The sequence below is a fragment of the Lysinibacillus sp. GW823-FHT06C08 genome, assembly GCF_058795135.1.
In genome coordinates, this window is sequence record NZ_JBXAHN010000012.1 from 57672 (window position 1) to 115342 (window position 57671).

The window sequence follows — 57671 nt, forward strand, 5'->3', positions numbered from 1 at the left end:
TATTCCCCTAAAAAGGCGATGACTGGCTTTCCTGACCCAAAAGTTCCAACAAGCGCAGTATCAAGCCCAGCTAAGCCAACCTCAGTTTGAAACCCCTCGTTTTCGAGTGCCTCTTTCATATATTGCATGGATCGTTTTTCTTGAAAATGAAGCTCCGGTACAGCCCAAATTGCATCGCTTAATGCTACACTAGCATCCTTCTTTGCCTCAATAAATGTAGAAATTTTTTCTTGAAAACTCATTATTGTCCCTCCAATTTATTCATTATGCTTTCAATAATGCTCCTTTTTGGTCGTTTAACGTTACAAGCGACACAATACAAATGAGCGCGAATCCAATTAACATCCAAAAGGCTGCATCAAACGAACCATTAAAGGCATCGACCATAAAACCAATAGCCATAGGTGTAACAAACCCCGCTAGCTGTCCGCCTGTATTCGCGATCCCCATAGCTGAGCCTGTTATAGACGAAGGCAATTTCTTTAGAACAATTACGGGTAGTAGCGTAATGACAAACGCAATAAAGATAGAAACAACTGTTTGATAGCCAATAAATAATGTCACCGTTTTCGCTGTAAACATTAAATACAATAAAAGACCGATGACTGCACAGGAAATAGAGCCTAACACCTTTTCCATTCCTCTTGGAAGCTTATCGATAATATATCCGCTACCATACACCCCAATAATCGTTGTAATAGCAGGAATTGTTTGTGCCCAACCAATGGACATTAAGTCTAGTCCACGATTTTTTTGAAGGTAGGTTGGAATCCACGATACTAATCCCCAGTTCACCGCATAAATACAGAAATAAGCAATAATCAAATTCCACATGAGCGGTGTTTTCAGTAGTTCTTTAAAGCTTACCTTAACAGCCGGACTACCTGTCTCAGCAGCATCTACTGTTTCAGCTTTCGGGAGCTGAATGTATTTCCAATATAAATAAGCAATAATCGCTCCAATAGCCCCGATAATGATAAACATCATACGCCAGCCAATCGTTCCTAATAAATAAGCGGCCAACAGCGGTACAATTAGCGAAACAATCCCACCAGAAGTCAGCATAATTGACATCGCTCTGCCTCTTTCTTCTTTCGGGAAAATCGTGGCAATAATCTTAGAGCTAGATGGTTGAAATCCACCTTCTCCGATGCCGAATAAGAAACGAATAACAATCATCGCTGTTAAAGACCAGGCAATAGCCGTAAGTCCGGTAAATATTGACCACATGATGACAGCCATTAGCAAGATTCGTTTTGCGCCAAATTTATCAGCTAGCCAACCTCCTGGTATTTGCATAATGGCATAGCCTAAAAAGAAAGCGCTTAAAATAATACCAGTAGAAGATGCATCCAGTTGCAAATCGCCTGTAATTGAAACGACTGCGTAGTTCATAATATAGCGATCTAAGTTCCCTAAAGACCAGCCTAAAAATAATAGCGCAAGGATAACATTTCTAGATTTTTTCGTTACTTCATTTGTTGTCATTTATATCCCTCCCATGATCAAAAACCTTCTCTTTATGGCAGTGATTGCATCACCGCTACAGTTGTTCTTTAAGATTCTTGCCCCCTTGCAAATCTAGTAAAATCAAAACCCCTTTTATATACCGACATTTTCGTTATATATTCGTATAATAATCAAAGTACTCCAAAAAAACAATATTTTTTTGAAAATTTCTAATAGATAGTCGCTTCTCTAGCTATGAATGATCGGCTCAAAAAAGCGCACAACTTGTGGACTGGTCTTTGTTTTATCGATCCTAAAATTTTAGAAAAAAAAATGTCCCAAACCACACATTGGTTTGGAACATTTTTTTAGTTTCTAGACAAGCTGATACATTTTGATTGGTCTACCACGCAAATGCTGTAATTCTTCGCCACAAATTCTTGCTAAATCTACACTACATAAATCCGCAACAATACGCTGTGCATTTCTTTCACTCATTTGAAGCTGTGTTGCTAAATCCTTTGTCGTAAAATGCTTCCAGCGCATTTTCTGCACAAGCGCATGGATTTTCATATACGTTTTAATACTAATATTACCTTTTTTTAGCTTTTCTAAAATATCGGGATCTTCTGCTCGGTAAGAATAAGACAACTCTTCCATATTTCCGACCGACTCAATAATCGTACCGTCATCCTGAATCATAACGATATCGATGGCCTCATTTTCCTTGGTCTGCCTTAGCCCTCGATGAGCATGTAGTTCTGCATTGAATACGGTTTGTGCAAAACCAATACCTGCAGTTACTTTTGCTTCCATTTCGATGGATAACTGATACATTTTTTCCTGTAGAAATTTAATTTGCCCTTCAATGGCTCCCCTTGTACTAAAAATTGTATATTTTCCATTCCCCTCTTCAATGAGGGAACCGTCAATTTGTTCACAAAGTTGAAGTAGATGTTCCTTAGTACGTAGCTCTAAATATTGGATGCGATACCCTTGCTTCATACGCTCCTTTAAGGAATCAAAATCCTTGATTTCAAGCATTACTGCACCAATTTGAGTTTCTTTATAGTAGGATGTTTTAATTTTTTCCGTAAATAGCTGAACTGTATGGTAAATTTCTGTTTTTGTGGGAGATACCCAATAGGAGGGAACGCCTCGATCTTTCAGCTCTTCATCGACAGATGGATAACAAGTGATGGCAAAATCGATCTTTCCCTCCTGCCAAAGTGTATAGTGAAAATCAAATAACTCTTTTGGATCAATGGCTACATCAAATTCCTTTAAATACATATGATTGACATTCTTTTGGATCTCCGCTAGACCCTCTGAAGCCATTTGTGAGGGAGAAGGTATAATATCGATACTAACATTTTCAATAAACTTCTTTTGCCGATAGGATTGCTCTAAAAATCCTCTATAAATAGCCGCCTCCGAAAAAATGATATGAGCCAATTTATCCTGTGAAACGTTTGTTTGGCTCGCTATCTTATAGGGGATATAGCCAGAAAACAGCCAGAAATCCACATCTTGATCATAGGTCTCCACAAGATGCTTTGTCTCTGTCGCTATCGTATAAATATATGGAATAAATTCCATATCCTGTTCAATCTCTCTGGCTAAAGCAATAATTCTTTGGACGGATTTGACAGGACCCACAACACCTATTTTATACATCTTTTTGTTCCTACCTTCTTTGTGAAACTGCAATAGTTATGTAAAAAATTTCTTTTCTCTTCTGTTCATAGTATAGCGGACAACCAATTTACTAGACAAATAAAAAATCTATACAGAAAAACCCCGAGTTTCTCGGGGCTTACCTCATTTAATATCCTGTGGATACATGTTTTTATAAAGTAATTCTAATTTTTTGGAAAGCTTCCCATAAGCGGATTGCCAGGCTTTTTGAGCCGCCTCATCACCATCTGCCTTGTACAATGCATGGACGTCGGCAACCTTCTTCAAATCACTTTCGGCCTGTGTAAGCTTCGAATAGTTTTTGACAATCTTTTTATCTTGAGCGCTCAAGGCATCATACTTAGTACGAATATCTTTTACTTTATCCTCTAGACCAGCTATATACTCACCATTGACAAGGAGTGAATTGATCGATTCAATTAATGTCAAAGCCTGTTCATTCGTTTGCTGTTGACCTTGTTGCTTTTCGCTAACCCATCTTTGGATATCTGAAGGAATAAGGCTCACTTGCTTAGATGTAAGTTTTTCAAATGCCTTGATGACAGTGCTTGGGTTAGTGTTAAATGATTTTTCATAGGTCTTCATAAAGGACTCTGCTTTTTTCACATCTGCGATTGCCGCTTTTAAAATATCATAATTCGTAATCAGCTTTTTATCACTTGAGCTTAGGCTACTGTATTGCTTAGACAGAGTATTAATTTTATCAATCGACACTAAATACTGATCATTTGAAACAATAGTAGCTATTTCATCATTCAGTTGCTTTATATTTGGTGCATTTTCATCAATAATTTGATTCTTTAACAGTGCTTCGTATTGCTCTTTTGCTAAATGCTGTTGATTAGCAGGTAATTTAGCATACGCTTTTTGCACAGACTCTATTTTTTTAGCTTGTTTCGCCGCATCTGTTTCTTCTTTAGCGGTTTGAATTTTTTTATAGAATGATTTGACACCTGTAATGTCCTTCTGAGCAGCAGTTAGTAAATAATTATTAGTTACATACTTTCTTGCACCAGATGACAGCTTTTTATAGGATTGTGCTGCCGTATCAACTGCTTTTTCTAATTGATTGAATGTAAATTTAGTGACATCCGCAAATTTAGCAATATCTGCTTTCAAAGCCTCTGCTGCAGCCTTATCAGCCGGTACTTTTCCATCAACAGAAACTTTTGGCGTATTGAGTAAAAACTCTTGAGCATTATAGACAAGCGATTGCTGTAAAGATGTCAATTTATTATAAGCTTTTAATGTATTCGTATAGCTCGAATTCAGTTTGCTTTCAGTTACACCACTGATGCCCGTTAGTTTTTGATAAGCATCCATATCTTTAATCACTTTTTCAGCTGTTTTTAAATCCTTTTGTAAAGTAACAAGGCTGTCATACCCCTCTATTTGGGCTGCCGATGCTTTTGTTAAGCTCTTATATTCTTTTACCATGCGAGCCACATTGTTGACATGACTTTGCCAAGAACTAGCAGATGGATTGATTGGATAAAGATCATCCCCAATATAGCTATCGATATCATTGTTTAATGTAGCAATTTGACTTTCTTCCGCACTTTCAGCTGCCGTTAAAAGCTGACCATACTTGTCTGGCACTAATTTTAATTGTTTATACGTTAATTTTTCATAGGTAGAACGAATAGACTTGGCAACCGTTACCTGCTTATTTGGCGTATTATTGGAGGATAATTTATCAAATGATTTAATAAATTGCTCCACTTTTTTAATATCGGTTTTAGCCTCATTGAGAATCGTTAGGTTTTGAACAGCCCCACGATAATTTTGTGATAATTTAGCAATATCTGCCTCAATCGTATTCACGACCCCTTGTAAGGAATCCTTATCAGAAGGAACATACTGTGAAATGCCATTCGAATAAGAAAGTAAATTAACGATTGCCAAATTAAGTCTTCTGACTTCTTTTATTTCCTCAAGATCATTGGGCTCATTTAAAAGGTTTTTAATGCTAGTATATAAAGCATCATTGACATCTAAGCTACGTTGTAATAAATCGAACTTATCGTAGGCCGCTTCAATTTCCTTTATATAGGCAGGCAAATCTTTGTCGCTAATTCCCCCTACCTTGTCCACTTTTTCATTTAACTTATTGATAAGGTCCACATCTGCAAGTGCTCGCTTGAGAACAGCATAATTTGATACATTCCCTTTAGCAGGCTCTGACAATGCTTGATATTTACTTTCTAATGCCTTAATTTTTTCCTCAAACGACTTTATATCAGAAACATTGTATTTGTTATCATTCACTAATAAATTTTTAATATCATTTGATAATGTATCTGTTGGTTCTTTGGATATAGAAATCACTTCAGAACGTGGCGATTCCACAAAAGAAGTGCCTACCTGAGCTTTTACCTTAACAATAATATCTTTGATTCCCTTTTCTATGGCATCTTTCGGAATAGTATAAGTGCTACCTGAAGCTCCCTCAATAATAGTGAAGGAATTTTCACCCTCGCCTAGTTGATAAAACCATTGATAACTATATGTAATTTGACCGCTTGTTAATTTCGCTCCTGCCTTATCCGTTACAGTAACACCCGCTACTTTCACCGTTTCGCCAGGTGCAACAAAATCTGAAGTCGAAAAGCCCTCTAAAGTCGGCTTTGTAATCGCAAGATCCAATTGATTAATGGTTCTTGGCTCACTTTGATATTTTTTTCCATCAGTTGTAGTAGCCTCCACAAAAATGGTTTTACCCGCTGCTTCTACTGGCACCTTTAACGAAGCAGAAGTAGCACCTGCAATCGGTTTATTCGTAGACGTTTTTGAACCATCTTCACTAGCTACCTTTTCTAGATAATACCATTGGTAGGCATTGACTATGGCATTATTGGGTAATTGATGAACCGTTAATGTTTCATTTACAATATTTTGCCCCGTGACCGTCACCGTCTCCGCTGCACTTGCAACAGTTGGTACAATAAGTGCTACGGGTATTGCTGCTGCTGTTAAAAATAATTTTTTATTCAAATCGGTTGACCTCCTCAATCCTTCTATTGAATTATATCGGCCACATCTCCCTGATTTCCTTTATTCAGGGAAAAGAATTCAAAAAAGTGTATATTCTCCTGTATTCTCATCTCTACAATAATAATATTTTGATATTATTTCATACTCAAAATACAAAAGCCTTCTAATCCACCTCATAAAAATTATGAAGCGATTAAAAGGTGAAAATTGTAGGCATATAGCGTATTCTGCTTCATCGGGCTATCCTCGAATCATGTAAGTTGGTCGGTTCAGCGTACTATACGCATAAGGATATGGATACTGAGTTTCACTTACGCGAATACGAATCATCATTCCCTCTCCTACTTTGCTATGTAATGCGAACTTCCCATTAAACGCCTGAACCCTCTCTTGCATACCTTGAATGCCCATGGATTCGGTCAGTATAATATCATCTAAATTACACCCCACACCATCATCGCTATACAAAACCTCAAAGCCTTCTTCCGTGCTTTGTAAATGGATAGTAACTGCATTGGCATAGGAATGCTTTAATGCATTGTTTAATAATTCTTGAAACAAACGATAGATCATTAAATTTAAACGCTCATCCTCTAAATAAAGACGATCAATTGTATAAAGCAATTCGAAGTTTGCCCGTTTTTGAACTTTTTGAATAAGCTTCTCAAGTGCAGCATTTAAGCCCAATGTATCTAATAACGGAGGCTTTAAATTTTCACAGTATCCTCGTAAATCATTTAAGGAGGTAATCATATGCTCATGAAGCTTCCCAAGTTTAGTTGAAAAATTTTCTGAATCCTTCATGTGCATCAGGACATCCATTTCTCTTGCGATATGAAGCTGCTCCTGTAAAATCGTATCATGAAGCTCTTGGGCTAACTGATACTTCTCCTCCTCAAAACGAAGCCAAAGTAATTTATTAAGCCAGGGCAGCTGCCGATTATCTGCCTCTTTCATATGCTTTAACTGATCTAATAGGTCCTCGACCATTTTAGTATTTTCAATAAAGTTATTTAAATATAACAGTAACAATTCCAGCCATAGCAATTCCTCATCCTTCAAATAAATAGATTTATTATGATCCACAACAAGAATTCGTTTATAACTTGTATCCTGATGAATAAAGGCTATATAGAAATGATCTGTTTTTTTAATATCCCCTAAACCTAATTGTTCAAGTAATACCTCATCAATTTGATGTTGATTGTATTCCTTGGATTTGTTCGTTAATGTAACTTGATGTGTTTGAAAATCATACGTGAGAACATAAACACTTTCCATTTCAAGCTGGAGCACCACTTCCTGGACAAACTTCTCCAATAAATCCTCAATCTTCACAACTCTCCCTATACTATCGACGGTAGTATATAAGCGGTGGATATAGTCACCTTTTGTAGAAAACAAAATCTTTCGCTTACGATAATCAACCCGCTCCTTAATGTAAAACAACGCCATTAAGGAGAGAAACGTAAAAAAGAACAGCTCCGTCATACGTGTAATTGATAAATCCGTCAATAAATACAATCCACCCAAAAGCCAAATAGTAAAGGCAAATGAGAAATTAAAATAATAGCGTATACGTGATATAAAGTACTCCATATCAAATATACGTTCTGTGAGTTGAGTGAATAAGAAGCTTAAAGGAATGAGCATTAGAAAAAGTGAGCACACCTCTCCAGAAAGAAAATGCTTTTGAAAAAATATTTCTGGTACCGCAAACAAAAAAAGAAATGGCAAGAACGGGATAATAATGCTTAATAGAAAAATCTTAAATTGAGGGATTTTATAAGTAAAATAACCTCTTCCAAGAATATATAGAATGGCAATTAATAAAATCAAAAATAACGATAATGTAATTTTTGAAAATATAGGATTTGTAGATGGATAGACAATGCTAAGTATACTGAAAAAAACAATAATCAAAGGTATTAAATATACTATTTTTATATTTTTAATGAAACTCCATTTTAAATTCAAAAATAAAAAGTAATTTCTTAAAAAATGTATTACTATAACGAGGCAAAGTAACATACTACTTCGATTTACAATAGTACCAATAATATTTAATCTACCAGAAGCTCCAATACTAACGTAAGCTAATGAAACAGTGAGAATAAATAAAATAAGTAAATTAATTAATCTTGAGTTCATTTGTTTGTAATATAAATATATTGCGATTATTAAACTTAATAAATAAAAACAACCTGGTAACATTAACGCATAAAATATTTGTTCCGGAATATCAAAAGGGGCAATATCAATTTGATTGATGTCCCCATTCTCTTTCAATAAGGTTAATTTATTTGCTACCCTAATGACAGGATTATAAACAATATTATTCAATTCGTTAATATCTTTATCATCAATCATTAGAATAATATCGCCATTAGCAATCCTTTGCTTTTCTGCCCAGTCTTTATAGTATGGATCTATTATAATCCACTGATCATTTTTTTCTTGTATTTTAATACCAAAAAAAGGCGTGCTATAAGTAACATATAGTAGGTAAACGCCTAATGTTAAATATATACTTATAGCAAGCCATAGCCACTTATTTATTATTAGCCTAGTACCACAGACCATATTCTAAACGTACATCTTCATCAAACGAATCCAAAATTGCCTTTTGTTCAAGTTCTGTTACACCAACAAGAGAAGCTTTCTTTTCTTTTAACAATGTTACCAACGACGGATTTTGCTCTAAATATTGAACCATGTTAATCATAAAATCGCTCCATTTCATTAGTTTTTGCAGTTACTATTATTATCCAATAAAACCTCTATTATAAGGAATTATTAACCATATTTGTAACTATAAATTGATTATACCATCATTCACCTATAATTCAACATAATTTTCTAAAAAATACAATAATATAATAGAATATGTAATGAAATTGCTTAGTTCTCCATAGATTGACATAGAAAAAGCTTGCTCCTAATGGTAGGAACAAGCTTCTACATTTTTTACTTTTTCAATCCAAAAAACCCTCTTGTAGCCACTTGTTTAAATGGGAAGAGCCCAATATAGCATGCTGCGGATTCATATCGCCAACATCTACAACAAAAACCTGACAGGCTTCATTCTCTAACGCCATTAAAAAGACCATTCCGCCTCCATCATCCCCTATGGCAACATAGCCTTTTGCATATTCCTTCACTTCCCAAGTCTCATTTCTTTCCATTATTTCCTCGGTACCATATATGAAAACACCATTCGTAAATGAAAAACCATTGGACTCTTTCAGTACGCTTTTATATTCCTCTGGAAGATGAATAGCCATGGTTTGTTCTATTAGCAAAATTTCATGCTCGTTAGCGGGAGGATTGGCAGTAAAAATATTATGTAAAGGAGACATTTTGTCACCTCCTTCTTGAAGATTTTTCATATCTTTGCAAAACAAAACTCATAAAAAGCTTCGATTACATCATCAATCTCTTGTTTTTTTACTATTGCGTTCAACCAATCTTCTGGAATTCCGTTCATTTGATGACACATACCTGCTAAAGCTCCCGTTATTGCCGCTATTGTATCCGTATCTTCTCCCAAATTGACTGCCTTTAAAATAGCTTCTTTAAAGGTAGATGCATGACCAACACTCCATATAGCTGCCTCAAGTGAGTGGACAATATAACCGCTTGATTTAATTTCATCTTCAGAGATACTTAAAAAGTTCTCATCAAAAATTCTACTGTAGGCGTTTAACTCTGTATACAATTCATGCTGTAAATTATTTTGCAGCAAGTTAAATACCTCATTTAATGCAAACTCAAGCGAATTGTTTCGGTATAAACTTAATAATAACTCAATATAAATGATAGACCCTACTATTGAACGTGGATGTCCATGTGTGATCATGGTATATTGCTGGACCAACGCTTTTCTTTTCTTAAAATCACCTTCATTTATCAATACAAATACTAAAGGCGCAATCCTCATCAGCGTACCGTTACCATTATCAAACTCGCCCGTTTTCCCACAATGCTCAGGCAAAACTCCCTTTTTATAGCTAGACACAGCGTCAGCAGTAGTAATGCCAATATCAAACATTTCCCCAAAAGGTGTCAGATAGCCTTGCTCCATATATCGTACAAACTTATCCATTAAGCTTCGTGTATCGCCTTTTTCAATCATGTTTTCGACTAAACATAGCGTTAAAGAAGTATCATCTGACCAGGTGCCAGGTGGTTGATTGTAAGTACCATACCCTATCACATCCTCTACATGGAAAGTCCCTCGCTTCTTAAACTCGACAGGTACGCCCATTAAATCACCAATGATCCCACCATATAAAGTGGCAAACAATCGTTCTCTCAACTTTACTTCTACCATAGGATTACATGTCCCCCTTCTCTACCTAACATACTATAAAGTAGCTAATAACTTTTTACGGTATACCACTATTTCACTAGCAACTTCTCGATGCTCCCAGTCCAGACCTTATGGTTTTAGAATCAAATATTAGATTTTTTACCACAATTCCATTAAGAAAAAACTTGAAAGGAGAATAGCCAGTCAAGGGTTATTAATAAACTACTCAAAAAAGGTCTATTATGGTGATATCTAATTATAATTGATCAGTTTAATATAACGCTATAACACTAATTTCCTAGACTATCTGTATACACACCTTAATTTTAGAAAATATTAAAGAATGATAGGTTTTATTAGAGAATGGCTATCTTTTCTCATGTTGGCAACGCCATTCATAGAATGACAAAACTTCATTTTTCTATTTCTGCTGGTTTTACTTCAAGACCTCTATGTTCATTCCAGTCACAATTGACCATCACACGAAAATAATTATACTCTTCCATTTCATATAAAAACTCTCTTATTATCATTGGAAAAGCTAAATTATAGCCTTTAAAATTAATCCAAACAACTGAATTTCCACCTAATAAATTTACTTTAAATGCATAATCTCCATGCCTATACCACACAGTATTATTAATTCTTTTTTCTTCTTGCATAAATTAATCCCTTCCTTTAATGACATATGAATCTGTAAGAACATCTATCCCCGGATTGCTTCTCCTATTTCTATTACCTGTTGAATCGGCTACACTAAGTTGGACAATAAGGGCTAGTACACTTAGACTACCAACTTAAAGGAGCGTGCTACTATGTCACGTCAACGTCGAACTTTTACATCTGAATTTAAATTGCAATTAGTAAAACTTTATGAAAATGGAAAGTCCCGTGCAGATATTGCCCGAGAATACGATATAACGCCTTCGGCTTTAGACCGTTGGATTAATTTAACTCCAGTGGAATTCAAGCAACAGACCTTATAATTTTTGTCCAGTTTAGTGTTGACATACCAATATTTATCACTTTTCTGTTGATACAAACCTCCTTGAAACATCTCAGGGGAATTCGTCCACCAACCTAGTAAAATTTTCATGTTATAAGTGCTTTGTTTTGTACCCTCAATAGCTTCTGTAGCCTTCTAGCATAGCCCATATGTCACTCCAATGATCTATTTTCCAGCTGTAATGACTTCATCAAAACTATTTGTAGCATGTCTGTGGGCATTTGCCATGGCAACAAAAAAAGATAGAGCAGTTTGCTCTATCCCTTAAAATAAGTCTTTACCTTTTTTGCTGTCGAAAAAACTCATTATCACTTTAACTTTTCCATCGGCATACTTAGTAGTTTCTAAGGTTACATAGTATATACCCTCATCCCAAGCAGAATAATACGTTAATAAACTAGAATTATTGATTGTATTTGTTAAATCCGGTACTCCAAATTCCTCTATCACTTCTTCTTCATACATGTTATGAAGTTCAGGTACTGTGTTAGGTAAATTTTCTTCATTTTTCCAATCAAATTCATGCCAAAAATAATTTAATCTATTGTTATCATCAAAAAAGTAATACGTTGTTCCTGATAAATTATATCTTGCTCTATTTGTAATAATCCTAGCGTTCTCCGTAGAACTAGTAATATTATTTTTCACATACGTATATACAGAATCATACGACATTCCCCAGTTAATACCAGAATCTTCATAATCAGTATTTGATGCTTCCTTAAACACAAGTCCTTTACCTTCTAAATACGTAATAGTTCTATACATAAAAATTGCTAATTCTTCATTTGTGAGTAATCCTTTAGGTTTAAATGTTCCATCACTATAACCCGCTGCAATTCCTGCCCCAACTAGTTTTTTTATCGAATTGTATGAACTACGTGTATTCGGCACATCTTTAAATTCTAATTTTGCATTATTCGGTAAATATTTTCCGTATGCTCTATCAATAAATACAGCTAACTCCTCTCTTGTTACATATGCAGCAGGTTTAAATGTTCCATCCGTGTATCCTGTGACAATCCCTTTTTCAAATGCAGATTGTATTAAACCACTTTGATCATATTCCTTAGGAATATCAAAAAAAACAGTATCTCTCCTAGTTGCATCTAAATTTAACGATAATGCTATCATTGAAATTGTTTCAGTTCTACTCGCTGTAAATTTAGCAAAAGTATCAAATGTATCTGCAGGATAAAGTAATAAACCTTTATCTTCTAAGTAAACAATTTCTTTAAAGCTTGCACTTACTGGCTTACGTCCTTCGTATTTTGCTTTAGCTTCTACATTAAATATTAAAGAAGATAATACTATCATAAAAATTAAAGCCAAACTTAATACTAATCTTATTTTCATAGATATCCCTCCTATTGTACTATTAAAACCTATTTTCTTTTAATTCTTTTTTCTCATGTTACGGTATAATATTATCATATACAAGAAAAATATGCCATAAAAAGTAGAGTATTGTCTATGTTTAGAAGTAAATAAAAAGTCATAAATTATGTGGCTATTTCCGGGAATGCAGCTTTGACATTCCTATTTTCTTTGATAAAGGAGGTTCTTTCGTTTTCATTGATATTTCTACATCAAACAATCCTGATTTTTTGGTCATAATTAAATCCTGCATTCACTTGAAGATGTGGTTGACGCGATCTGCGAATTGAAAGATTTATTAGACGTATTAACGCAAGAAGAATTTGCCGTGAAGAAGGTTAGGATTCTAGTCACTCAAATGAGTGGCTTTATAGTTCTTTAGATACTAAATATACTTAAATATTGGATTATATATCTAGATAAATTACCTTGTTTTTTATATCTATTAGATAATGCTCCTCTTGCTTCTGCCACTTTATCAATAATATGTTGGTCTTCGACAGGGTTAATTTGCTTTGTCGGAAATCTATTTCCATAATTCGCACTGTTTTGTAAGTTATTATTAGGAATAGTATTTGAAGGTTTGTATGAAGATCCACCATTCGGTTTTGTACTAGACACCCCTTTAACTCCCAACACTGACGTGGCTACGCCAAAGCTATCTAACCAATGCTCTTTCGATAGTGGGTCTTTCGGGTTCACCGAACCTTTTACCATGTCCGTCAAGCCTGATGTTGCATAATTTAAAAAATCAGATGGTGAATTGAACATCTTATCTTTTCTACTTTTTGCACCTGACCAAATGCCATCTACTGCACCTAGTGTAAGATAATTTGCAAAATCATATGGGGAGTTAAGTGCTTTATCTTTTCTAGTATCTAAACCATTTTTGAAATCTTTACCAATTTCCTTGAAGCTATTGAATGACTTAACAACTGGATTTTTGATTTCCTTCGCAACCGTTTTGGCAGTTGATTTCGTTTTAATGGCTATTTCCTTCGTTGTTTGTTTAACTTCTTTTACGATTTGTTTTGTTTGCTGGTAGACCTCTTTTGTTTTCGCTGCAGTTTGTTTATAAACTTCCTTGGTTTTACTTACAGTTTGTTTATAAGCTTTTTTAGTTGCTAATACAGCACTTTTTACTACTTTTTTAAATTGCTTCGCTATTTTACTTTTACTTACTTTATTATAGAGCTTACGGGCCTTGGTAAAGAATTTCCCCCACTTTTTCTTCTTCTTTTTCTTCTTCTTTTTTCTTTTTACTCGATTTCTTTTGTTTTTTCTTGGTGGAGCTTTTCTTTTTGGAGGATTTCTTGGAGCTCTTCCCTTTCGATCCTCCGCTCTTTCCTTTTTTCGCTCCACTTGGGGAGCCTACTTTCGGAATCATCCCCAGTAAGCTTCCTGCTAATCCTAATAGACCCATTAGGCATCACCCCACCAACAGGGATCATCCCCATCATGTCTAGGGCGGAATGGAGGTCTGTGAGTAATTCTTAATTAAATCTAAAATTGATTACTTTCAAAATTTTTATATAGGTATATTGAATCTTTCTGCATATTTTAACAATAGGTTATCTCTACTTGAAAAAACATTCTCAATTGAATCATAAGGAGAATCCCCATACTCTTCAATAATGTTTTCATTTAATTCCATCAATACATGCTTAATTTTTTCGTGTACGCTTTGATTACATCTTATTACAATTGCATAGTACCAATCTACTTTACTAAATTTCACTAAAATGAAATTACTAGGGTTTTCCGGTTTTGTCATTATGCGAATAATCTCTGATTCGGATTCAAAATCTTGAATATTTTCAAACTTCGTTTCTCTTGCTAAATTGGTTGGTATTTCCATAATTTCACCTACTTGCTTAACTAGATCGCTTGTATATTCATTTGGAAATTCTAACTCATACTGTACTATAAAATTCTTTTCCACTATTATCACCTATCATTTTATTAATCTTCCATAACTTTACCATTTTTTTAATTTATACATATTTTCTTTGGCTTCATAGATATATAATTCAATATTTTTATAATCACTACTAAATGATTTTAGTACATTTTTACAACTCAAGCATACATTTCTTTCTGAGTATAGGTGGATTACACCTTTGCTAACTCTAGTCTTTTATCATAAATCCTACAGTAACCATTCCTTTTACCTGGTCGCTTCTACCAAAATATCGCGTTGTATCAAAGTGTGTCATATTCCTCCGTACGTCTATCGGTATCACCACTATATTTTCCAAGCCTGTTTGTATATCATACGCTACATCACAGCTCACAAATTCTACTCGGCTTGCTCGTATTCCTATCATCTCTATTATTTCTCTGAAATGTGAGTAATGCTATGGCCTTGTCTCAATTCTTAGGGTATGTAAGTGACCTTCTATTTCTCTAAAGTTTTTAAAATACATATGAATGTATACATCGTCACTTTTCCGCATGTGTAGTTCATAGCTGTATGTTCCACTATAAATCTTCATTTTCACTTTATATTTCTGCACTCCGACCATATAAACACGTAAAAATATCGAATATGGTACATCCTTATAATCTATAACAAACTTATCTATTGAAACCTCTATTTCCATTGCCTGTTCTTCCCCTTGTATGCAAGTACTTGTATACAATTTAATACAGTACATTAATTAAATAATCGTAATCCGTATTTAAACATGCAAAAAAAGCACTTGTCGCCTGTTATAGACAATCAAGTGCTTTAAGTTTATAAATTTCTAAGTTTATTAATATATTTGAAAGTTTTATAAGTTATTTTTAATCGACAGTATGACATCTTTTATACTACTTGGCAAGTGTAACGTTTAAACCCTTTAGCTTGTTTAATCTCGTGTGTTTGTTGCTAATGCCATCCATAAGTGGTCCTTGTAAGTAAAATGTCATCTCGCCTATTCTCGCTCTTATTGCTTAATTGTTAAAATAGCACTCCTTGATGGCCTAGCCTTCATGAGTTATTAATTCAAATTCAAGGACTTATAGCCCGCCCAATATTATAGCGTATATTGGTAATTTTTTTAATTTCACAAATAGTCAACTACATTTAATATAGTGTCTTTTAACGCAACAAACTTAGTTCATTATAGGGCAATACTTCTTCGTAAATTTCTAAAAATGCTTTTTTTAATTCTAATTCTTCATGTTGAGTTAAATCATCATCATTATCGATTTTCTCAATTAATTCAAAAAATCTACCTAGCTTTATACATAAGTTCGATTCAATATTTTCATTTGTATCGACTTGGTAAATTACATCAGGTAATAAATGGTTACTGGCCTTATAAATCAAAATTCCCATCATCTCATTATTCTGTAAGACAACAGAAAAGTCTGAGATTATCTTTATTTCAATGGAGAGGTTTGCTCTGTCCCATTTTTCAGAATAGGATAGTAAAATATCCTCTTCAATATAGTACTCGGCAAAATCTGATAAATTACATTTGAAATCCCTTTCCTCACTTATTTTGGTGTTCCCATCTCTCTCTTCCAATAAGTTTTTATCCATTTTTTCCATTTTTACTATTATTGGTTCGTTTAACTTTATTACCGCTCCTATAAAATTCAAATCTTCCTTATTAAATAATATAGTTCTCCCTTATATAAATTAGGTTCTGTGAATTATTACTTGCAACATAAACCGAATCGGGATTAGATAATATTTCTAACGCTTTTTCTTTTCCAAGTCTATCATGATAGTTTCTTGCATCCTTTAATTTTTCCTTCATTGGCTTTTTTCTAATATCATTTGCTGTTTTAACTTGGTTTCAAAACCTTTTGGTGTGCCACCTTTAGCCGTATCCTAAAACTATATAAACATAACCACAAAAGAAATCTTGGCAATTGAATTTTCCAACTACCACCATTTTATCATTCATTCAATTTAACTTACTCCAGCCATGAAGTAATTAACACCATAAATATTAGATGAGTAATAAAATGAACTAGCAAATTTTCTATTTCGCTAGTTCATTTCTTATCAATATTGGTTTCCAAAAATCCGAATAAAAATGTTCTCAATTTAATCAAGATTTTTGATAAGTGGTAAAATGGAAATAAGGATATTATTAAAAGTAGTTTTTAATTTCATTCCCTAGATATCTTTTAGTTTCACCATCTATTATAATGTTTGTATTCTCAAAATCCACGCTTTCAATTCCAATTGCATCATTAAATCTTAGTTTTTCAAAAGAACAATCAATAAACTTAACATTTTTAAATACTGATGAGTTAAAGCTCGAACTATCAAAATTCACATTTTTAAATATTACATTTGAAAAAGTCGCATCACTAAAAGAACAATTTCGCATATCTGAGTCAATTATAGTCAATTCAGAGAAAGTGCATTCATAAAAACTAGTTCTAAAAGCATCAATTCCTTCAAAATTTGAATTTTTAAATATAGCATGATCGGAATTCCCTTTTTTGTAAACATTATCTTTGAAAATACATTCTTCAAAAGTACTTCCGCATAAAGAAGCTCCGCTCATGTAAACTTGCGAAAAATCACATTCAATAAAATTCACTTCTAAAAAGCTACTATTATTTAAATCGTAATTTGTAAATATTATATTATTTAAGGAGGTATCCTCATAAAAAAGCTTAGATTTTTCATTTGATAATCCTAGTGAATAATCTGTGTATTTCTTTAATTGTATATATATATCCATCTTTCCCTCCTCTATGGCCATAAAATTATATTATCCTTTAATCCTTCCTTTGAAATTTCACTCAAAAGTTCTGCTCTATGTGCTTCACTCATGTTTGTGGTATCCAATATCACATTTTCATTTTCTGCTAGTGAATCTTTTATACTTTTCATAGATTTTTGCAATGTATATCCTCCTTTTTTAGGTTTGAAATTAGAATTAAATGATTTTACATCCCATGCCTGCCCATCTGCATCGAAAAATTCTGATTTACCAGATGGATCTCTGGTTATTGGCCCTTTCAATTTACCTTTTTCTTCTAACCCCAACCCAATTTTTTGTTCAAGTAATCCTTGATTTATATCGTCTGGTCTTTTAGAACCCGCATGAGCTGGATCATCTGCAAGTTTATCTAGCTCTTCTTTACTTCGTCCTCCAGTGTAATTACCAGATTTATCATATTTATCCGTACCCTTATCCTCAGCAGGCTTTTTATTCGAGCCATTTTGTGATGGTTGGGTATTAGACGGCTTCGGACTTGGAGTTGGTGTGTTTCTTCCAACTGTTCCTGTATCCTCTATGTATCTAACGTCTCCACCTGCTAATGCAAACTTCTGCTGCTGTGGTGGTCGCACCATCTGACGCAGTTGCTGTTTGACTTCGGCTACTTTGGATTGTATCTGGGTTTTCACGTTCACTACTTGCTTTTTGACTTTGTCTACTACACTTCCTACTGGACCTTTCAGCGCTTTTTGAACACCTTCAGTGACACTCTTAACTACCCCGGCACCTTTTTTCACAAATTTTCCACCTGTCGCCGCCCAGCCCACAAACGGAATCATCGCGCCAAAGGAAAGGGCCGCATTGACTTTGTCACCTCTGGCCAGATAAATAATGCCATTCACGCCATCCGCTATTTCACCGACACCTGGGATTAACCCTACAAGATCTAATCCTACTTGTAGCGTATTCAACAGATTTTTAGGTTTTACAGCATTTTTCACTGCCTTGGTCGTTGCTTGTGCAGCTTTTTTCACGACTGGTAGTACCTTTTCCTTCACTACCTGCTTCGTTTGTTTGACAGCGGCCTTTACCTGTTGCTTGGCTTTTGTCACAGTTGCCTTTGCTTTTTTCACAACCTTTTTCGTGGTCAGAATCGCTTTTTTAATGGCCTTCTTCGCCCGTTTCACCAATTTACTCTTGGATAAACTATTTTTTAGCTTCCGGGCCTTGGTAAAGAATTTCCCCCACTTTTTCTTCTTCTTTTTTTTCTTCTTTTTCTTCTTTTTACTCGATTTTTTTTGTTTTTTCTTGGTGGAGCTTTTCTTTTTGGAGGATTTCTTGGAGCTCTTTCCTTTCGATCCTCCGCTCTTTCCTTTTTTCGCTCCACTTGGGGAGCCTACTTTCGGAATCATCCCCAGTAAGCTTCCTGCTAATCCTAATAGACCCATTAGGCATCACCCCCACCAACAGGGATCATCCCCATCATGTCTAGGGCGGAATCGAGGTCTGCTTCCTCTTCCTGTGAAGCAACTGACACAGGGGCTTTGATGGACCCTTCCATCGTGACCGCCTGTCCCTGGATATCCGTAATGCCGTCAAACACTATACTACTGGAGCCGCAGGTGAATCGCATGGATTCTGCTGCACTCATGGACATTCGCTTCCCTGCGAAGGTGATCGTGTCATTCGCTTTGACTAGCAGGGAGGGCTTACTATGCACAGTGATGCCGCTGTCCTGATGAAGCTGCAGAAAAACAGCTCCCTCCTTGGCCGTAAATGTCACGGATTGTGGATCTAGCTTCATGTCCTTCCCTTTTGGCGTACCCCAATAGGACGTTTTCGGATCAGCCGTTTTTGGGTTGGCCTCGCCACCTTTTCGTACACTGTGGCGAACAATCGCAGCTTCCTCTCGATGTGTCGGGAAGGTAAGATGAACATGATCGCCCTCCTCTGGCAGACTGTAAAAACCACTATGTCCTTCTGCTGTATATGGCGTAGCCAATGGGAACCAGGTAGCTTCTTCCTTTTTTTGCGCCTCATCCATGCTGAGATGGAGTCGTACCTGATCCTTTTTGACCTCTAACACCTTTCCTTCAATAGCAGTACCTGGTAGAAACGGAATACTTCGTCTGTCTTGACGTATGCCTTTTTTGAACAGCAAATGATATTCATAGGTAAGAATGCCTTGCTTCATGTGGGCGATGGATTTGGCTACCACCAGCTCCTTACCTTGGAGCTGCACACGATCACCTAGCTTCAAGGTCTTTTTAGACTCGATCACATAGGCGACGGTATCCCGCTCCTCTATTGGCTGATCGATGTCATTATGCTTACTATGTAAAAACTTAGAGCGATCCTTTAAAATTTCATAATTTGCCACTGATAGCTTTTCCATTCGTCCTTCAGGTAGACCAAACCAGAACTTCGGCTTATCCGCATCCACTGCAGGGATTAGCACTGTCCGAAAATGGGACGCCATACGTTGTAAAAATTGCCAATCCGTCTCTTTATATTGTAATATAAACTGCTTGAGAGGAGTAGCCTTCGACACAGTATCAATGACATCTGCACCTGAATAGTCTTTTAAAACCTTTTTTAACAGTGCCTGATAAGTCATTTTACTATGCTGAAAGGATCGGTATTTTTGTTTACAGTCTAGCGTGAACGTCGATGATACAGCCTCTAGCTCAATTTGATATACACCCCTTACCATACGTACAGCCATTTCTGTAACCTGTCCTTTAAAAAGTGTGCGTATTCGTTGCCCTTTATTTTTTTGAAATAGCTCTATTCGATCTGACGTACTAGCATGTTGCATGCAACTGTCTTTCTTTTCAGCAGGGATGAATCCCTTTATAGTTAACCTTGCGTGGTCATTCACTGTTTGGGTCAACATAAGATGATGCAACGTCTGGACTTCATAGGGGGATACGAGTTCAAGCTCACCGTATCCGATTACTTCCTCGTATGTGTTCACATGAATTCCCTTCTTTCCTCAAGGGACAATGGATTATTCTTGTCCATCATCTTCTACTTTTATCGTTCCACAATACATACACATATTAATAGATTGACTAATTAACGCTGGATGATTTTCAATTAATTGATCATTCTTGCCATTAATCCAGGGCATTGTGATGACAGGTGTACAGGGCATTGGCTTTAAAACACCATTATTGTCAGCAGTGGCTGCCGCAACTATTGGATTTGCTAATGTTTGGCATAAGCCAAATGGTTGAATATTGTCATGAGGCTTATAATCCATCGTATTCATCTGTGCCTTATTTTTCGTATAAACCCCATGGCTGACTGGCATTTTTAATATACTTGTTTGATCACCTTGTGAGCAGGATAATTTGGCACCAGCTACCACATAGCTCCGTTGGTCGCCACCCTTTGTCTGCAATTCTTCTGACATCGAAAAACCATCCTTTCTATACGTAAGCTGTTGTAACTTTTACTAAACATCGTTGACGATGATTAGAAAATAATTATTTCCTTTTCGCTTCTTGCCCTTTTCAAACTATTTTCCTACTGCCAGAATATCGTTCCATCTTCCTTCAGTTTGTATTTTCCGTAATCGTATTCCCCTAAAATCTCTGCGCAGAATGCTCTCTGCTAATTCAATATTAACTACTATATAGTTTTCTTTAATTCCCTCAATTTGAAAGATCGGATAAGGGGCTGCTAAATGCTCGTCTATTACTAGCTTTTTTAATGTTCCATCCAGATGAAATTCAGTTTGAGCAGAGAGACAAGGAACTTTTGGAGGAATAACTAGCCAATATAATGTTTGCATTACTTTAGGCATATCCATGAGAACAACCGCTTTGAATGGCATTTGTGGTTCGTATTTTTCCACTAATTGTTTAACCGCATCAGAAAAGAGCATGGTTGGCTTTTCAATCAAATCTGTATACACCATCTCGCCTTTCTCTAATACAGGAAATTGGCGTTCGAGCTCCTCTAATTCCTCCATTCTTTCAATTGTTAGTAGCTCTTTTTTTATCACTTGGGCTATACCAACAGGCTCAACAGCATTTGAGATGCGTTCATCCTGAGATAGAATAAAATAGTTCATTTCTCTTCTCCTTTTTCACCATGTCTACTTCCAAATGACACTTGCTGACTGGAATGGATCTAGCTTTAAATATGGCTGAGCCTCCTTAGAAAACATGGCCTTTTCTAAATTGGCCCCTGCAAAATTCGTATTCCTTACATTTGCTCCCATAAAGCTGGCCCCTCGTAAATTTGCTAGCTCAAAATTAGCGCCTTCTAAATTCGCATTTGTAAAACGAAGTGGTAAATAGCCTGGTGATGCCCATTTCTGGCGATCTAGCAAGCCACTCGCTCCCTGTACCTGTTGAAGATTGGCTCCCTGTAACTGACTATTGCTAAAATCGGCCTCATGAATGGCGCTGAAACTCAAATCTGTGTCCATTAGCTGACTTTCCCGAAAATTGGCGCCTATCAACAGACATTCACGCATTTGACAGTTGGTTAAAATGGTTTTCTGAAAAAAGGCATAGCGCATATCCAAGCCCTCATACGTTCCGTCAGCTAAGCGTAATTGATTAAATACCTCATATGGATATTCATCCTCTAGCTTTTCTTCTAACCAAGCTTTTATTTCCTCACTATCCTTCGATGAAAAGTCCTCGCTATAAACTACTTCGTTCATATCCATAAACTCACCAATACGGATTTCGACAGCTACATCCCGCTCCAGTGCTAAATACTCTGGGCATCTGATGATGTCTGGAAGCGCATATCTAGCAAGACTTATTAAATATTGGTGAAAATGATTGGCATCCTGGAGTCTAATGCGATCAATATCTGCTTGCGTAATTGCCCCCATAAAGGTTTTGCTATACAAACTTAGCTCTTGGATGTATTGCTCTAAATAATGATGCACCCAGCTAGCATCATAGGTAGTTAAAAGAGGTTGTAGGTCAAAAAACCATTCGTCGTCCGTAGCCTCTACTAAATAGTGCGGATTTCTCTCCAATAGCTCTGTGCGTAGCATCGAAAATGTAATATGGGCAATTGGTCCTTTCTGGTGAAGCGATTGCTGCTGGGCTAGTTGCTGACATACCTTTTGAAAGGACGACCTAAATTCCTCGGCAAGCTTGTCTTTGGAGGCTTGGAAAAAATCCTCGAGCAGCAAAAGATAGTTCAATCTTCTTTTTTCTACTTCTGTGTCATAAAAATGCTGTAAAATTTCCTGTGCCTGCATTTGTGACTCCTTCTTTCTCTTTTGTTCATCTTTAATTGGCTTTTACTTCTTTTCCAAAAATTTGCACACTGCCATTCATAGTAATTTTACTTTCTTTACATTGTAATGAAATTTCTTCCTCTGCAGACATAAGGATTTTTTTGCTAGCATTCACCGTAATATCTGCCTCAGATATAAGCTTAATCTCTTTTTTGCTATAAATTTCGATACCGTTTGCTTCATTTAAACGAATAAAAATATCGCCATCCTGTGCGGTAATGAGAATTTCTGTTGGACTTAATTTAATCTCTTTACCAAAGGCTGTCCGATAATATTTCGTCGAAGGATCGTCTAGTTTATTAGTGGCCGTTGTATCCAAGTTTTTTCGTATTGAGGTACTAGCAATCCCCTCTTCCTCACGGTGAGAAGGAAAATAGATGTGGACAAAATCATTGATTTCCGGCATACAATACCAGCCACTATGTCCCTCAGCTGTATAGCCCGTTGAGTAAAGAAACCAATGTGCCTTGCCCTTATCCTGCTTGTCATCAATGGCTAAATGTACCTTAATATGATCCTTTGCGACTTCTAACACTTTTCCTTCTAAGGACAAGCCTGAAATATCCGTGTTAAATAGCTCACTTTTTTTCATGCCATTTTTCGTTGACAGTGTATAGTAATGTTTCAGCAAGCCATCCTTCATGGTCGTATTTGCTTCATATATATAGAGAGTTTGTTTATTAAATGTAACGTGATCTCCTATCTGAAGGACCTTGTCGCTTTCCACCTCATAGTAAAGGAAATCATGCTCTCCCATACCTTCATTACCATTCTCTGTATATAGTAGATAGTCTGCTAATTTTTTTCTGGTCGTGTAATGATAATCTTCTAGCTTTCCTTTAGCACTTCCAGCTGGAACACCAAAATGGAACTTTGGCTTGTCAAAGGTAGCAGCAGGCACGAGCCCCGTATTAAAACGAGAGGCTAGTCTTTTTAAAAATTCCCAATCTGTTTCATAATATTGAAGAGTAAACTTTTCTAATTTAGCACCTTTTGTAGCTTCATCAATAACGTCAAGACCAGGATAAACAGGATTTAACAGTTTGAATAAAGCCTTATAGGTCATTTCCTTATCCTGATAGGAGCGATTTTTCTTTTTAATATCTAGCTGATGGGTACTAGAAGCCGCTTCAACCTCTATATAATAGATGCCACGCACTGAGCTAACCTTCACATCTAAAATAACACCTTTAAATAAGGGAGAAGGGACACCGAGGTGGTTAAGCTGGTTTACTTCAATCGCAGATCGTGCCTCGGTCATTTCGACATATGTATCTCTCGCCTCTTCAGGCACAATCCCAGTAAAACGTAACCTAGCATGTTCGTTCATTTTTTTGGTAAGGCTGAGCTCTTGAATGCCGACAAGCTCAAATGGCGATATTTTTATATGATGATAAGTCGTCACTGCACCACTCATAGAACTGCCCCTCCTTTCTCTTCACTTGAAGCGAATTGTAAGGATTCCATCATGGCTCTCGCGATAGGGCGCCAAGTGTCAAGATCATCCTCCATACAATTGAAGGTGCCAATAAGTGCTCGCCCTTCTACGGAGGCAAAGAACATTAAATTAAAAATCTCCCCATCAATGGCAGGTGTAATGACCTCTAAAAAGCCTACTGTTTTGCCATCGATCGTCAGAACCTCTGTATCTAGCCAATCTGCTGAAGGCTGAGCTTGTTCAAGGATGTCCATCATATTTTCTTGAAATCCAGCGACTCCCTCCTCGTTTAATCGATGTGGTGTCAAATTGAAGGCAAGATTGATTGATGAGGAGGTATCTGTATAAATTAGGTTTGGTCTACGCTCAGATGGGTACTTTAAGGACGCTAGTTCAGCAGACATAATAGAAAAAAGCTTTGGCATTCGTATTTTCATTTTGCCATCCAATAATGACTGCTCCATTACTTGTACTTCTTCATCATCAATGGTGATAACATGTTGGTAAATATCGACTTCTTGTAGATCTTCCTGTTCGTCTTGTTCAGGCTCCTGTTCCACTTGTAATGCCGCTTGCTGCTGGGCTAACTCATGTCGTTCCTGATCTCTCATTTCATTTCTTAATGCAATAATCTTTTCATCTAAAAATTTCATCCCACTCACCTTCCGCTTCTTCAACGTATTTTCATCAACTACTTTTCAACTAATCAACGATCATTCGCTTTGGTCGACCTGGACTAGGCATTGGACTAGCCCCAGTTCCACGACCACCATTCTTGGCTTCACCTAATATACGGTATAAATATTTGTGAATTTGACTATTGGAAAATGGTTGAAACTCTAGTTCTAACCGATTACTTATGTACATTTCAATGACATCTCGCTGTACTCGTTCTTCATTTAAACACGCTAAGGCAAATGTTATGTCATAAGTATTGGTTGGACGATTTTTTAATAATTCCTTTGCAAAACATTGTAAAACCTTAGGATGATAGGTACTTTTTTGTACACCTGCATATTCACAGTGAAGATAGTTAACGGTATTGTATTCAGTGGTATAATCCGAAAAATCAATAGGCTCTGATCGTAGCTTTGCTCCCACCTTTAATTTAAAACGCACTATTTCCAATTCATTGGGGGCAAGATACATGGAGTTATCAAGAACAATAGTCGTTGTAAATTGCGTGAAATCCAAATGATTTACTTCTTCAGCAAAACGCACCTTTACTATCGTTTCATTTCCCGTTGCCTCATAAGGCAGCTCATAGCTACTATGTAGCATATAGAGTCTTTTATTATGTTTCATGATGCCCTTGGTCAGAATAATGCTTGTATCTGTTACATGAATATGACAACCCGCTATAATGCCGTTTGAGTATTCCTCGAAATAGAGATCTAAAAATTCCCTCGGGAAATCCCGCAGATTCTCTAGCATTTCCAGCTTTAAAATTCTTCCTTTTTGAAAATGTGGATATTGATTCGTAAACATCTGTTATTCTCCTCTTTTATTTTTTAGCAGATGCCTACTTACTTTAATCCATCAAAGAAATCTAACTCTGATAGATCCGTTTCAAAGGCAAAGAATTCCTTGCTGCCAATAAACAGCTGCTCCTCTTTCCTAGCCACTGGTACTACATGGAAGCCCCAATGATCCTCTCCTGCGAAGACGAAAAATTTCACTTCACCATTGGCTATTGAATCAGTCTCGTCCTGTGGAATTTTATTGGAATAGAACGACACAATACTCTCATAAAGCACGGGTACAAAATTTTCCTGCCTATTGAAATAGGTGTACTTTTGGGTTGTCTGATGATCACTTCCAGTTAGGAAAAATTCGACCTCTGTGACTCCCCATGGGCGTGAAATAGTTCCATGAATTTGATTTAATCGTTCTAAGCTACTGATAAGAAGTTTTTCTTGCCGGTTATGTGTAAATGCACTAACAGAATAAGGTACTATAGGAGCATTATTCGTAACGGTCGTTTCAATCATGCCAATTTTTTTCGCATTTAAGTAACGCAATGCTCCTCTTAAGCAGGCAAGCTTTAATTCTGGCACTTTCCCTACATTTTCAGCCTTTTGCCTAAACTCAATGCTACGGCCTGGCACAAATTCTTTTAAAGCCTCTCGGAAGGCATCAATTTTACAGGATTGTCCAGTCAGCTTAATAATGGAATATTCACCAAGCATGCCACTTTCATAAAACTCCTCTAAAAATTCGCGTACAATATCGTAAATATCTGCTTTTATAAGATGATTGATTTCTTTAATATTGAAAAAAACATTTGGATAATCGTAAACATCTTTAAATTGATGATGTTCTAATAGTGATAAGCACCAGCGATCTACTGTTGTAATATTCAAATCACTATCCTGCTGTGTATCGCTTTCGGAATAAAAGCGGCTTCTCAAAATACCCGTTTTGCGGAAAAATTCCTTCTTCATTTCCTCTGCCATTTCCCATAAAAAATAATGATTATTGCGAACTCTTAGATACTCATCACGTGTCCGATTTTCATATTCCTTAAAGCGTGTAGGAATGATAGATTCCGCATCCTCAAATGCTTTTTCGAAATGCTTGTAGACTGCCTCTACGCCATAATCATCTACATATCGATAAATATCTTTTCCGGGGATATCAATTAACGCATCAATGTCATACGCATTTTTCCCTCGGCTATAATAGTTCGCAAAAACTATTTTCATAAATTGGAAGATGCGATATGTAATATTATTACCTCCAAAATTAGTATCACCATTTTCATAGGTTGTATGAATATCAATTTTGTAGGAAATGTGGCCGTCCTCTATGCGAAACTTACAGGAAGAGAGGTCTGTCGTTCCCCCACCACAATCAATAACAAGTGCTTTGTATTCCTTACTATCCATAAAGCTTTGATTCTCAATTTGATTGGCGATTGTGTTATATAAAACGGACATCCCTTCATCAAGAGCATGCTCTGTTTCAATTTGATATTCAGGTAATATGGCCTGAAACATATCTAAAAATTGAGTTTTCAGCTTGACAGGACTTGAAATATGCAAATGTTTAAATCGACACTTAAATTGGTGCTCAGCCATACGTATGATATAAAGTAAAAATTCTCTTATGATTTGACTACGCGGGACAAGTGCTGTATTGCCATTCGCATCCATCACTTCTTCTAATTTTGCATAATTACTAACCCAACGCTTGATTCCCTGAAATTTAGTAGCCAAGGAGGTATAACTATTTTTTTTCATCACTTTAAGTGCTTCATAGCCAAAATGATAGCTGACATGCTCTGTGTTCGAGCAATCTGCTACTGAAAGCACTGTGGGCACTACTTCAATCCATTCGTTTTGATGAAGTGCGTCTGGGAATTGTACAAAATTAATGCTATTAAGTTCAATCCTCTTATTTAAAAGGTCATGGCTACAAGGAGATGCGACATAATCACTATCCAAAAAAACACCGGCTGTTGTATTTGTTGTACCAAAATCAATCGCAAGGATAGCATTTGTCGACTCTAATTGCTTCATCTCTAAATCTGGTATCGGTACTTTGTAGTAATGTAAATTTGTTGGTGGTAGCGGGATTTCCTGATAGTACGTTTTATACATATACTCGGAATCTTGCTTCCGTAAAAAGATAAAGCTATAGTTTTTATTTTTTGTCTCACGTATGCCAAGTGCTTGATCGGCAGTTAAATAATAACTTTGTGGTCTTTCATCATCCTTGACAATATTTAAAATTCCACATAACTCTAGCTGCTCATTCACAAGTAATACATTGGATTCCACTAGAAACCCACCTGTTTCAACTAAATATTGATCAGGTTTATCTATTTTCATACCTTTATAGACATTCATTTTGGCGGGGATTTTAATATCCCCATTATCAGAAAGCGGCGTCTTTAAATATTTTTGCAAAGCCTCTTCTACTCTTTCAAAGCCCCCATCTTGGTTCTCTTTTATGAGAAGATGTTCCTCAGCCCCACGATATCTTAAAATCTTTTCAATTAATTCGTCCCTTGTCAGCGTATTAATTAAACCTGTTATGAGCTTTTCCTTATAACAAATATTTCTAAGCTGAAAGGTTGTCATTTCCATTAGCTCTACACGTGTATAGGTCATATATTTTTTTTCTGAATAACGCTTATTCAAATTCAATTTATACGAGTATTTGGTCGTCACCTATAGCCCTCCCTTGCTCTCTTTAATAAAGAGCTATTCGATCTAGCATCATGGTCTCTTCTAATCCCATAATGCCAAAATGGTATTGCCAATAAACTTCTATATGGTAGCCAACTGGCAGAAAAATCTCTTGAATGAGCTCAACCTTTTTACTATTTTTTTCTGTCTTTTTTTGCTGAATGTAAAGAAGTAACTCAGCTTTTTCCTCGGACTTAACATAAATGAAACAATTATTAAAAATATTTTTCAGCGTGTCTTTGATCAGGTATATTTCCTCGCCTGTTTGATAGAGTCTAAGCATGTTTAATGCCACAATTTCTTGTTCCTTTTTAGAAAAAAGCTTAATATGATCGCGAACCCGTTTTCCAAATACATTTGCCTGAATATCCCTCAGAATAAAACGAATATAAAATTCTTTTTTATTCATACCTTGCATGCGATCAATCTCAGCTAAAAAGTGTAAGGTTATATCTAATAGGCAGTCTCTAAACTCTTGATCTGATGTATGATCAGGATGAAACAGGTCTTTAAAGATCTGAAAATAACGATAATAAGGATTTACTTCAACATGCTGCTCTACTACCTGTGAATTTAATAGCTGTGGACTAAGCTCCATATACGGTGAATAAATTTGAGCTAGGTGAAAGTAAATATCCTTTGTTTGAAAGCCTTCATCTTCTGTTTTAATTAGTAAATCCCAAATATAATTCATAGCCATTTACCCACACATTTATATTCCATAAAATGTCTTTGTATTTCAGCAATCAGGAAGCTTAATACATCATTCGCAATAAAGTCTCTATCTTGTTTAGATAAGAATTGCAATAGCATTGTTTTTTTATAATTGCTTCCTTCTTGTCTATCCATTAAAAATGGTTGAATAAGGTTACGACTCCCTATTGGTTCGTGTTCCTCGAAAACATCAATTTTCACTAGTTCAAGCATATCTGCTGCCTCAAAGGAATTTATCAGCCGAATAATTTCTCCTTTTGTAGAAACGTTTTGATTATTTTTATAAGAAAGCTTGTGCATAAAATAGTCATTACGACTATTTGAAACTAGCGCAAAATTTAATTTGCCAATATGCTCCTGCTCTACTTTAGCAATTTTTAATAATCGCCATTCTCCCGATTGCTCTAGTGGCGAAACAATTGTCAGTTCATGGTCTGAACGTTTGACATACCTAACATTTTCCTCTTCTGTATCAATGACATAGCCATGTTGATTACCCGTTTTTCGTAATGATAAGACATGCTCAAAATTGACTCTATCTATAGCCGGGAATGGAAAACCACTATTCTTCACCACATGGGGTTGAATATTCCAAAGCGGCACCATGTTCAATCGTTTGTATTGCTCATATTCCTCTAAATCAATCGTCACTTCTTCTATTTCCACATCTTCATGTAACGGCGGACAGTCTACAACGATGACATCCAGAAATTTATGAACAAATGGATGATTAATCGTTTTCCAAGGAAGGCCATTTATTTGAAAAATAGAGTACAGCTTTTCGATTTCCTTTACATAACGATTATTCTTTATCAAGCCAACTTGAATCTCAACCTGACCCTCAGACGTCTTTAAACTTCCTCTAAATATTCTTGGCTGTGCAAGTAAATGTTGAATCACATCCGAATTACACGCTAAAAATATAGTCATGAGCATTGCCGGTTCATGCTTTTTAATGGACCCAAGAAGCTTATCCATGTAAATTTTTTTCTCCTCTACATCTGTTGGACATATTGGAAATAAACAGTCATGGATGGGATCGACATCCTCCCTAGGAAGCAGTGTTGCATAGATATCGTATTTATTTTCTATATCATCCATCTCATTGAAAATACGCTCCTCAAGCTTGCGGTTCATATCCTCTTGATAGTCGATAAGATTTACAAAGACACCACTTACAATATCCTTTAGTAATTGACGTTGCTCTAAATCTTCTATTTTTCGTAAACGTTCGAACATGAGCTCTTTTAACAATTTACTTTCCTTCTTTCATAAACCCAGAATTGGATTGCTAACTGGCATCAGGTACTTCATCAATCGGTAAGTCTGCCTCGTTCGGGATAGCATTTTCCGGTGCTTGTCCTTGTGGAATAGGATTCAATTTATCATTTACATTCATAATTTTTCTCTCTAGCCCTAAAACCTTTGCCAATAATTCTGTTTCCTGATAAATCTCTTGAGCAAGCGTATAGGATTCTATTGCTTTTGCGTATTCCTGACGGGCATAGCTCTGATCGCCATTCTTTTCTAATCCTTCTGCCTTTAATTCTTTTTGGGCCTTTTCTAATTCTTTTATTTTTTCCTCTGTGTCCTCTATTTTTGTTTTAATCTGTGGCTCGCCAGTAAAAGAAATAGCCAGTGCTTTTTTTCTAGCCTTTTGGTAGATGGCTAAGGCACCATTGTAATCCTCAGCCTCAAAGCGAAAATCAGCATCCTTGATGGCGTCAACAATTTCAACGATGGAATCCATATTTTCAATTCTTTGCACTACCTCTCCCTTACCGAATCCATTAATGATTTTTCCCTCTTTTTTTGCTTTTTCATAGTGTTCCAACGCCTCAGCAAATTTTCCAGTTTCCGCTGATTGATCACCATTGATAATGAGTTGTGTCACTCTTAATTTTCTAGCTAACAAATTTCTATGTATAGGATCTTTCAATTTCTTTGCCGCATTTCGGCCCTCACTATATGCAAGAAGCGCTTCATCATAATTTCCATCCTGAAAATATTGATTGCCGCTCTTTTCATGATCCTTCATTTCTACTGATAGCTCAGCAATTTTTTTAGCTTGTTTTGCTTGATAAAAAATTGTGCTACCACCTACAACCAACGCTACTACTAATGCAGCAGCAATCATTTTTATATACTTTTTCTTGTTTTTATTTGTTTCCTGATAAACTTTATTAACAAATACTGCAGCAACCGTATAGTTTTCTACCACTTTTCTTTGTCTACTTAACAAAATTTCTTCCAATAAATCGGTATATTGTTCTGAATCCTTTGCACCTTCAAGTGCATCGGCCATCTCAATCTCACTAACATCTTCCCAGAATCCTGCCGTACAAAGTAATAAGGCATCCCCATCCATGAGCTTCATTTTCTTAGACACAAATGGTTGGAAATCATTTGGCTTACCAAGATAATTTAGCAAATTCCCTCTCTCTTCATGCTGGCTAATATCTAAGGATCGATTTCGATTGTTCACAATTTCCTGTGCTAAACTTTGGTCCGTGCTTTTGTAGGTTAATGTGCCATTACGGAAATGATAAAGTCGTGAATTTCCCGCTACTGCCACAATCATCTTTGAATAATCCGAAACAACTATGACAACACTAGCCTTCAATCTTACACGTAAACTTTGAGCTTGAAGTATATTCTGTGCATGCTTGAGATATTTTTTTATACTTCTTCTCGACATAGTTGGTTTTTCCATAAAACGTTCCAAAATAGCCTTTACTGCAAGCTCGGCACTGCTAATTTCCTGATCCGCATCTAAGCCCTTTATGGCTACCCAACAAGCAACATCATCGAGTTCTGTATACGCAAAGTAGTCTTTATTTTGCAGAAAGGACCCAGCTTCAGATAGAAAACTAGTTTTAAAGTCACAATTTTCCTTTCTCATAAGTCTCCTCCTTCTCTATTCCCCCGTCACCATATTTTTTCCAAAATCAAGATGGTCGCATTGTCTTGATTCTTTAGGCGTTTTTGTTCAACGGCTTTTATAATGTTTTGTGCTAAATCATAGGGTGGAGCTTGCTGAGAGAGGATTTTTTCCATTTCAACCTCTGTTAAAGCATCATAGATTCCATCACTAAATAGGCAAACCTTGTCTCCTTTATGTAGTTGAATAGGATTATTTCCTGTATCTAGATTTTTAAAGCCTTCATATCCCAAATAATTTATTAATCGCTTTTTCAAAGGATTTTCCTGCACTTCAAGTTGCGATATTTCACCCGCAATATAACGTTCAGTTAATACCGATTCAAAAATATGTTTTTGGTTAATCGCTAAAAATTCACCGTTTCTAAAAATCGTGATAACACTATCACCTACCGCACCCCAATGTAAGTAGCCATCATTATCAATAATGGCGGTGACTAATGTTGTTCCTCCATTGGAGCCATTCAAGTTTTCTACAATCATATGATTACTCGCCATAGCTGCTTTCTTTAAAAAATCTTGTAGCTGATTGAGGTTACCAAGCTTTTTAAATTCTTCTATAAATGTGGTCACTGCGATCGTACTGGCCATGCGACCATTGGCTAACCCACTAATCCCATCTGCAAGCACCGCGATTGTGCCTTGTGCCGTCTCAGCGGTTGAGAAATAATCATCCTGTTCATCCCGCCTTCCTATCGTCTGACCATTTCCAATGTAAATTTTCCCTTTTTCCATTTTTTGAGCAAGGATACCTCGTATGATGAGTAAAAAAATAAGTACAACAATAAAAATTAATGCAATTATGTAAGGTACTAGCTTATGGTCCATTCGTCATCATTCCTCACTTTGATTGTTTTCCCATTCAAAGTGGACGCCACAAAGTGGAATAAATAAAAACATACTTCTCCCTAACTGAATAACATCATAGGCTGCTAATTCAGTTGGTGTATAAACCGCTTCATTATTTAGATAAGCTAGTCCTGATGCATCTCCGGGTAGCAAGTAAAAGTTACGTTTTTTAGGATCATATACAATGACTGCATGATTACGTTTAGAGATGGAATTGTCTCCAGCAATTCGAATATGCATGTCTTCTGCTCTACCGATAAAATTCTTTTCCGATAAGATCCGATAATCTCTCCCCATTTGCGGCCCTTCAATACAAACCAACCATCCTGTAACAGGATCAATTCCATCCATTTCTCCTAAATAAGGCAATGTTTTATCATCTGCTTCAGCGACAGGTGTGGATGGGCTATTTTGTCTTTGCTCCTGCTCCACCATGACATTACAGTACGGGCAAATATTACGATGTCTCCTTGAACTAAACATATGACCATTTGTACATCTAATTAAACTCATTCCAAAATCCCCCATCTATGTTACGAATTTTTCTCTATTTCACCAAAATTCGCGTATTTGCTATGTATATCGTATCTCCATTACCTAGTGGGTATGGAATCTCTTGTTTTAATCTATTTTTCACCCGCTTATGCGCCTTTTTTAAACCTACCCCATTAACAGAATCAATATCCTCTACATACCAAATACCAGCTACACAGTTGAGGACCGCATGTTCATAATTAACAAGAGATTCATATTCTGTTCCACTTAAATCAATATCTGCCTTATATTCAGCTGAGCTTTTTCCTATAAGTAATGAAATTTGATCACCAAGCTCCCATTCATCCACTTCAATCCCACTTTCATTAAGGAGAACAAGCTTAGAAATGTCCTTATTTGTCATAGTTTGAGTAATTGCTTTCGCCTCGTATTTGAGAGAACCATAAATAATAGCAAGAATGACCATTACTGTGCCAATAACAAATTTTAAAAGAACCTCCTGATTCATAACAAAAACATATAAAATGAAAAAGAAGGCAATGGTGACAATAATGATATCGATAATTTTTATAAGCATTTTTTTTCTTGCATTTTCACTGTAAGCTTCAGTTGGATATTGATCATACATGTAATCACACTTCCTCACTTTTTACCATTTGATTATTTATTAAAAAAGCGCTCAAATAAATCCGTTGTGTCAAGGGGATTTTTCTTCGCATTTTTATGTAGAGTTGAGGACATTTCTTTTGTTTTCGGATTGAAGCCAAAAAAGTGTTCAAAGTTTTTTTCAATATTATTTATATTAAAATCTGGTTTTTTGTCTGCAGATTGATGTCCATTAGAATGTCTTTCATCCTTTTGCTTCGATTGCCAGCCTGTACCTGGATCATCGAGACTAGCATCATATGACTCTCTCAATGCCGGATCTTTCAGTACTTTATAGGCTTCTGTAGCTTTTAAGAAAATTTCTTCTGATTCTTTGTTTCCCCCGCTTACATCAGGATGGTGCTTTTTGGATAGCTTCCGATAAGCGAGCTTTATTTGATCTTGTGTGGCATTTCTACTAACACCTAAAATTTCATAATGTGTTTTCATCTTTTCAACCCCAATTTAGGATTATTAAAAATTATCTAAGGAACTAAATAAGTTCCTTAGATAATTAGAAGAGTTTTATCAAGCTACAACCTTAGACAGCGTAGCCACCCTCGATTTTTGCCAAGTCTGTTTTGTCTTTCTTTTGCTTAATGAATAAGTAGAATTCACCAATACCTTCTGTATCACCATATCTTTCTGTGTAATCCACAACAAAAGCATTTGGGAAGTGAATTTTTCTTACTACTTGATCCGCTGAGATAACCTCAAGCGTTACTTTACGGTAACAATCTGCTTTTTCAGCAGGTACTAATGACCATAATCCTAATTTCATCGTATCATCAGAATTATCACCATCAGTAGCAGTTAAAATTTTACCTTTTACCTTTAAAGTTGCTCCAACATCTGTAGAGCGAGCATTAGAATCGTTTGGCGTATCTGTCTCATACTCGACAGTCATAATGCTTTCTAACCCTAATTCAATTGCTTCTGATCCTTCTACTTTTAATACAAAACCCATTTTTAGTTCCTCCTAATTTGTGTTGAATGACTCCCATCTTCTCTGATGAATTAAGTTTAAGCATAGCTATCTCATTTCACAGAGCAACGTGTTAAAACAAGCATTGTGAAATATGTAATTTTTCATCTGGATGATGTTAGTCGATTCATATTTATGTTAAAAGATTTATTATTTAATAAATCTTAAACATCCTACGTAAATTTTTAATGATTGAAATAAATAAATTGTTAGGCTTTAACAGCGCTTGTCCCTTTAGTAATCGTGACTTCAAGATTTTTGACATTCCCATTAAATACAAGATCAATTTGACATAGACTTGTTTTCTCATCAATGATGTAGCCGATATCGTCTCCATCATGGATAATAGAGTTTACATGGCCTTTATCATTGAGCCACTTACTTTTTTGACTGCTTGGATTATTACTAAAGAAACGAACAATATTTTCATGTTTAAAGTCCCCTGATTGGAAACGAAGGATTCTTTCAATATACGTACTAACTTGAGTTTTGTAGATTGAATCAAACCCATCTTCTTCCATCGCAAGACTTCTTGCTTTATAGACAGTAATACGTCTAATATCTTTATCCTGTAGTTGAGCATTTTCAGAAGAGAATACAAAACCAAAGCTTCTGCTATTAATAGCATCCTTAATATTATTCGTAAAACCGGAAATCTCTTTTGCCATAGTTGTTACTGCTCTTAGTGAATTATCTCCCGCTTCAATATCGAATCGAACTCCCGGATAATTTCGTTTAACATTTTTAAATGATTCCTTTAAATACTCTGGACATTGGTAGGCAGATACGATACCTGCTGCAACATAACTAGCATCCACATAAACGCCTTCAATCCATAGCTTTAAGATATCTTCTTTCTCTTTTGATAAACGTGCTCCATTTTCAGTAGTATGCATACGTGTATCAATAACGACTCCTGATTTATCTTTAGGAATAATCGTAAAGTTTGGTAAACATGGTATAGCAAACTCACTATAATCCTTTCTAACTAGTACAGAGCATTTATCGATAAGACGATCAATACCAGCTGTTGCAATCCCATTGAAGGTTGTTTCTTCTTCAGCCATAAAGTTAAAGAAAATTTGCACCTTGTAATCTTTTATAGTGTCCAAGAGAATGGATAGTGATTCCATCGTGTTACCCTCTTGCTTGGTCACTTTATCGTTTCCTTTGAATCTAGATCGACTTACTTTCATTTTTCCAGATGCTTCAAGTTCAAGGGCTGGTACAATTCCATACCATACCGTATCTGTAAAGTCATTTTTCGAGTTCACAGTGTTTAAGTAAGTACGTAATCTCGGTAGGTTATTACTTTTTACCAGCATATCTAACTTAGTGTTAGTGACGATTAATGAAGGTTGCATACCCTTGTTTTTAGTTGCATATTGATCAAAATACATTTTGATCCCTAATAATTTTTCAACTAAAGGTTTAACCGTTTTGACAAATTCATCCTTTGCATCCTTATAGAATTCAAGATATGTATTGTAGTTTTGAACTTCTGTTTCTACATCAAATTCAGCTTTAATTGCTGGAAGCGGCGAGAATGTTCTGACGACTAAATCTTTCACATAAGAAGATGGTGATTCAGTTATTGCTTCGTAATCTTCCTCAAATACAGTACTTAAGCCATAATTACTATTTTCCTCAATGACCATTAATTCTGCACTATTTGTTTGTGGTGCCTCAATGATTTTCAATTCACCATTGTCACCAATTGAAAGAGTACCTATTTGTAACTTTTCAGATTCTCCCTCATCTTGACTACCACCCAATAATAATCTTGTTTTAATATCCTCAATTGCTAACGGTAACATCGCCATCACATTGTTATAGTTTCTACTAGCTACTTCAAACATAAGATTAAGCTTGTCACCTGTATCTAATTTCTTAGGGTCGCCTTCATCTAGCTTGTCATATTCACCATACAGGTAATGAATCTCTTTACGTACTTGACGAATGTCATCCATGACTTTTTTAGGAGAGATCATATCAAGTAAATTTTCAAATTTAAAATCTACATTGGCAATTCCTTGACTTCTTTTTGTATCAATGAGCGTAAATAGCATTTTTAAAAAATCATTATTTTGGTCAATTGCTATTTCTGAAATACAATCATCTTGAATTCCTTCTGGCTTTTTTAAGGTATACATGACTTTTTGATTTGCGGCATTGTAAAATGAGTAAACCGTGGGAGAAAACTTATCTAAAAATTCATCGAAACTTTTTACAAGAAGACTTTGATTAATTTCTTTAATTTTTTCATCACTTAGACTATCAATTCCTTTGACATCTCCAACGAGCGTAATTAAATCCAATTTCTCAGGATTTATTTCTTCAAAGAGCATAGTTCGGTTTGTTTGATTAATAATCTCCATTCATTTGGCTGTATAATTCTACAGCCATCCCTCCTTTTAAAACGAATTCGAGTAGGCATAAGCATTAGTAAGTAATTAGAACATACGAGCATAATGAGTACAGGGTTGGATATTGCAAAACCACATCAAATACTATTGTTTTATGAACTAATTATCACTGTTCTACACATAGTAATATAGAACAATAAAACAAAGTAGTTAAAATATACCAACCTTACACAAAGCTATGTAGTGAAATTGAAATTAATTTATAAGAATCTCTATCCAACTTTATGCATCTTTCTTACAAACTTTACTAATGATTAATGTATCACATTGGTAACTATACAATATCTAAAATCAATGTCAATATTTTCTATAGAATATATTGTCACGAAAAACATTTATAAGTATTTTTAGTAAAAATATTACATGGCAATAAATATGATATTTTCATACAATTTATGGCTTTTTTAATACTTTTTTATAAAAAAAACAACTTATGGTCCGTTTTACCTTAGGCCATAAGCTGTTTTATGATAAATACTCAATATAGTAAAAATGGATAAATAGTATGAATCGAATAGTAAATTTGGTCATTTGGAATCAAAAATCTCAAAATAGTTCTTTTTGCATTTGAACTTTAATTCAATAGCAATCATATTTTTAATAAATCTTAGGGAGGAACACCTTTTTTTAGTTTCTATTTGCAGCCCCCACATAATAGTGAATGCCATAAAAATACTTACTTTCGGATTATATTTTCTCACATTCGCAATTTTATCCTCAATTAACCTCTGTGAAACATCTACTGGTATTTTATTCGTTAATGCATAGTATAAGGTTGCCATCAAGCTATAAATATCGGTATAGATTCCTTGTTCTCCTTTCATGGAATACTGTTCAAGGGGAGAATAGCCTGGACTAGTAAATATCGGATATTTTGTTACGGTTTTATAGTACACGGCAGATCCAAAATCTAATAAATGGGGCTGTCCCTTGGCATCAATCATAATATTACTAGGTTTAATATCGCGATGTATGATCCCCTTATTATGTAAATAAGTAATCGCATCTATTAAGGGTAAAAATATATCTTGATAGAGAAGATGTCTCTCACTCAATGAAAATCGTTGTATATATTGCTCTAATAAAACCCCTTCATAATAATCTGTGACTATATAAATGGAACCATTTTCAAAAAAATGATGTCGATATTTAACAATATGTTGATGGTTCAATTGCTGGAGCATGCAAGCTTCACTTAGAAATCTCTCCTTTAATTCCTGAAATTTTTCCTTTGTAGAAGGTAAACGATTGATTACTGATTTGTTATCCAAATCTCGTAAAGCAATCTTTAAAGGGAAAAACTCTTTTATAATAATTTCTTCTCCAGTGCTTATGTATTCGGCTATATAAACAAATGATAATTTACTCGTTGCAAGGAGCCGTTTGATGCTGTATGTATTATTTAATAGATTATTTATTGGTAAACTCAATTCCGCTGATATTGTTTGCATTTGAATCCCTCCTTCCACAAACCATCTAAGGGAAATTATAACAAAAAACTCATATAAAAACCGCCCACTAAAAAAGTGAGCGGTTTGTCAATTTTAAGCTTTTTGATAACGTAGTACAGGTGTACGAGCCGCACGTGTTTCGTCTAGGCGAGAAACGACTGTAGTATGTGGTGCTTCTTGAACGATGGATGGATTTTCCTCCGCTTCCTTCGCAATTTGAATCATCACATCGCAGAATGCATCTAATGTTTCTTTAGATTCTGTTTCTGTTGGCTCAATCATTAACGCCTCTTCCACATTTAATGGGAAGTATGTTGTTGGTGGATGATAGCCAAAGTCTAACAGACGTTTTGCGATATCTAGTGTACGAACGCCCAATTTCTTTTGGCGATGACCAGATAAAACAAATTCATGTTTACAATGACGGTTATATGGAAGATCGTAGAATGGCTCTAAACGACGCATCATATAGTTGGCGTTTAATACAGCATATTCTGTGACAGCTTTTAGGCCATCTGGACCCATTGTACGGATGTACGTATAAGCACGCACATTGATACCAAAGTTACCATAGTATGGTTTTACTCGTCCGATAGATTGTGGACGGTTGTAATCGAAATGGTATGCTCCTTCTTCCGTTCTTACAAGTACTGGCTTTGGTAGGAATGGAATTAAATCTGCCTTTACGCCTACTGGACCTGAACCTGGACCACCACCACCGTGTGGACCTGTAAATGTTTTATGCAGATTTAAATGTACACAGTCAAAGCCCATATCGCCAGGACGTGCTTTACTCATAACGGCATTTAAGTTGGCACCATCATAGTACACTTTACCGCCAACAGAGTGGATAAGCTCCGCCATTTCGATGATGTTTTCTTCAAATAAACCAAGTGTATTCGGGTTTGTTAACATTAAGGCAGCAGTGTCAGGACCTACGACTTTTCGAAGGTCTTCAATATCAACTAAACCAGTTTCATCTGATTTAACTGTAATTGTTTCAAAGCCTGCTACTGTTGCTGAAGCTGGGTTAGTTCCGTGAGCAGAGTCGGGAACGATAACTTTGTTACGGTGACCTTCTCCATTTGCTTCATGGAAAGCGCGGATCATCATTAATGCTGTCCACTCTCCATGTGCCCCTGCTGCTGGCTGTAATGTCACTTCATCCATACCAGTAATTTCTACTAATGACGTTTGAAGATCATAAAGAAGCTCCATGGCACCTTGTGCTGTTGACTCATCTTGTAGTGGGTGCACATTGGCAAAGCCAGAAAGACGAGCTACCGCTTCATTAATTTTTGGATTATATTTCATCGTACATGAGCCAAGTGGGTAGAAGCCAGAGTCTACACCATGATTTCTACGAGAAAGTGCTGTGTAGTGACGCATGATATCAAGCTCAGATACTTCAGGTAATTCTGCTGCCTCTGTACGTACTAAATTAGCAGGTAATATATCTGTTAGATCTACTTCAGGTACATCAAGCGCTTCTAAACTATAGCCAACGCGACCTTCTTTTGAAATTTCAAAAATGAGTGTTTGATTTTCGTTATGCATGAAGAGCCCCCATTTCTGCAACTAGTGCATCAATTTCTTCTTTTGTGCGTAATTCAGTCACTGCAATTAGCACATGATTTTTAAGAGAGTCATAATTTTGACCTAAAGGATATCCACCAATAATACCTTTTTCAATTAAGCCTTTATTGATTTCCTTCACACATTTATTTGTTTTCACTACGATTTCATTAAAATGTGCACCTTGGAATGCTACTGTAAAGCCTGCTGCTTCAAAGGCATTTTTTGCATAACGTGTTTTCGCAATATTTTGTGTAGCCATTTCGCGAATACCTTGTTTCCCTAGAGCTGTCATCGCTACAGAAGCTGCAAGTGCAAGAAGTGCTTGGTTCGAACAGATATTAGAAGTTGCTTTATCGCGACGGATATGTTGTTCACGTGCTTGTAGTGTTAATACATAACCACGACGTCCTTCACCATCTACTGTTTCACCAACAAGACGACCTGGCACCTTACGCATTAATTTAGTTGTCACTGCAAAGAAACCACAGTGTGGACCACCAAATGCTTCAGAGATACCGAAAACTTGTGCATCACCTACACAAATATCAGCTCCTAGTTTACCTGGAGGAGTTAAAATACCTAGGGCAAGTGGGTTAGACGATACTACGAATAAGCTTTTTGCTTCATGTGCTATATCACCAATTACTTGAATATCCTCAACTTGACCAAAGAAGTTTGGATATTGAGCAATAACTGCTGCCGTATTGTCGTCAATTAGCTCTTTTAAAGCTGCAATATCAGTCACACCATCTTTATGTGGAATTGTTACGATTTCAATAGATTGACCATAGGCATATGTAGCCACAACATCACGATATTCTGGGTGTACCGTTTCAGATACTAAAATTTTCTTACGACGTGTATGTCCAGCTGCCAACATTCCTGCTTCAGCCAATGCTGTACCACCGTCATACATAGAAGAGTTGGCAAGATCCATACCAGTAAGCTCTGCAATCATAGTTTGGAATTCAAAAATAGCTTGAAGCTCACCTTGTGAAATTTCAGGTTGATAGGGTGTATAAGCTGTATAAAACTCTGAGCGAGAAATAACATGATCCACGATCACGGGCTTGTAGTGGTTATAAACGCCTGCACCTAAAAACGATGCATTCGCATTTGTGTCTTTGTTTTTAGCAGCAAGTGCCGATAACTCTTTTAATAAAGCAGATTCCGATTTTGCTGCCTTGATGTCATAAAGGCCTTTAAAACGTACTTTCTCTGGAATATCCTCGAATAATTCATCAACTGAGGATACACCGATTACGTCTAACATTTCTTTTTGATCTTGCTCCGTCATTGGTAAATAACGATGTTTCATAAATGTAGGTCCCTCTTTTCAGCTATTATTTTGAACGCTTGTAAAACGGTGTTTCAACTGTAATCACTTTTAGTTGCTTACCACGGATTTCAATTTCTAATTCATTTCCGATAGTTGCGAATTGACTGTCAATTAACGCGTGACCAACATTACGTTTTGAAGAAGGAAGCTGTGTTCCTGTTGTAACTTCACCAATTTCCTGACCATCTTTAAACACTTTATAGCCATGGCGTGGAATCCCTTTATCGATCATTTCAATGCCAACTAGTTTGCGTGGAAGACCATTTTCCTTCTGAGCTACTAATGCATCATGACCAATAAAATCTTCTTTATTTAATTTCACAGCAAAGCCAATACCTGCTTCAAGAGGAGAAATGGTTGCTGATAATTCTTGACCGTAAAGTGGCAGACCCGCTTCAAAACGTAGTGTATCTCGACATCCTAGACCTGCAGGAACAACACCTTTGTCTTGACCAGCATCTAAAATTTTACCCCATAGCGCTTTAATATCTTCTGGTGCTCCATATAATTCGAAGCCATCTTCTCCTGTGTATCCACTACGAGAAACTAACACCTTATGTCCTGCAACTTCTACATTCCCTTGGAATCGGAAAAATTTAATGGCACTTACATCAGTTGAAGTTAGGGATTGAAGAACCTCCTCTGCTAAAGGTCCTTGTAGGGCAATTTGTGCATAGGCTTCCGATTGATTGTCAATCGTCACATCATATTGATGTTGATTTTCCAGCATCCAATCATAGTCTTTTTCGATATTTGCTGCATTCACGCATAATAAATAGTGGTCATCAGCTAGCTTATACGTTAGTAAATCATCGACAACACCGCCGTCCTCATAGCACATTGCTGTGTATTGTGCCTGGCCAGTAGCTATTTTTGAAACATCATTGGATAAAAGATTTTGTAAAAAATCTAATGCATCGGGACCGGTTACTAAAATTTCACCCATATGGGATACATCAAATAATCCCGCACGATTACGTACTGCATCATGTTCATCTTTAATAGAGGAGAATTGAACTGGTAATTCCCATCCACCGAAATCAACCGTCTTAGCACCGTATTTCGCATATTCTTCAAATAGAGGTGTACGTTTTAATTCATTCGTCATTCTTTTTTGCCCCCTTATTGTTAGTTACATTTTTACTGGTAGTAGTTCGTCTGCTTTTTGTATGGGTACAATCATGACTTAGCAAAGTAAAAAGCTTCACGGAGTACCTAAAGACATAAAAAAAGACAGACGAACCCCTTTTCGGGATTCTCTGTCCTTGCACCTGAAAGTTACACCAGACTAACTCGCATGGTTGATACTGCCAATTAGTCGGCTTTCCCCTTTGGTGGCTGCTATTGTTATACTACAGCTCTCTCCAGAGTTGCGTCTTATACGAGTCCTTTTACCTGAGAGATTCATAGCCATTGCTACTTGCTCCTTCGGTGGCGTTTAATTACGCTCTCTCCCCGTATAATCATCCGCCCAAGATACATCTTGGTACTATTTAGTATTCAATGAACATTTAGTTACTTATTTGTCTATATCCTAACATTAAATGCATTGAAAAGGCAATCATTTTTTAAAAGATAATAAAATACGAACATTAGCAGGATTCGTATCTCTCATCGTTCGCTTTTAAGCCTTTTTACTTGGAACACTAAATACTCTAAAATTTGACGAATGGTTCTGCCCTCTGTCAGGACCTGAATATGCCCTGCATCACGATAAAACTTTCTTCTGTAATGATACAGACTTTCTAGCTCTTCTTTTGTTGAGCTTTGTACGATTGGTCTGTTAGGATCATGCTGAACTCGTTTATAAATATCTTCAAACGAAGCATCTAAAAAAAATACTAAGCCACTACGTCTCATAATTTTTCGATTTTCAGCATTCATCGCAACTCCACCGCCCGTAGAAATGATACAAGCCTCATCGCGGAAACTTTTCAAAAATTCTGTTTCTATTTTTCGAAAATGGGCCTCTCCGTACTTTTCAAAAATCTGCGGGATGGACATTCCTTGCTGTCTCACTATTTCATGATCCATATCATAATATGGCATCTTTAATAAAAAGCTTAAACGTCTTCCTAAAGCACTCTTTCCACTACCCATAAAACCAACTAAATATATTTTTCGCAATTCGAATCACCTTCTTATAACTACGATTCTACACTGTCTGACAAAATTTGTCCCAATAAATTTATCGTAGCTTGAACATTCAATTTTTCGAGCCCATCATATGTTTGAAATTGCATTTCATATGACATACAATACGCAAGAAGAAAAGTAGTTACAAGAAATAATAATGCAATTGCGATTAAAAAAATAGCCCCACTGTCATTTTTCAATAATTGGCACATAGAAGGTTCTCTCCTTTTGCATACCACTAGGCATTTCCACCGCTACCGTCAGCACATTTCCGCTATAAGTGAACTGACATTTATTGATGCCATTTAGCATGGGAACATGTCCTCCATTTACTTGTTCACGAATGGTATTACGATAGCAATCAATATAATGGACAGATTCTGTGGTCTGGAAAGTGATTCTTTTGTGATCATCCCGCACGGAGAACGTTAAAATATCCTTTAGCCCTTTATTTAAATCATACACAAACTGCTCCCATTTCGACTGTTCATCCGTTTGCATAGTTGAGGTCATTTCAGCATACCACAGCATAATTAGGACAAAAAGATGAGAAATAAGCACAAACACCATTAATTGAAACATTGCTTCTAGTAAGGTATAGCCCTTCTCATTATTCATCGACATTTCCTGTAAGGGGAATACATTTTTGGCGTGGCTTAAGTATATTGTGAAAACGAACACAAATTTCTTCACCATTAAACATCCATTGATACTCAACCTGTTCAATAATTCTTGTGCCCTCAGTTTGTTGTACAGCTTGAAATAATTTCAGGCCCTCATACGCCGTTTCAGCTGCAATCATTTCCATTTTTTTATTCATAAGATTCGTTTTCATCGTATAGGTAATAGGCAATAAGGAGCTGCAAAGTAACATCAAGATGCCCATTGCCAAAATCGTTTCAACAAAAGAATAGCCTGACTCATTCAATTCTCGCTCTCCCTCGCCCTAATGTAATGATTACCTTTTTCTTTCCCTGTGGCGTTTGAAACGCGATGGTGCCAGCTGACCTGACATTGCCATTAACATTATAAACAATCGTATAAATAGAGCTCTCATCAGGCAAAAATTCGACTCCTTTAGGGAATGGACGTTCATATAGATTGGAAAAAGCATCTTTTTGAATAACGTAGCGCCTTGTAGAGCTTTCGAATTTAATCGCGATATATTGTCGCTGGTTCATGCTATAGGTTTGGATATACTGAATGTCTAGTTGAATTTGAGTAAAAAAACGCTCTAATTCCTTTGACTCCGCTAATTGTAAAGAGAATTTGCTAACAATGGCTGTTAAACTCATAACAAGAAATAAAACTATTAGCATTTCGAGGATCGTAAAGCCCAATTCATTTTGTCGCTCTCTCATTAGCCATTCGTACCTGCACCGACATTTGCTAACCGTACCTCTCCCTTAGTCGTAATAACTATTTCTTCTTTATTAGGACAAGTTGTTTCATTTTCTTTCAAATAGCCTTCTTTTACTAAATCCTCTAAAGTTGGATATGCCATAAAATCCACTCTATAGGCTTCTACTTGCCCCTGTACCATATTAATATAGGCAGCACAGCCCTTCTCATCAATCGTAGCGAAGTGCTTCGTAACATTTGGAATTGTAATTAAAATAAGAATAGAAATGATTAACAAAACAATGAGCATTTCGATTAAAGTAAAACCATTTTGTTGTTTAATATGTTTCATCTTAGTCCTCCAAAACTAATTCAATCATATGATAAATTGGTAATAGTAAACTGACATAGGCCGCTAAAATACATATAGCAATTACAATAAAGAAGCTTGGTTGGATGAAGGCGAGCACCTTCTGCAATAGTTGCTCCTGTTTTTCCAGTAATAGTTCGCTATATAATGTAAGTTCCTTCCCTAAGTAGCCACTTTGTTCTCCATGTTCTACAAAGGTAGCAAAATCCTTATGAAAAATAGACACCATTTGAACGGCTTGAGTCAATGACTCTCCAAAGATGACCCTTTCTTTAATACGCAGAGACAGATGCTGTAGAAAAGGTTGAAAGGATTGTTCTTCTAAAATTTGAAGACTAGCCTGCAATGAAAACCCACTCTGTAGTAAACTCCCTAAATAGGCAGCAAATTGCCTTGTCCATGAGAGTCGGATATAGATTTGAAAAAGTGGAATTTTTAATAGTATTGATAGTCGTACGGGAATGGGCTGGCGTTTGAGATAGAGGTGTAAAACCAATAAACTGACTATTACAATCAAAGCTGTTACCATCACAAAATCGGGGACATGCAGTAATAGTTTAGATAGCGCCACACTTGTCTTCTCACCTTCAATCGAGCGACTTGATACCATTTGTTCAATATTAGGTAAGAAAATTGTTCGAAATACAAAGAATAGCAACAATAAAAATAAAATTAGCATGACAGGATATACAAGCAATTTAATTAACTTTTTCTTCGTCTGCTCACCGACAATCATTTGCTTTGCCACACCTTTTAATACTTCAAGCAAATGCCCATTGTTTTCTGCCACTTTGATGGCTACTAAATGATGTTTAGCTAACTGCAATGTTTCTAAAATGCTTGTTACGCCTTCTCCTTGTCTAAGTTTTTCATCAATTTGTTGCTGAATTTCCTCATGAACATCTATATGATGAGGGAGTAGCATCGAGATAGCCTGTGGAAATAAGTAGCCCTCCTGCATTAATACAGATAAACGTTGAATAAATTGCGCTTGCTCTTTTACACGCCATTTTGTAGCTCTGTTGTAATATAATTGAAATTTAGCGATGTATGTTTGTAACTGCATAATGGCTCTCCACTAATTCTTTTTGTCCCTTTATGGTTAATTCGTATGGTAGCTGAAAATTCCCCTTATTTAAAATAGCGGTAATGGCCTGATTGAGATGAATATCCGATAAAATTTCGTACAACGCACGACGATCATCCTGTAAGGCTGATGAATGAAAAAGGACTTGGGCAACAATACCAATGATCGTTTGCTGAAGCTCATCTATCGACACCCCTAAGTCCATTAAACGGTAAAGACAGCTAATCGAATCCTTCGCGTGGATGGTTGAAACAACTAAATGGCCCGTCAAGCTTGCCTCGATGGCAATTTTTGCTGTTTCTTTATCTCGAATTTCCCCAATCATGATCACATCAGGTGAATGTCGCAAAATTGCTTTTAACCCCGTAGCGTATGTAACGCCTGCTCGTTCATTCACTTGAATTTGAAGTAAATTGGCTTGGTTATTTTCTACTGGGTCTTCCAAGGAAATTACATGCCTATTTAATTCGGTAGAACAATAATGGATTAAAGAATAAAGTGAAGTGGACTTACCAGATCCTGTCGCCCCTGTAAAAAACAAAAGGCCCTGACGATTCTGTACTAGTTCCATTAATTTGTAGGCTGAGCTTTTAAAAAAACATAAGGAAGTTAGTGGAAAAGAATGATTTTGGAGAAGTAAGCGGATAATGAGGCTTTCTTTTAAAAATACGGAAGGCAGTGTAGATACTCGAAAGGCATATGACTGTTGCTCCATCGCCTTTTGGAATGAGCCGCTTTGAGGTTTACGTCTCTCACTTATATCTAATTGCGCCAGAAACTTATAATAGGATATCATCCGTTCCGCCAGATCGTTTGGTAGTTCACCCGCATGAAGAAGCTTGTCATATTTCCGAAAATAGATCCGATAATTTATATTGCTTGGCACCAATAATAAATCGGTTGCCCCAAAATGATAGGCTTTTAGTAAAAGTTGCTCACATTTTTGTTCAACGACTATTTCAAAATTCTGCATATATGCACCCCTCTTCTAGTTCATTCGAATATGACCGCGTATTCGTTATTTCCTAGTATAAATAGGATCTTCCTACGAAGAAAGCCCTTTTCTGAAAATAAAAATTTGTTATAAAATTTCCTATCATTCATGTTTTTTGCTATAAAAATGTGGATAAAGTGCAATTTCCCACTAAAACAGAAGATAAATACATGAAAAAATTAATATTTATGCTGAAATGAACTGTATCTTTTTCAATAATGGAATATAATAGAATGAACATGATTATTTTCCTAACACTTGGTAGACGAACATAATTTTATAAAAAACTAATGAGGTGAAGCATATGATCCATCCATTGAAAATTACCAGCACTTTAGCTGATGAAACAAGATACTCTATTTATGAGTACATATTGCAAGAGAAAAAAACAGTGACCGTCCAACATATTGCTGATCAGTTTGGCATCCATCCAAATGTTGCTCGACTTCATTTAACAAAGCTTTCAGAAATTAATATTATTTCCGCAGACTATGTGAAAACGGGTAAAGGTGGTCGACCTGGCCGGGTGTATAAGGCTTCAGAAAAAGGTGTATCATTAACTTTCCCAAGACGCGACGAAGATCGTTTACTGAAATGGACGATTCAATTAGTGGAAGAGCTTGGACCATCTGTCTTAGAAAAATGTCAGGAAATTAGCTATCAAGATGGTTATCAGCAAATGAAACAAAATATAAACGCTGAATTGACAATCAATAATTCCCTTTCCTTCGACGAGAAGCTTCAACTATTAACTGACAATGCCGCATTAATTGGCTATGTTCCACAAATTCAACAAACAGAGCGTGGCAAAAAGGTGATATTCTCCATTTTTAATTGTCCATTCCAAGAGCAACTTACAACATATTCGGATATTGTCTGCTCATTACATGAATCCTATTTAAAAGGGCAGTTAGATGCGTTATTTTCAAGCAATGAATTTGTGCAAATTGAGAGTATGATACATAATTGCGATTTATGTAAATATGAAATAAACGTGACAGAAATCGATAGCTAGTTAAAAAATCCATTCGTTTGTCACAAAGACGGAGAAGTTCCAGTTTACAGACACCTTTCCTATCATTTATAATGAGTAAGAGATTATTGTGTCGTGGGCAAAAGGAGGGGAAATTTCATGGATAATATGTATAAAGTTATGGCATTCTGGACAGGTATTTTTGCCGTTATGTTCTACCTTGGTGGTATGAACGAGGTATCGCTATTATTCTTAGGTAATACAGGTTTATTCTTATTATTAGGCTTCTTAAACCTTTCAGAACGTATGTACATGTACATTTTCGGAGCATATTTAACTGTATTCTTCGCTGGCTTCACGTACTATACAACATTCATTCACGTACCTGGTGGCGGTCATTAATACAACTAAAAAAGCGTATCTCATCAACGAGATACGCTTTTTTTATTTTAAAATCCATTTAAAAACGGGTTTGTTTCCATTTCTGCACTGACAGTTGTATAATTTCCATGACCCGGATAGATGATTGTATCCTCAGGTAATGTTAATAATTTTTCATGAATAGATGCTAATAATATTTTGGTGGACCCACCAATTAAATCCGTCCGCCCTACACCTTGTTCAAATAATGTGTCTCCCACAATCGCAAAGCCATCATTTTCAAATACATAGGAAATGCTACCAGGTGAATGTCCTGGTGTAAATACAGCTTGAAACACAAAGTTGCTCATTTCAAATTGTTGCTCTTTTTTAATGATCGTGTCTTGATCTGGTGCAGCTACCCTATAGTCTGGTAATGCAGCATATTTACTAGAGCCATTCTTTTCTGGATCTCCTAGCCAGCTAACCTCTTTTTCATGAATCCATACAGGTACATTAAATGCTTCCCGTACGGCATCCACTGCACCAATATGGTCAAAATGTGCATGCGTTAAAAAAATGGCTAACGGTTTTAAACCATTGCTACGGATTGTTTTAATAAGACGCTCCGCTTCTTCACCTGGATCAAATACGATACATTCTTTGTCTTTATTCGATACGATATAGCAATTCGTTTGGACTGGACCAAGAGAAAAACTACGTACGTTCATCATAGATATCACCTCATTTCTCTATTATACAGGCTTTGCCACAATTTGACGATAAATGTTCATAGTTTGCACTATATTAGTTCTCGACAAAAACAGGTAGAACGATTACAATTAAGGAGGAATATTGTTTACGACATTCATTTTCTGATGTCGAAAGGAGTGTCTATTTTTAATGAACTTATTAATGGTTATTTTTGGTCTAGTTTCAATTTTTGCTGTATATGGTACATTCCAAGCAATTAAAGAAAAGAACCTTTTAAGCGTTGTTTTCAACTTATTAAGTGCTGTCGTGTTTGGATGGTTTGTCATTATGACAATCGTTCATGGCGGGTATCCACCAAAATTACACTAAAATTTAGACAGAAAAAAGAGCAGTCTCTATGTGAGATTGCTCTTTTTTCTTGGACATCATCCCATTTTACTTATTCAATTTTAGAAATCTCTTCTTACCAATTTGCAGGACATCCTCATTCATTAATACTTGAGATAGATCATCCACAGCAATTTTTTCTCCATTTAATGAAACCCCATTTTGTTTAATGAGCCTTATAAAATCACTTTTACTTTGAATAAATTGGATAGAAATTAATTGTGGAATGATATCCTCTATTCTTTCTTTATCAATTTCAAGTAGCAATACTGGAATGTTAGCAGGAATCATCTTCTTCTGGAAAGCAGCTTCAAAATAAGATTTTGCATCCATCGTAGCTGCATGACCATGATATAAAGCTGTCACTATTTCTGCTAATTGTAGTTTTATATCACGTGGGTTCTCTCCGTTTTGTAGCCTTTCTTGAACGGCTTGCACTTGAAGTGGATGCTCATCTGTCGCTAATTCAAAATATTTGATAATGAGCGAATCTGGTAGTTCCATAATTTTTTTAAACATAACTTCAGGCGCTTCGTGGACACCAATATAATTCCCCAAGCTTTTACTCATTTTTTCAATACCATCTAATCCTTCAAGTAATGGCATAAAAATAGCAATTTGTTTTTCTAGCCCTCTATGCCTTTGTAAGGTGCGTCCCATGAGAATATTAAACGTTTGATCGGTTCCCCCTAATTCAATATCAGCCTTTAATTCTACAGAATCATACGCCTGCATAAGAGGGTAGAAAAATTCATGTAGGCCAATTGGTATTTGGTGATGGTACCGCTTTTGGAAGTCTTCACGCTCCAAAATACGGGCAACAGATGTAGTAGCAGCCAGCTGGATGACTTCTTCAAACGTTAATTTTGCTAACCATTCACTATTGAAACGAACAGTCATTTTTTCCTCGTCCAACACTTTAAAAATTTGCTCACAATACGTTTTGGCATTTTCCTTCACCAATTCATCACTTAACGCTACACGTCCCTTAGATTTCCCGGTAGGATCGCCAATACGGCCCGTAAAATCACCAATGACAATGACTGCATGATGCCCTAGGTCCTGCAGCTGTTTAATTTTTCGCAATACGACTGCATGGCCTAAATGAATATCTGGTGCAGATGGATCGAGCCCCAATTTAATCGTTAAGGGCTTTTGCTCTTGAAATGAGTGCTCCAATTTTTTTAGTAGCTCGGGTTCATCAACAATTTTGTCAGTCCCCTTTTTAATAATGGCTAACTGCTCCTTTGGTGTTAAAAACATACAAAACATCTCCTTGTAATATTAAAAAGTTAATATTGCAAGATCTATAAGAGTTTTTGACAGGATTACTGTCGCCCAATTTGGCACTAGACGTTCAGATGCAAAAAAAACGCCCTTAGGAATAAATCCTAAGGACGTTAATAACGTGGTACCACCTTTTTTCGAGAGCTACTCAAATAGCACTCCTCCATTAGTACAGCCGCAGCAATACTATTGCAATGATTACGGATGCAAACCCGTCGTAGCCTACTAAAATTTCGGTACGCAGCTCCAAGATGTATTCACTTTAATATCCCTTGTGCCTCTCAACGACCGGCTACTCTCTGTCAGTTTTTATTAAAGTTACTTGTTCTTTTCCATGCCTTTAACTCTTATACTCCGAAATGTGAAAAACAAATCTTCGTTATGCAGATATTTACACTAATTATAATCACTTCAACAAATTTGTCAATTGCTCAAAGTAAAAGAGAGATCTCATGGCGAGATCTCTCTTTGTTTACTTAACGGATTCTTGTTTTAAATTACCTGTCTTTTCATCATAGAAACGAAGAAGGTCTCCATTGATGATGGCGTCAGAATTTTCGAGCTCCATTGTTGCACGATCAGCGTATGGCTGACATGGCTCCCCATCTATTTCTTCGCCAGTTGATTTATCATAGCAAGCCTCTCCCGCATACACATATTTATCTGTGATAAAGCGTCCGTCACGGAACACTACAAAGTTTTCATGTTCTGGAGAGAATAAATCCGCACCCATTTGCATATCTTTTGACGTTTCAATGCCAAGTAGGTGTAAAATTGTTGGACGTAAATCCATTTGTCCTGCCATTTCAGTCATCTCTTTACCATCGTCAGATCCTGGGATATGGATGAATAAAGGTACTTCCTGTAGCAATGCATTATCAAATGGTGTAATTTGTTCTTTTCCTAAATACTGTGCCATCGCTTTATTATGGTTTTCTGAAATACCGTAGTGGTCACCATACATAACGATAATAGAATTATCATAAACACCTTGATCTTTCAGTTGTTGGAAGAAATCTTTTAAAGCTTCATCCATATAGCGTACTGTTTGGAAGTAACGATTTAATGTACCTGAGTTTGAATCATATTCAGGAATCATAATATCTTCCGGATCCAATGTAAATGGATAGTGATTCGTTAACGTAATAAGTCTTGAGTAGAATGGTTGTGGCATATCTTTCATTAATGCTGCAGATTGCTCTAAGAATGGCGTATCTTTCATTCCCCAGTTCACAGCTTGCCCTTCTTCTACTGTATAAGAATCGATATCATAGAACTTATTGATTTTTAAAGATTGATACATAATGTCACGGTTCCAGAATGATTTATTATTCGGGTGCATGACATTTGTAAAGTATCCATTTTCCCCAAGGCGCTCTGCCATTGAGTTATACGTATTTCCACCATGTGTGAAGAATACTGCTCCACGTCCTAACCCAAATAGTGAATTTTCTACGATAAACTCAGAGTCAGATGTTTTTCCTAGACCTGTTTGGTGATAGAAGTTACTGAAATAATACGTATCTTTATCTTTTGTTAAAGAGTTTAAGAATGGCGTAACTTCATGACCATTCATGTCATTGTTAATGACAAAGTTTTGTAAAGACTCCATAGACACAACAATTAAGTTGCGGCCTTTATATTTCCCAAACATTTCTGGGTTGACTGCTGCCTGATTAGAGCGAACATAGTTGTTTACTTCAACTAATTCACTACCGTCCGCTAACGCACGTTGGGCAGAGGATTTTGTTTGAATATAAATATCATACAAATGGTAATTGTACGTACCAATATTTTTTACAAGTAATTCGCGGTCAAAACTACGTGTTAATAATTGTGGACGCTCTGTTTCAGCTAAACCTAAGTTTAAAAATGACATAGCGATTGCCAGCACAAAAAATGCACGGCGGAATTCCACATTAACTTTAAACGAATTTTTCATTTTTGGTATAAATTTATTCGCTAAGATTAAAATAAGTACATCAACAAAATACAATACATCCCATGGCTCTATTATGGCAGCTACAGAAGTTCCTAAGTCACTAAAGTTACTTGTTTGGAATAATACAGGTAGTGTAATAAAGTCATTATAGAAACGATAGAACGCTACATTTCCATAAAGGACTATTGATAAAATAATGCTGACTGTAATTAAATAACGATTTCTAGCCTTTGGTGATTTAAAGAAAAGTGCTAAACCATACGTAAATAGCAAGAAACTTAATGGGTTAATAAACAAAATAAATTGTTGCATTGCATTTTCAATTTTCATCTCAAAGCTCGTGTGGTAAACAATGACCGTTTTGATCCAAGTTGCTATAATTGCTAGTATCATAAATGAATGTTTAGGCCACTTTATTGATCTCATTCCTAACATCCTCCCTACTTCCTTACAAAAAAATAATAATTTTTTACATTTTGTTACGGAAACAAAATATATCTTAATCCATTTTTTACAGATAATCAACACATATCTTTTGGAAATTTTACTCTCATCGCTCGTATATGCACCAGATATCTATATATACGTTTTACATTGTAAAAAGTTTCGTAAAAACATAAAAACAGCGGAAATCCACTGTTTTTAAGAATATTACATACATGTTACATTAATTTTACAATACCCCATTACATTATATTTCAAACATTACTTTTTATTCTCTTCTATACGAAGTCTTGTTGTTTCTTGTCGAATTAGTAATAATGCCATTTGGTAATCTTTTATGTCTAGTACATTCGCTTTATAGAGCTCTTTTATTTCATCCTCCATTAACATCAAATCACCAATAGGGTCCCGTGTATAAATAAAAGTACCATACGTTTTCAAGAGTTCATAAATATCTAACATTTTATCCATTTTCGTTCGCTCCTCGATGTGCTAGACAGTCAATACGTTCTGTCGGTGTCACTATGATGTCTACAGGGCAATCATGTTCTTCAGTAGGAACACGATTAACGATCTGCTCGTCAAAAAGTAATGACATCAATTTACCCTTTTTATAGTTTAATACATAGCGATCATAATAACCACCGCCATACCCTATTCGATAGCCTAACCGATCAAAAACAACCCCTGGTACTAAGATGATATCCATCTCATTTGCGTCAACTAACTCACATCGTTCAGGAATAGGCTCACGCAAATGCATATATACTGTTTCGAGCTGAGCAAATGATTCAATGGCGTAAAATGTCATTTCTCTTGTTTTGGGGTGGCACTTTGGCACAGCGACCTTTTTCCCAAGCTGCCATAGTTCTTCAATTAAAAGAATGGTGTCGACTTCTGGCTGATTTGAAATGGTAATGCCGATCGTATTTGCTTCTATTATATATGGTTCCTGTAGCACTCTTTGCACTACAGCTTTAGATTGTCTGCGATAAACTTCATCATTCATTATCGCAAGTGTTTCTCGTACCTTGTTCCGTAATGTTGTTTTATCCATGCAGGCTACCTCCTATATAGTAAAACTTCAATCATTCATAAAATGTAGAAAGCCAAAACCACTTGTGGTTTTGGCTTAATGAGCGATTACTTAGTTTCACGGTGAAGAGTGTATTTCTTCTCGCGAGAGCAATATTTTTTAAGTTCAAGACGCTCTGGATTGTTACGCTTGTTCTTTTTAGAAATGTAGTTACGTTCGCCGCAATCTGTGCAAGCTAAAGTAATGTTTACGCGCATCATTAACCCTCCCACTCTATATCAAGAATTTAAATTTGAGCATGATTTATACGACTAACCTATTATAACACAAACTGAAAAAAAATCTACCTTCATTTCATATTAAGTTTGCATATGGTAAAATATCTTATAATTACATACTACACGAGGTGAAGCTATTGGATTTATCCATCATACTAATGAGTTTCGGGATTCTTTTGATTATAGTATCGTTCTTTTTCAAAAATAGCTCGAAAAAAGTCGAGAAGGATGTCGAAGAATTATCTATCTCCATATTCCAAGAAACGAATAATTTAAAGCGCCGTTTAAAAATTGTAGAGGAAGAGCTACTATTAGAACCAGAGTTTCAAGTAAAATCAAAATCAACACCTAGTCCTAGCATACAAAACCCTAAAGTTCAACAAGTTATGCAAGCTGTCCAACAAGCCGCACAAGCTTCAAAAGTAACGCCTAATCCATCACAAGCAAAGCCGATTCATCAAATTATCGTAAGTCAGGTGCTGGAATTGAATAAACAAGGACTTTCTGTAGGAGATATTAGTATCCGTTCAAATTTAACAGAAGAACAAGTTCGTCAAGTGATTGCAAATGGGGGTCGTTAATTTATGAACAAGTCTTCCATCCGCTCATTTGGCGTAGCCATTTTCCTAGTCGGTGCCATACTTGCTCTTGCAAGCCGCTTCGATGTGAACATTGGGCTCCCTGAAAAAGATTCTTCCAATCAGCAGCAGGTTGAAGAATTGCAAAATAAGCTCAATCAGGCTAATCAAGAAATTGCTGCGTTAAAAAAACAAGTACATACTACTGAAGAAACTACTACTGCTGATTCTTCAGAACCGTCTGTTAAAGAAGATACCAATGCGGATGATACAACAATGACATTGCAAATATATAGTGGGATTACACCGTATATTGTGGCCCAAAAGCTAGAGGATGGTGGCATTATTTCTAACAGCGTAGAAATGGAGTTACTACTCGCAAACGCAAAATATGCACGAAGCTTGCAAATTGGGTCCTACGAAGTCAATTCCTCCATGTCTTTAGAGGAAATTGCGAAGTTAATTACAGGTAAAAAGCAATAAAGAAAAGCTGTCGCCACATCCAAATTAAGGAGGCGACAGCCTTTTTATTTAAGCAATACTTTCAAAGAAGGCTTGCATCATCCTACTTCCTTCTTTCGTGCCGATTGATTCAGGATGAAATTGCAGACCGTAAAGAGGATATTTTTTGTGTTGGATAGCCATAATCTCTCCGTCATCACTCGCTGTTGCGATAATGTTAAAATCACTGTGTAATGAAGGTTCTTCAATAACTAGAGAATGATAGCGCATTACTTGAATATCTCCATCTAATTGTGCAAATAAACCTGTTTGTTCATATTGTAGAGGTGACAGCTTGCCATGCATGATCGTTTGAGCCTGCACGATGTTTGCTCCAAATGCGAACCCAATGGATTGATGTCCAAGACAAATTCCTAATATAGGAAATTTTTGATATAGCTCCTCGATCACATTAACCGTGATACCTGCTTCGGCTGGTGTTCCTGGACCGGGAGATAAAACAATAGCTTCTGGTGACATTTTTTGAATTTCTTCTATTGTAATTGCATCATTCCTCACGACTTTAACGTTTTTCCCAAGCATACTTATTTGTTGAAATAGATTGTAGGTAAAAGAATCATAATTATCAATTATTAAAATCATTTTTTTACCTCCAATAGTGCTCGAGCTTTATTAAGTGTTTCTTCATATTCAGATAATGGGACCGAATCGTGAACAATACCCGCTCCTGCCTGTACATGAGCTTTCTCATCTTTAATGATCATGGTACGAATAGCAAGGGCTAAATCCATATCGCCTGTCGTAGATATATAACCAACAGCTCCCGCATAGACGCCACGCTTTACAGGCTCTAATCCATTTATAAGCTGCATCGCACGAATCTTTGGTGCTCCTGACACTGTACCCGCAGGTAAACAAGCACGAAGGACATCCAAAACATGGAGATCATCTCGTAGGTCCGCTACTACCTCAGACACAATATGCATGACATATTTATAGCGTTCAATATTCATGAATTTCTTCAGCTTTACAGAACCCACTTTTGCAATTCGGCCAAGATCATTGCGGCCTAAATCCACTAGCATACGATGTTCCGCCACTTCTTTTTCATCCTCCAATAGGGCATTTGCAATGGCTTCATCCTGCTCCATTGTCTCACCACGAGGCTTGGTGCCTGCGATTGGATTTGTCGTCACCTGCCGATTTTTAACCTTTACAAGGCTTTCTGGTGATGTTCCTAAAATAATATAGGATCCATAATCCATGTAGAACATATATGGAGAGGGATTGGATGTGCGTAATTGCCGATATAGCGCAAAAGGTGAGCCTGTAAACGAGGCTGAGAAGCGCTGTGATAGCACAATTTGGAAAATATCCCCTTTTAATATATGCTGCTTTGCACGCTCCACTAATGTGACAAATTGCTCCTTTGATATCATTGG

General features: G+C 36.2%; 59 protein-coding genes, 1 riboswitch and 1 other annotated feature (2 of these 61 cut by a window edge). Of the genes, 6 read left to right on the forward strand and 53 right to left on the reverse strand.

What is annotated here, in order from left to right:
• The 9 genes from AC1Q6O_RS20875 to AC1Q6O_RS20915 all read right to left on the reverse strand — a co-directional run.
• A protein-coding gene (locus tag AC1Q6O_RS20875) for a M20 family metallopeptidase (protein ID WP_492402115.1) crosses the window boundary here: on the reverse strand, positions 1–242 show its 5' end (the start). 1174 nt of this gene lie to the left of the window's left edge; 242 of the gene's 1416 nt are visible here — the first part of the coding sequence; it begins with the start codon at positions 240–242; its stop codon lies beyond the left edge, outside the window.
• A gap of 22 nt (positions 243–264) precedes the next feature.
• Complete coding sequence (locus AC1Q6O_RS20880) at positions 265–1488, reverse strand: MFS transporter (protein WP_008180157.1); 1224 nt, start codon at positions 1486–1488, stop codon at positions 265–267.
• A gap of 336 nt (positions 1489–1824) precedes the next feature.
• Positions 1825–3126 carry a hypothetical protein gene (locus tag AC1Q6O_RS20885; RefSeq protein ID WP_008180156.1) on the reverse strand — a complete coding sequence of 434 codons (1302 nt, stop codon included), beginning with the start codon at positions 3124–3126 and terminating at the stop codon, positions 1825–1827.
• Positions 3127–3270: 144 nt separating this feature from the next.
• Positions 3271–6141 carry a hypothetical protein gene (locus AC1Q6O_RS20890; RefSeq protein WP_492402118.1) on the reverse strand — a complete coding sequence of 957 codons (2871 nt, stop codon included), beginning with the start codon at positions 6139–6141 and terminating at the stop codon, positions 3271–3273.
• Between the two features lie 240 nt (positions 6142–6381).
• Positions 6382–7656, reverse strand: coding sequence for a sensor histidine kinase (locus AC1Q6O_RS20895; RefSeq protein ID WP_307723795.1), 1275 nt, complete (start codon positions 7654–7656; stop codon positions 6382–6384).
• A 1051-nt stretch (positions 7657–8707) separates the two neighbouring features.
• Entirely contained in the window at positions 8708–8866 is a 159-nt protein-coding gene (gene comX, locus AC1Q6O_RS20900) for a competence pheromone ComX (protein ID WP_036126978.1), read from the reverse strand.
• Positions 8867–9116: 250 nt separating this feature from the next.
• Positions 9117–9500 carry an SMI1/KNR4 family protein gene (locus AC1Q6O_RS20905; RefSeq protein WP_107922146.1) on the reverse strand — a complete coding sequence of 128 codons (384 nt, stop codon included), beginning with the start codon at positions 9498–9500 and terminating at the stop codon, positions 9117–9119.
• Positions 9501–9526: 26 nt separating this feature from the next.
• The gene (locus tag AC1Q6O_RS20910) at positions 9527–10474 is read right to left on the reverse strand and encodes an ADP-ribosylglycohydrolase family protein (protein WP_107922145.1); all 948 of its coding nucleotides are present in this window, start codon (positions 10472–10474) and stop codon (positions 9527–9529) included.
• A 392-nt stretch (positions 10475–10866) separates the two neighbouring features.
• Positions 10867–11115 (reverse strand): hypothetical protein, encoded by a 249-nt coding sequence (locus AC1Q6O_RS20915; protein ID WP_107922144.1) that lies wholly within the window; start codon positions 11113–11115, stop codon positions 10867–10869.
• 153 nt (positions 11116–11268) lie between these two features.
• Between AC1Q6O_RS20915 and AC1Q6O_RS20920 the strand changes: the two genes are divergently transcribed.
• A complete protein-coding gene (locus AC1Q6O_RS20920; RefSeq protein WP_427422475.1) occupies positions 11269–11439 on the forward strand; it encodes a transposase in 171 nt (56 codons plus the stop codon).
• Positions 11440–11723: 284 nt separating this feature from the next.
• On the opposite strand, the gene AC1Q6O_RS20925 is transcribed toward AC1Q6O_RS20920, so the two are convergent.
• The 36 genes from AC1Q6O_RS20925 to comGA all read right to left on the reverse strand — a co-directional run bounded on the left by AC1Q6O_RS20925 (position 11724) and on the right by comGA (position 47747).
• Complete coding sequence (locus AC1Q6O_RS20925; RefSeq protein ID WP_107922142.1) at positions 11724–12815, reverse strand: S-layer homology domain-containing protein; 1092 nt, start codon at positions 12813–12815, stop codon at positions 11724–11726.
• Between the two features lie 399 nt (positions 12816–13214).
• Entirely contained in the window at positions 13215–14198 is a 984-nt protein-coding gene (locus AC1Q6O_RS20930; protein ID WP_164908681.1) for a hypothetical protein, read from the reverse strand.
• A gap of 166 nt (positions 14199–14364) precedes the next feature.
• Complete coding sequence (locus tag AC1Q6O_RS20935) at positions 14365–14778, reverse strand: hypothetical protein (protein WP_107922141.1); 414 nt, start codon at positions 14776–14778, stop codon at positions 14365–14367.
• 36 nt (positions 14779–14814) lie between these two features.
• Complete coding sequence (locus AC1Q6O_RS20940; protein ID WP_492402120.1) at positions 14815–14919, reverse strand: hypothetical protein; 105 nt, start codon at positions 14917–14919, stop codon at positions 14815–14817.
• Between the two features lie 1002 nt (positions 14920–15921).
• Positions 15922–16377, reverse strand: a complete 456-nt coding sequence (locus tag AC1Q6O_RS20945) for a hypothetical protein (RefSeq protein WP_107922139.1) — start codon at positions 16375–16377, stop codon at positions 15922–15924.
• Between the two features lie 61 nt (positions 16378–16438).
• Complete coding sequence (locus AC1Q6O_RS20950; protein WP_396631859.1) at positions 16439–16588, reverse strand: hypothetical protein; 150 nt, start codon at positions 16586–16588, stop codon at positions 16439–16441.
• 339 nt (positions 16589–16927) lie between these two features.
• A complete protein-coding gene (locus AC1Q6O_RS20955) occupies positions 16928–17530 on the reverse strand; it encodes a pentapeptide repeat-containing protein (protein WP_164908728.1) in 603 nt (200 codons plus the stop codon).
• Positions 17531–17541: 11 nt separating this feature from the next.
• Complete coding sequence (locus AC1Q6O_RS20960; RefSeq protein ID WP_492402123.1) at positions 17542–18924, reverse strand: hypothetical protein; 1383 nt, start codon at positions 18922–18924, stop codon at positions 17542–17544.
• A 35-nt stretch (positions 18925–18959) separates the two neighbouring features.
• Positions 18960–20489 (reverse strand): contractile injection system protein, VgrG/Pvc8 family, encoded by a 1530-nt coding sequence (locus tag AC1Q6O_RS20965; RefSeq protein ID WP_342529989.1) that lies wholly within the window; start codon positions 20487–20489, stop codon positions 18960–18962.
• Between the two features lie 33 nt (positions 20490–20522).
• Complete coding sequence (locus AC1Q6O_RS20970) at positions 20523–20930, reverse strand: DUF4280 domain-containing protein (protein WP_008180110.1); 408 nt, start codon at positions 20928–20930, stop codon at positions 20523–20525.
• 105 nt (positions 20931–21035) lie between these two features.
• Positions 21036–21593, reverse strand: a complete 558-nt coding sequence (locus AC1Q6O_RS20975; protein ID WP_492402126.1) for a serine protease — start codon at positions 21591–21593, stop codon at positions 21036–21038.
• Positions 21594–21617: 24 nt separating this feature from the next.
• Positions 21618–22748, reverse strand: a complete 1131-nt coding sequence (locus AC1Q6O_RS20980) for a pentapeptide repeat-containing protein (RefSeq protein WP_492402128.1) — start codon at positions 22746–22748, stop codon at positions 21618–21620.
• 31 nt (positions 22749–22779) lie between these two features.
• Positions 22780–24204 carry a hypothetical protein gene (locus AC1Q6O_RS20985; protein ID WP_492402129.1) on the reverse strand — a complete coding sequence of 475 codons (1425 nt, stop codon included), beginning with the start codon at positions 24202–24204 and terminating at the stop codon, positions 22780–22782.
• Positions 24201–24878, reverse strand: coding sequence for a hypothetical protein (locus AC1Q6O_RS20990; RefSeq protein ID WP_216604729.1), 678 nt, complete (start codon positions 24876–24878; stop codon positions 24201–24203). The genes AC1Q6O_RS20985 and AC1Q6O_RS20990 overlap by 4 nt, the downstream gene beginning before the upstream one ends.
• Positions 24879–24927: 49 nt before the next feature.
• Entirely contained in the window at positions 24928–25713 is a 786-nt protein-coding gene (locus AC1Q6O_RS20995) for a hypothetical protein (RefSeq protein WP_008180101.1), read from the reverse strand.
• A gap of 38 nt (positions 25714–25751) precedes the next feature.
• Entirely contained in the window at positions 25752–28340 is a 2589-nt protein-coding gene (locus AC1Q6O_RS21000) for a molecular chaperone (RefSeq protein ID WP_492402141.1), read from the reverse strand.
• Between the two features lie 82 nt (positions 28341–28422).
• Positions 28423–29118 carry an iron-dependent peroxidase gene (locus AC1Q6O_RS21005; protein ID WP_492402130.1) on the reverse strand — a complete coding sequence of 232 codons (696 nt, stop codon included), beginning with the start codon at positions 29116–29118 and terminating at the stop codon, positions 28423–28425.
• On the reverse strand, positions 29109–30371 hold the full coding sequence (locus AC1Q6O_RS21010; protein ID WP_492402131.1) for a normocyte-binding protein: 1263 nt from the start codon (positions 30369–30371) through the stop codon (positions 29109–29111). The genes AC1Q6O_RS21005 and AC1Q6O_RS21010 overlap by 10 nt, the downstream gene beginning before the upstream one ends.
• 52 nt (positions 30372–30423) lie before the next feature.
• On the reverse strand, positions 30424–32034 hold the full coding sequence (locus AC1Q6O_RS21015; RefSeq protein ID WP_237068806.1) for a serine/threonine protein phosphatase: 1611 nt from the start codon (positions 32032–32034) through the stop codon (positions 30424–30426).
• A gap of 26 nt (positions 32035–32060) precedes the next feature.
• Entirely contained in the window at positions 32061–32900 is an 840-nt protein-coding gene (locus AC1Q6O_RS21020) for a PP2C family protein-serine/threonine phosphatase (protein WP_107922127.1), read from the reverse strand.
• Between the two features lie 6 nt (positions 32901–32906).
• Entirely contained in the window at positions 32907–33434 is a 528-nt protein-coding gene (locus tag AC1Q6O_RS21025) for an FHA domain-containing protein (protein WP_036127052.1), read from the reverse strand.
• 34 nt (positions 33435–33468) lie between these two features.
• The gene (locus tag AC1Q6O_RS21030) at positions 33469–34044 is read right to left on the reverse strand and encodes an FHA domain-containing protein (RefSeq protein WP_089986106.1); all 576 of its coding nucleotides are present in this window, start codon (positions 34042–34044) and stop codon (positions 33469–33471) included.
• A gap of 32 nt (positions 34045–34076) precedes the next feature.
• Complete coding sequence (locus AC1Q6O_RS21035; protein WP_036221533.1) at positions 34077–34511, reverse strand: J domain-containing protein; 435 nt, start codon at positions 34509–34511, stop codon at positions 34077–34079.
• Between the two features lie 91 nt (positions 34512–34602).
• On the reverse strand, positions 34603–35028 hold the full coding sequence (locus tag AC1Q6O_RS21040; RefSeq protein WP_008181062.1) for a hypothetical protein: 426 nt from the start codon (positions 35026–35028) through the stop codon (positions 34603–34605).
• Positions 35029–35255: 227 nt separating this feature from the next.
• Positions 35256–37424 (reverse strand): hypothetical protein, encoded by a 2169-nt coding sequence (locus AC1Q6O_RS21045; protein WP_008181059.1) that lies wholly within the window; start codon positions 37422–37424, stop codon positions 35256–35258.
• 575 nt (positions 37425–37999) lie between these two features.
• A complete protein-coding gene (locus tag AC1Q6O_RS21050) occupies positions 38000–38923 on the reverse strand; it encodes a serine/threonine protein kinase (RefSeq protein ID WP_492402134.1) in 924 nt (307 codons plus the stop codon).
• Positions 38924–39016: 93 nt separating this feature from the next.
• The gene (gene gcvPB / locus AC1Q6O_RS21055; RefSeq protein WP_008181056.1) at positions 39017–40480 is read right to left on the reverse strand and encodes an aminomethyl-transferring glycine dehydrogenase subunit GcvPB; all 1464 of its coding nucleotides are present in this window, start codon (positions 40478–40480) and stop codon (positions 39017–39019) included.
• Complete coding sequence (gene gcvPA, locus AC1Q6O_RS21060; RefSeq protein WP_008181054.1) at positions 40473–41819, reverse strand: aminomethyl-transferring glycine dehydrogenase subunit GcvPA; 1347 nt, start codon at positions 41817–41819, stop codon at positions 40473–40475. The genes gcvPB and gcvPA overlap by 8 nt, the downstream gene beginning before the upstream one ends.
• Positions 41820–41844: 25 nt before the next feature.
• The gene (gcvT, locus tag AC1Q6O_RS21065; RefSeq protein ID WP_089986109.1) at positions 41845–42948 is read right to left on the reverse strand and encodes a glycine cleavage system aminomethyltransferase GcvT; all 1104 of its coding nucleotides are present in this window, start codon (positions 42946–42948) and stop codon (positions 41845–41847) included.
• Positions 42949–43213: 265 nt separating this feature from the next.
• Positions 43214–43307, reverse strand: a riboswitch (glycine riboswitch).
• A 144-nt stretch (positions 43308–43451) separates the two neighbouring features.
• Positions 43452–43967 carry a shikimate kinase gene (locus tag AC1Q6O_RS21070; protein WP_089986110.1) on the reverse strand — a complete coding sequence of 172 codons (516 nt, stop codon included), beginning with the start codon at positions 43965–43967 and terminating at the stop codon, positions 43452–43454.
• Between the two features lie 198 nt (positions 43968–44165).
• A complete protein-coding gene (comGF, locus tag AC1Q6O_RS21075) occupies positions 44166–44594 on the reverse strand; it encodes a competence type IV pilus minor pilin ComGF (RefSeq protein ID WP_089986111.1) in 429 nt (142 codons plus the stop codon).
• Positions 44587–44904, reverse strand: coding sequence for a hypothetical protein (locus AC1Q6O_RS21080; protein ID WP_089986112.1), 318 nt, complete (start codon positions 44902–44904; stop codon positions 44587–44589). The genes comGF and AC1Q6O_RS21080 overlap by 8 nt, the downstream gene beginning before the upstream one ends.
• Positions 44897–45337: a competence type IV pilus minor pilin ComGD gene (gene comGD / locus AC1Q6O_RS21085; RefSeq protein WP_008181042.1), complete on the reverse strand. Its 441-nt coding sequence runs from the start codon at positions 45335–45337 to the stop codon at positions 44897–44899. Before comGD ends, AC1Q6O_RS21080 begins: the two co-directional genes overlap by 8 nt.
• On the reverse strand, positions 45337–45669 hold the full coding sequence (gene comGC, locus AC1Q6O_RS21090; protein ID WP_008181040.1) for a competence type IV pilus major pilin ComGC: 333 nt from the start codon (positions 45667–45669) through the stop codon (positions 45337–45339). The genes comGD and comGC overlap by 1 nt, the downstream gene beginning before the upstream one ends.
• Before the next feature lies 1 nt (position 45670).
• Positions 45671–46753: a competence type IV pilus assembly protein ComGB gene (comGB, locus tag AC1Q6O_RS21095; protein WP_089986113.1), complete on the reverse strand. Its 1083-nt coding sequence runs from the start codon at positions 46751–46753 to the stop codon at positions 45671–45673.
• The gene (gene comGA / locus AC1Q6O_RS21100) at positions 46728–47747 is read right to left on the reverse strand and encodes a competence type IV pilus ATPase ComGA (protein WP_008181034.1); all 1020 of its coding nucleotides are present in this window, start codon (positions 47745–47747) and stop codon (positions 46728–46730) included. The genes comGB and comGA overlap by 26 nt, the downstream gene beginning before the upstream one ends.
• A gap of 325 nt (positions 47748–48072) precedes the next feature.
• Here comGA and AC1Q6O_RS21105 point away from each other — a divergent pair, with 325 nt between their 5' ends.
• A complete protein-coding gene (locus AC1Q6O_RS21105) occupies positions 48073–48783 on the forward strand; it encodes a helix-turn-helix transcriptional regulator (protein ID WP_008181032.1) in 711 nt (236 codons plus the stop codon).
• Positions 48784–48900: 117 nt separating this feature from the next.
• Complete coding sequence (locus AC1Q6O_RS21110) at positions 48901–49143, forward strand: DUF2626 family protein (protein ID WP_004231035.1); 243 nt, start codon at positions 48901–48903, stop codon at positions 49141–49143.
• A gap of 47 nt (positions 49144–49190) precedes the next feature.
• Here AC1Q6O_RS21110 and AC1Q6O_RS21115 read toward each other — a convergent pair whose 3' ends face one another.
• A complete protein-coding gene (locus tag AC1Q6O_RS21115; RefSeq protein ID WP_239355350.1) occupies positions 49191–49835 on the reverse strand; it encodes an MBL fold metallo-hydrolase in 645 nt (214 codons plus the stop codon).
• A 169-nt stretch (positions 49836–50004) separates the two neighbouring features.
• Between AC1Q6O_RS21115 and AC1Q6O_RS21120 the strand changes: the two genes are divergently transcribed.
• Positions 50005–50184 (forward strand): DUF2759 domain-containing protein, encoded by a 180-nt coding sequence (locus AC1Q6O_RS21120; RefSeq protein WP_008181026.1) that lies wholly within the window; start codon positions 50005–50007, stop codon positions 50182–50184.
• Positions 50185–50250: 66 nt separating this feature from the next.
• Here AC1Q6O_RS21120 and tyrS read toward each other — a convergent pair whose 3' ends face one another.
• The 5 genes from tyrS to rpmG form a co-directional block, all read right to left on the reverse strand.
• Complete coding sequence (tyrS, locus tag AC1Q6O_RS21125; protein WP_089986115.1) at positions 50251–51465, reverse strand: tyrosine--tRNA ligase; 1215 nt, start codon at positions 51463–51465, stop codon at positions 50251–50253.
• A 127-nt stretch (positions 51466–51592) separates the two neighbouring features.
• Positions 51593–51833: a binding site (T-box leader), on the reverse strand.
• A gap of 128 nt (positions 51834–51961) precedes the next feature.
• Positions 51962–53857, reverse strand: a complete 1896-nt coding sequence (locus tag AC1Q6O_RS21130; protein WP_036222318.1) for an LTA synthase family protein — start codon at positions 53855–53857, stop codon at positions 51962–51964.
• A 279-nt stretch (positions 53858–54136) separates the two neighbouring features.
• On the reverse strand, positions 54137–54346 hold the full coding sequence (locus AC1Q6O_RS21135) for a YqgQ family protein (protein ID WP_008181996.1): 210 nt from the start codon (positions 54344–54346) through the stop codon (positions 54137–54139).
• A complete protein-coding gene (locus AC1Q6O_RS21140) occupies positions 54339–54932 on the reverse strand; it encodes a 5-formyltetrahydrofolate cyclo-ligase (RefSeq protein WP_107922122.1) in 594 nt (197 codons plus the stop codon). The genes AC1Q6O_RS21135 and AC1Q6O_RS21140 overlap by 8 nt, the downstream gene beginning before the upstream one ends.
• An 86-nt stretch (positions 54933–55018) precedes the next feature.
• Positions 55019–55168: a 50S ribosomal protein L33 gene (gene rpmG, locus AC1Q6O_RS21145; RefSeq protein ID WP_008408521.1), complete on the reverse strand. Its 150-nt coding sequence runs from the start codon at positions 55166–55168 to the stop codon at positions 55019–55021.
• Between the two features lie 179 nt (positions 55169–55347).
• Between rpmG and AC1Q6O_RS21150 the strand changes: the two genes are divergently transcribed.
• Positions 55348–55770, forward strand: a complete 423-nt coding sequence (locus tag AC1Q6O_RS21150) for a hypothetical protein (RefSeq protein WP_253734915.1) — start codon at positions 55348–55350, stop codon at positions 55768–55770.
• 3 nt (positions 55771–55773) lie between these two features.
• On the forward strand, positions 55774–56250 hold the full coding sequence (locus AC1Q6O_RS21155; RefSeq protein ID WP_089986117.1) for a hypothetical protein: 477 nt from the start codon (positions 55774–55776) through the stop codon (positions 56248–56250).
• 48 nt (positions 56251–56298) lie between these two features.
• Here the strand turns inward: AC1Q6O_RS21155 and AC1Q6O_RS21160 are convergent, their stop codons facing one another.
• Both AC1Q6O_RS21160 and trpE read right to left on the reverse strand, forming a co-directional pair.
• Positions 56299–56871 (reverse strand): anthranilate synthase component II, encoded by a 573-nt coding sequence (locus tag AC1Q6O_RS21160; protein WP_089986118.1) that lies wholly within the window; start codon positions 56869–56871, stop codon positions 56299–56301.
• Positions 56868–57671, reverse strand: partial view of an anthranilate synthase component I gene (trpE, locus tag AC1Q6O_RS21165; RefSeq protein WP_492402137.1) — the 3' portion only. Its footprint extends 582 nt past the window's final position; 804 of the gene's 1386 nt are visible here — the last part of the coding sequence; its start codon lies beyond the right edge, outside the window; it ends in the stop codon at positions 56868–56870. The genes AC1Q6O_RS21160 and trpE overlap by 4 nt, the downstream gene beginning before the upstream one ends.

Bases quoted from the DNA above. Each gene is read 5' to 3' on its own strand.
- gcvT (WP_089986109.1), bottom strand. From the start codon at position 42,948: ATGACGAATGAATTAAAACGTACACCTCTATTTGAAGAATATGCGAAA.
- AC1Q6O_RS20905 (WP_107922146.1), bottom strand. From the start codon at position 9,500: ATGTCTCCTTTACATAATATTTTTACTGCCAATCCTCCCGCTAACGAG.
- gcvPB (WP_008181056.1), bottom strand. From the start codon at position 40,480: ATGCATAACGAAAATCAAACACTCATTTTTGAAATTTCAAAAGAAGGT.
- AC1Q6O_RS21025 (WP_036127052.1), bottom strand. From the start codon at position 33,434: ATGAGTTTAATTAGATGTACAAATGGTCATATGTTTAGTTCAAGGAGA.
- AC1Q6O_RS20995 (WP_008180101.1), bottom strand. From the start codon at position 25,713: ATGTTTACGAATCAATATCCACATTTTCAAAAAGGAAGAATTTTAAAG.
- AC1Q6O_RS21000 (WP_492402141.1), bottom strand. From the start codon at position 28,340: ATGACCTATACACGTGTAGAGCTAATGGAAATGACAACCTTTCAGCTT.
- AC1Q6O_RS20950 (WP_396631859.1), bottom strand. From the start codon at position 16,588: ATGAAGGAAAAATTAAAGGATGCAAGAAACTATCATGATAGACTTGGA.
- AC1Q6O_RS20985 (WP_492402129.1), bottom strand. From the start codon at position 24,204: ATGAGTGGTGCAGTGACGACTTATCATCATATAAAAATATCGCCATTT.
- AC1Q6O_RS20910 (WP_107922145.1), bottom strand. From the start codon at position 10,474: ATGGTAGAAGTAAAGTTGAGAGAACGATTGTTTGCCACTTTATATGGT.
- AC1Q6O_RS21035 (WP_036221533.1), bottom strand. From the start codon at position 34,511: ATGAAAACACATTATGAAATTTTAGGTGTTAGTAGAAATGCCACACAA.
- tyrS (WP_089986115.1), bottom strand. From the start codon at position 51,465: ATGTTTTTAACACCAAAGGAGCAGTTAGCCATTATTAAAAAGGGGACT.
- AC1Q6O_RS20980 (WP_492402128.1), bottom strand. From the start codon at position 22,748: ATGCAGGCACAGGAAATTTTACAGCATTTTTATGACACAGAAGTAGAA.
- comGD (WP_008181042.1), bottom strand. From the start codon at position 45,337: ATGAGAGAGCGACAAAATGAATTGGGCTTTACGATCCTCGAAATGCTA.
- AC1Q6O_RS21155 (WP_089986117.1), top strand. From the start codon at position 55,774: ATGAACAAGTCTTCCATCCGCTCATTTGGCGTAGCCATTTTCCTAGTC.
- AC1Q6O_RS20955 (WP_164908728.1), bottom strand. From the start codon at position 17,530: ATGGATATATATATACAATTAAAGAAATACACAGATTATTCACTAGGA.
- AC1Q6O_RS21105 (WP_008181032.1), top strand. From the start codon at position 48,073: ATGATCCATCCATTGAAAATTACCAGCACTTTAGCTGATGAAACAAGA.
- AC1Q6O_RS20990 (WP_216604729.1), bottom strand. From the start codon at position 24,878: ATGAAATTTTTAGATGAAAAGATTATTGCATTAAGAAATGAAATGAGA.
- AC1Q6O_RS21160 (WP_089986118.1), bottom strand. From the start codon at position 56,871: ATGATTTTAATAATTGATAATTATGATTCTTTTACCTACAATCTATTT.
- comGC (WP_008181040.1), bottom strand. From the start codon at position 45,669: ATGAAACATATTAAACAACAAAATGGTTTTACTTTAATCGAAATGCTC.
- AC1Q6O_RS21005 (WP_492402130.1), bottom strand. From the start codon at position 29,118: ATGGCTATGAATTATATTTGGGATTTACTAATTAAAACAGAAGATGAA.
- AC1Q6O_RS20960 (WP_492402123.1), bottom strand. From the start codon at position 18,924: ATGATTCCGAAAGTAGGCTCCCCAAGTGGAGCGAAAAAAGGAAAGAGC.
- AC1Q6O_RS21010 (WP_492402131.1), bottom strand. From the start codon at position 30,371: ATGTTCGAACGTTTACGAAAAATAGAAGATTTAGAGCAACGTCAATTA.
- comGB (WP_089986113.1), bottom strand. From the start codon at position 46,753: ATGCAGTTACAAACATACATCGCTAAATTTCAATTATATTACAACAGA.
- comX (WP_036126978.1), bottom strand. From the start codon at position 8,866: ATGATTAACATGGTTCAATATTTAGAGCAAAATCCGTCGTTGGTAACA.
- AC1Q6O_RS21115 (WP_239355350.1), bottom strand. From the start codon at position 49,835: ATGATGAACGTACGTAGTTTTTCTCTTGGTCCAGTCCAAACGAATTGC.
- AC1Q6O_RS21135 (WP_008181996.1), bottom strand. From the start codon at position 54,346: ATGGATAAAATGTTAGATATTTATGAACTCTTGAAAACGTATGGTACT.
- AC1Q6O_RS20915 (WP_107922144.1), bottom strand. From the start codon at position 11,115: ATGCAAGAAGAAAAAAGAATTAATAATACTGTGTGGTATAGGCATGGA.
- AC1Q6O_RS21040 (WP_008181062.1), bottom strand. From the start codon at position 35,028: ATGGGTTTTGTATTAAAAGTAGAAGGATCAGAAGCAATTGAATTAGGG.
- AC1Q6O_RS20885 (WP_008180156.1), bottom strand. From the start codon at position 3,126: ATGTATAAAATAGGTGTTGTGGGTCCTGTCAAATCCGTCCAAAGAATT.
- gcvPA (WP_008181054.1), bottom strand. From the start codon at position 41,819: ATGAAACATCGTTATTTACCAATGACGGAGCAAGATCAAAAAGAAATG.
- AC1Q6O_RS21020 (WP_107922127.1), bottom strand. From the start codon at position 32,900: ATGGACCATAAGCTAGTACCTTACATAATTGCATTAATTTTTATTGTT.
- AC1Q6O_RS21130 (WP_036222318.1), bottom strand. From the start codon at position 53,857: ATGAGATCAATAAAGTGGCCTAAACATTCATTTATGATACTAGCAATT.
- AC1Q6O_RS20975 (WP_492402126.1), bottom strand. From the start codon at position 21,593: ATGAACTATTTTATTCTATCTCAGGATGAACGCATCTCAAATGCTGTT.
- AC1Q6O_RS20970 (WP_008180110.1), bottom strand. From the start codon at position 20,930: ATGTCAGAAGAATTGCAGACAAAGGGTGGCGACCAACGGAGCTATGTG.
- AC1Q6O_RS20925 (WP_107922142.1), bottom strand. From the start codon at position 12,815: ATGAAAATAAGATTAGTATTAAGTTTGGCTTTAATTTTTATGATAGTA.
- AC1Q6O_RS21140 (WP_107922122.1), bottom strand. From the start codon at position 54,932: ATGGATAAAACAACATTACGGAACAAGGTACGAGAAACACTTGCGATA.
- AC1Q6O_RS20945 (WP_107922139.1), bottom strand. From the start codon at position 16,377: ATGGAAAAAATGGATAAAAACTTATTGGAAGAGAGAGATGGGAACACC.
- comGA (WP_008181034.1), bottom strand. From the start codon at position 47,747: ATGCAGAATTTTGAAATAGTCGTTGAACAAAAATGTGAGCAACTTTTA.
- AC1Q6O_RS21030 (WP_089986106.1), bottom strand. From the start codon at position 34,044: ATGTATGATCAATATCCAACTGAAGCTTACAGTGAAAATGCAAGAAAA.
- AC1Q6O_RS21050 (WP_492402134.1), bottom strand. From the start codon at position 38,923: ATGCAAACAATATCAGCGGAATTGAGTTTACCAATAAATAATCTATTA.
- AC1Q6O_RS20920 (WP_427422475.1), top strand. From the start codon at position 11,269: ATGTCACGTCAACGTCGAACTTTTACATCTGAATTTAAATTGCAATTA.
- AC1Q6O_RS20880 (WP_008180157.1), bottom strand. From the start codon at position 1,488: ATGACAACAAATGAAGTAACGAAAAAATCTAGAAATGTTATCCTTGCG.
- AC1Q6O_RS21150 (WP_253734915.1), top strand. From the start codon at position 55,348: ATGAGTTTCGGGATTCTTTTGATTATAGTATCGTTCTTTTTCAAAAAT.
- AC1Q6O_RS21015 (WP_237068806.1), bottom strand. From the start codon at position 32,034: ATGAGAAAGGAAAATTGTGACTTTAAAACTAGTTTTCTATCTGAAGCT.
- comGF (WP_089986111.1), bottom strand. From the start codon at position 44,594: ATGAATAATGAGAAGGGCTATACCTTACTAGAAGCAATGTTTCAATTA.
- AC1Q6O_RS21045 (WP_008181059.1), bottom strand. From the start codon at position 37,424: ATGGAGATTATTAATCAAACAAACCGAACTATGCTCTTTGAAGAAATA.
- AC1Q6O_RS21110 (WP_004231035.1), top strand. From the start codon at position 48,901: ATGGATAATATGTATAAAGTTATGGCATTCTGGACAGGTATTTTTGCC.
- AC1Q6O_RS21120 (WP_008181026.1), top strand. From the start codon at position 50,005: ATGAACTTATTAATGGTTATTTTTGGTCTAGTTTCAATTTTTGCTGTA.
- rpmG (WP_008408521.1), bottom strand. From the start codon at position 55,168: ATGCGCGTAAACATTACTTTAGCTTGCACAGATTGCGGCGAACGTAAC.